The organism is Sphingopyxis fribergensis (genome assembly GCF_000803645.1).
Taxonomy (GTDB): Bacteria; Pseudomonadota; Alphaproteobacteria; order Sphingomonadales; family Sphingomonadaceae; genus Sphingopyxis; species Sphingopyxis fribergensis.
Map to the genome: position 1 here is coordinate 390,542 of NZ_CP009122.1, position 57,671 is coordinate 448,212.

Consider the following 57,671-nt stretch of genomic DNA (forward strand, 5'->3'; position numbering starts at 1 on the left):
AGGCACGGGCCAAACTTCTTGAAACCCGTCATCGCACCGGCGACGAGATTCACACACGTGGTCGGACATCGCGCAGGACAGCGCGTCTCGAAGTGGCGCTCTCCGATCATCTTGCCCTGGCCCTCACAGACGCGAGCCCCCTGGCATCTATCGAAGCCCTCAGGGATGCAGGTCTAGCTCACAACCTCAATCCCGAGCAGCGGACGGCCTTGATTCACCTCGGTCGGAGCGAAGACCGGATCGTGGGTGTCCATGGCGTCGCCGGCTCGGGCAAGTCGACTATCATCGGCGCGTTACGAGAAGCTGCGGGTGAGGACGCGATCCTCATCGCCCTCGCTCCGACTTCCTCGGCGGCAGCGGAACTTGGAAAGAAGGCCGGCATCGAATCGCGCACCGTTGCCAGTCTCCTCGCGAGCGGCGGCGCGAGACTCGATGAAAGCCATGTCCTTGTCGTCGACGAGGCCGGGCAGCTTGGCAACCGTCAGGCGGTGCGCCTGCTGGAAATCAGCAGGACCACCGGTGCGCGTCTTCTACTGATTGGTGACACTCGTCAGACGGGAGCGATTGAGCAAGGCAAGCCGTTCTGGTTGATGCAACGTCTCGGCTTGCCGAAAGCCGAACTCCGGGAACCGATCCGGCAGGAAACGGACAAGATGACCCAGGCCGTGCGGTTGGCACGGCTCCAGAATTATGACGGTTCGCTTTCCTCTCTGGACAAGGTGACGACAGGGGAGAGCGGCGAAATGCTTGCCGCTTCGCTAGTTGCCGACTGGACACGCCTTACTCCGGAGAACCGCGAGAAGACGAACATTCTCGTGCTTGAGAACGCGACCCGCCTGATTGTGAACACCAAGGTTCGCGAGGCGCTAAAGACGGAGGGGGCGATCGCGGCCGAGGAAACCCGGCTGTCGATTTTGTCGCCGTCCGGCATGACAGAGCAGGAGAAGCACTTCGCGCGCTTCTACTCTCGCGGTCAGGTCGTCGTGTTCTCCCGCGACAATGTCGGGCTCGGGATCGCCCGAGATGCCGAGTACAAGGTGGTTGGTGTGGGGCGAGACGCTCGAGGGCGTCAGACCGTCAACCTGGTCGATGAGCATGGCCGCACCATCCAATGGGATCCCCGTCTGGGGCGGGCCTCCCAGATCAACGTGTTCAAGGAGGAGCAACGCGACCTGGCCGCCGGCGACCGGATACAATGGCGTCTGGTCAACAAGGAACTCGATCTCAAGAATGCGGAGCGAGGCACCGTAGAGCGCCTCGACGGCGCGCTTGCCACAATCCGATGGGATCGGGACGGGCGGAGCCAGGAAATCGATCTCTCCCAGCACAAGAACTGGGACCATGGCTATGGCGAAACCGTGTACTCGGCGCAGTCCAAGACCTATGACCGGGTGTACGTGCTGGCGCCCGTCAACTCGCCGCTCGTTACCGGGCAGAACTTCTACACCGCGATCACCCGCGCGAGATTCGGGGTCAGCCTGTGGACCGAGAATCGGCAAAAGCTGGTCGAAAAACTAAAGCAGCGTACGGGCGAGAAGACGTCTTCCCTTCAGGGATTGGGGCGGATCGATCGGGACAGTGTGAAGGGCCGGTCGGCCCGCCACACCGAGCGCTGGGACAAGCTCCGCGCCGAGCAACGCGCCGAACGCGCCGAGCGTAAGGACAAGCCGGCGGCGCAACGTGAATCTGCGAAGAGCACTCAACCCACCGGATTGGCTGAGCGCATAGCGGATCGTGCGCTGTCGGCTGCATCCTTCATGGATCGGTGGGTTATATCTCTTCTCGATCGAAGTTCCCATAGAGGCGATGACCGGGAAGACGGCCGCGCCGCTGCCTCCGCGCATCAGCCGCCTTCCGAACCTGCCCACGCTCCTTCCCAGGATCATGGAGGCGGCCATGATCGCTGATTGGGCTATATGGTTTGTCGCCGTCGGAGCTGTGCTCCTTTTCTGGTTCCTTCGTGGTTCCCGCATTCCGGTCAAACACAGATGGCGGCGTCGACAGGCACGCATCATGTGCCGGCAGTTGCAGGGCCGAGATCGCTCCCAACCCCCGGCGGTAGTTTTCGCCCGATTGCGCCGCATGGATCCCCTGGCCTTCGAGGAGCTACTCCTGGAATGCTTCGAACGTCGGGCGATCGAAGTGGTCCGGAACCAGCGCTACACGGGCGATGGAGGAATCGATGGAAAGGTAAGGATCTGCGGCTGGGTCTGGCTCGTCCAAGCGAAGCGCTACGCAGATACGATACGCCCAGAACATGTTGAAGCATTCGCGCGACTATGCGCCGCTCAGAGTATGCCGGGCCTCTTCATTCACACCGGACGAACCGGGCCATCAACCCGCACGCTGCTCAATCGTCATCCGCATATCCAGATCATATCTGGAGAACAGCTTCTGGCCCTCATTCGAGGTGAACCCGTCTTGGTCAGGGGGAAGCGTATATGAGCCGCCTGACCACGCTTCATTATTGGCGGCCCGTATCAGGCGTATTGCCGTCGCTTGTAGCTGGCCTTGTTCTTCTATCCGGTCCGAGTGCAGCGGCGTCTCGTTCGATCAGATCTGCAATCGAAGAACGAGAAATCGCGCGATGTATTCAGTTTGCATCAGCAGGCAGAGCATGGCTTGAGAAAACGCTGTGGGGCCTACGCGATCAGGAGGCCGGATGGATCGGTGCTGAAGTGCCGAACACTAACGGTACGCACGACCTTGGTCCTCTCCAGGTGAATAGCTTTTGGGTGACCAAGCTCTCTGTGCTGGTCGACCGTGATCCCGGTCTCGTGCGTAACTGGCTGATCAATGACCCTTGCTTCAACGTGCAGGCGGCCAAGTGGATATTCCTGTCGGGGTTGCGGATCAGCGGAAGTTATTGGGAGGCCGTGGGCGTCTATCACAGCCCGACACCATGGCGGCAGGAGCGCTATCGTAGAAATGTAGCACGGCGCCTGGTTTCAAGGTTCGGGGCAAACGTATTTTCACCCCTTCCACAGCGACCCGTCCCTCAACCCCTGGAAGGCAGTTCGTCTGCACCGGTTCCGGGGAGGCCGAAATGAACGGTCCGAGCGAAGAGCCCCGCGCCTCCCGAAGTCCCGAAGACGATCTGAACGAGCGGATTCTTCGCATAGCAGCCGCGATCGGCCGGCACCTTGCGAGGCAAGAGTTAGCGCGAAGAGCGGGCGCAACGGGTGTGGCTGAAATAGGCGATGCCCCATTGGAAGGGCAGGAAGAATGAGCTATGGTTGTAGCCGAAATAGCAGAGGCTTTGGATGTGCGCACGTGGCAGCTTCAGGAAGCTAAGGACCAACTCAGCGAGGTGATCGAAACGGCGCAGGTGCGTGGCCCTCAGATGATCACCCGCCACGGCCGTCCTCGTGCGGTGCTGCTTTCTGCTGAAGAATACTTGGCGATGACGTCCGATAGGCCGGACTTCAAGGAGTGGCTGCTGGGCGGCCCCAAGGCAAATCTTGCACTGCCTGAATCGGCATTCAAAGCGACAGGGGAGGCTAAGGTTGAAAAGTAACGATAGCTTCCTCCTGAATACCGATGTGCTGTTCGAGACACGCAGAGAGCCGATGCATCCGAATGTGAAGCGGTTTCTGAAAGAGACGTCAGTAAACAGGCTATTCCTAAGCCCTCTCAGTTTGGGCGAACTCCGTCGGCAAGCACGGAATTCACGCGATATCGATACACAAACGGAATCTCACTTCGACAACTGGCTGGATGAGGCAAAGAGTATCTTCGAGGAAAGACTGTTGCCGATCGATGCCGATGTGGCCGACATATGGAGCATTGTCCGAAATGACGACATCCGTTCGGTCACCGCTTCGCTTATTGCTGCCACAGCGGCATCGAACAATCTCATCCTCGTTACTCGAACTGCCGAGGATGCTGCGGGGATGAAAGTTCGGACCTTGAATCCCTGGCATGCAGCCTACCGCACGAGGCCGGCACCACCGACCGGAGACGTATCTTGACCCGTACTGCACTTTACGCCCGCTACTCGAGCGATATGCAAAGTCAGACTTCGATAGACGACCAGTTCGCCATTTGCCGCGATCAGGCCGTAAGGGAGGGTCGGCGCATCATCGGAACTTATCAGGATGCCGCAATCTCTGGCGCCTCTGTGATTCTGAGGCCGGGTATCCAGTCATTGCTCCAGGACGCACAACTCGGCAAATTCGACACGATCCTTGCCGAAGCGCTTGATCGCATTTCCAGAGATCAGGCTGATGTCGCGACGTTGTACAAGCACTTTCAGTTTGCCGGTGTTAAACTGATTACCATCGCTGAAGGCGAGATATCGGAGCTGCATGTAGGACTGAAGGGAACGATGAACGCCCTTTTCCTCAAGGACCTCGCGAAGAAAACGCATCGAGGGCTACGGGGGCGGGTCGAGAAGGGCAAATCGGGCGGCGGCCTGTGCTACGGATACGATGTTCTCAAGAGGGTCGATGCGAGCGGCGAATTGGTTCGTGGCGAGAGATCGATCAATGAGGCGGAGGCTCTGGTCGTTCAACGGATATTTCGAGAGTTCTCCAACGGGAAGAGTCCTCGAGCGATCGCGTGCGACCTTAATCGCGACAACATCCCTGGCCCATTCGGCAAACAGTGGTCCGATACGACCATAAGAGGTCATGCTGCGCGCAAGACCGGCATCCTTCACAACGAACTCTACATTGGCGTTCTGGTTTGGAATCGTCAAAGGTTTATCAAGAACCCCTCGACAGGGAAGCGGGTCTCCAGGCCCAACCCTGAGTCGGAATGGATCAGGAAGGACGTGCCGGAAATGCGCATCCTGACTGACGAACTGTGGCAGGCGGCACGTCAGCGTGCCGAAGAAATCGGTGAACGCTATAAAGCGGTAGCGGACGGGCTCCGTGCATCTAAGGGCAAAAGGCTTCGTGATCTGCACCGACCGGTTTTCCTGTTTTCAGGTATGATCGAGTGCGGGGTTTGTGGTGGGAACTGCACCATCATCGTGAATGATCGATATGGCTGCAACAATCACTTCCGGAAGGGCACCTGCGGCAATAATCGGACGATCCGGCGTGAGGTGCTCGAAAAACGTGCACTGAATGGAATATCGGACCGGCTCGTTTCAGCGGACGCGGTCAAGCAGGCGGTCGCGAGCTACATCGAGCAAATCAATGCCGCCAACCGGGAGCAGCGTGCTCAGGCGGAGCTGGACCGCCGCAGTTTGGACAAGGTCGAACGCGCGATCGCGGGAATTCTCTCTGCGATCGAGGACGGCATGTATCAGCCATCCATGAAAGCGCGATTGGACGATCTAGAAAGACAGCGGGATGATCTTCAGCATCGAAACGTCGAGCATTCAGTGGCGGTGCCGGATATTCACCCCAATGTCGCTGAACTGTATCGGAGGCGTGTCGCCTATCTGATCGATGCGCTGAAAAATCCGGCTCTTCGTGATGAGGTAGCCCAGGACATTCGATCGATCGTTGGGAAAATCATTATCTCACCCGGCCCCGACCGCGGGCAGGTTTACGCCGAGTTGTGCGGTGAACTTATGGGAATTCTCAATGCTGTAAGCAAGGAAGGCGGGGGAGGGGGCCTACTATACCAACGGGGACTGCGCCCTCCCGCAACCACAAATTTGGCCCGCTTTCTCAATGAGTTAGCGGGCTTTTTGTTGTCTCGGAACAATGGCTCTTTCAGTCGTCGCCGGAACGTCCAATATGGGGTGGTGAGCGGTCATCCAATTTCGTCATGCTGAACTTGTTTCAGCATCCATGGCCTGATCTCTAATCCCGCGCAGCACTGAAGGAAACGGCAGGCCATGGACCCTGAAACAAGTTCAGGGTGACCAGTTAAGAGATGTCAGCAACTGGTCGTTTGTTGCCGTCCCGGAGCTGATCGCGATCGGTAACCGGAATGGGGTGGAAAGCTGACGTACGCACCGCTACTACAATGCCGACGATGAGCAGTTTGACAACAGAAGCCATTGCATTTCGTGTGGTCGGCCTATGGGCTATCGGCGTATTCGCTTTGGCAGTTCTCAGCGCGCACTCTTATCGTCCTTCGCATCGACGACGATCCTCCCGGTGGCTGATTATCCCGGGCCTCCTTGCCAAGTTTGCAGTCCTCATGGGACCCGTTGGCCTCGGGCTCATCGTCGGACGGGTGACCGGTCAGTGGGACGAAACTCTAGCGATGGCCGCTATCGCTGTCGCCATATTGGCTGGGTATGTGGCAAGTTCGGTCTTAGTGCAGGTTGGACGGAATGTTGCCTGCGCATTCATCGGCGCACCGGTTCAGCCGATCCACATATGGAGGCAGGACAAACGGCCGAAACGACAGAAACGCCGCAACCTCTAATGACCGCAATTGGTCGATTCCGGTCATTCCATCCAGATCGGCACGAATGGCAGCAAACGACCGGTTGCGGACCCTCAACTAGATGATCCGGGGTGTGCCGGGCTTTCGATCATCGGGATGTTCCCCGATGATGATAAGGTCGAGCAACATCTCAAACCTATCGGCGACGGGAAGCTTGTCGTGAACCGACGCGAGATGTTCTGATCGGCTTCGAATGGTTGCGGCCGCTTGCCGCAGCGAACGAAGGATTTGCTTCGAAACGACGCTCGCTTCTCGAAGGTCCCGGGTTTTGTCCGAGATATGATTGTAGAGCGCTTCGAACGCCGCACCATCGAACGTGTCGGCGGTTGCGAGCCTACCCGTAGCACGCTCTTCCAACCGCTCAAGTTCCAGATCATAATCGTTGGCGCTCATGCAGATTGCGTAACAACAAATATGTCCGCTTCCCACCCCATTTCGGACGTTCGCGTGGCTAGGCGGCGACGCGGAGCATTGTACTGCATCGCATAAATCCAGCTCCCGCAACCAATAAAATTTTAAAGCCTCCTCGGTTAACCCCGCAGGAGGCTTTTTCGTGTCTGAACAAGTGCATAGCTCTAGGATTGACACCAGTTCGCCCCGAAGGTGGATCGCAAGTTAGTCACCCTCCGGCACGAACACCACGCCAGCTTCTAGCTTCCGAGGCGATCCGTCGGCGAGTTGATCCATTCCGCAGCGCCGGTTCGAGCCCGGCGAAGTGCTCCGATAGACCGAAGCCGCGCGCTCTGGTGATCTCGCTCATTTGTGATGGATTCACATCGAGGCGGTCGCCGCAGAATGGCTCGCGGCTCCCGGCAGTAGTCGTTCAAATATGGACAGATTATGCGAGTTGGCAGATGTCGAGGACGTTCATGTCGTCATAGTCCTGATTCTCGCCGGCCATCACCCAGATAAACGCGTAGGCGCTGGTGCCTACGCCCATATGGATCGACCAGGGTGGCGAAATTACTGCTTCGCCGTTCGCCATGACGATATGCCGGGTCGCGCCGCCCTGGCCCATGAAGTGCATCACCCGGCCTTGAACGGGATCGTCGAGATCGAAGTAGAAGTAAATCTCACTCCGGCGCTCGTGCACATGCGGCGGCATGGTGTTCCATACGCTGCCCGGTTCGAGGATCGTGAGGCCCATCGCCAGTTGCGCGCTGTCGCACACGCCGGGGATGACGAGTTGGTGGATCGTCCGGTCATTCGCCTCCTCCAGACTGCCACGCTCGAGTATCTTTGCGCCTGCGAGCGGAAGCTTTCGTGTCGCGAAGCCCCGATGAGCGGGCGATGAGGCGAGATAGAAGCGCGCACCGTCGCCGGAAAAGCTGACGTCTTTGGCGCCCATCGTGACGTAGAGGCTGTCCTTTGCGCCGAGCGGGAACGGTTCGCCATCGACGGTGACGGTCCCCGCAGCATGACCGACATTGACGATACCGAGCTCGCGCCGCTCGAGGAAGGGGTGCCCGGCAGCGGACACGGGTTCCGATTGATCGGGCAGAGGAACGCTCCCGCTTTCGACTAGGACGCCGCCGATAACCAGCCGGTCGGCGTGGGTGTAGTTGAGCACGCATTGGTTGGCGCGGAACAAATTTTGAATGAGATAGCGATCGCGCAATTCGTCATTGGATACGCCCGCCATCATGTCGGGATGGGTGGCGTAATAGGTTCGATCGAACATGGCTGCTCCGCAGAAAAACCGGGCCGGACCGGCACCGTTCCGAGTCAAAAGGCCACGTGCAGTCGTCAGGGCGCGAAGCGATGACGACTGCACGGGCAGGGGAGGTTCCTATTTCCCTTTCAGGAATACCGGGGGCGTGTAGGCGCCGTTCGTCGCGACGTCCCACACCTCGATGCGCGCCCATTTTCGGCCGCTCAGATCAATTCGCTTTTCGATCGCGCGTGTGCCGAAGGGCGCGGCGCCGGTCAGGTCGATGCGATCGCGGTAGACCTTGCTGCCGTCGCCGCTGACGATCTCGGCGAAGGCGGGCGGGAAAGTCCATTCGATCTTCGCACGCACCACGGCATTGCGCCCGAACTTGGCTTCTTCGCCGCTCTTCGCGCCGTCGATCGTGAATTCGGGGATGAGCACCTCTCCGGTGGTGGTGAAGAAGCGACCTCCGCGCAGCGCGTCGAGCACGCTCTGCCAGCCATCCGAATAGCGCGGCAACGGTCCGTCGAGCCGGAGATAGTTGATATTCATATGGGCATAGAGCTCGCTCTCCTTGGAGATCTGGAACACGTCGACCTCGCCGGGAGCGAATTTCCGCTCGGACGGTTTCGTCGCCCAGTTGTTCATGTCGTCGAGCGTGTCGAGCACCCGCGTGCCGAGGCGTGGCAGCGAATAGTCCGACGGCATATTCTTCCACGCGCCGCCGAGGAAGCGGTCGCTCTTGAAGAAGGGCGTGTCCCTATGCTTGTCGGGGAAGCCGTAGCTGCCCTTGATCCGCGGGTGCGCGGTCCACATCAGTCCCTTCTCGTCCTGCATCAGTTTCAGGACGTCCTCCTGCGAGCCGACATGATAAATTTTGCCGAGTTTCGGATCGTTCTCGACGAAGGGCTGCCCCTCCTTGCGGTCGAGCGTCCAATAGACCGGCTTGGGGAAGAAGCTGATCCAGTGCCCGCCGAGCTGCACATTGGGCTCCTCACCCGGGAGCAGTAGCAATTTGTCATCCGACAGGCGTTCAGTCTCTGCGTGCATCGTCTTGAGCAGGGTCAGCCGGTCGCCGGCGCGATCGAGCGCTTCGCGCCCGAGGTGAAGCTCGGCGAGGTGGACGATCTCGACGTTCATGGCCTTGAAGCGCTTGACGAAGTCCGGAGACTCGAGCCCGTCGGGCACTCCGGCCGACTGCTGGAACCGCGCGGTGTTCAGAAAGGCTTCGGTGTGCTCGACATGATAGTGGCTGGTGAAGGTACGATGGCCGTCAAGCGCCTTGAAGCGATCGCCGCGGGTATAGGCCAGGGCCGCCTTGGTGGCACTGGCTGCATCGCCCGCGTCGGGTAACAGGAAGACGCCCATGTCCTGCGTCGTGCCCGGCGGCGCGTTGACCCATGGAACATAACGCCGATCGCCCTCGAGCGTCTGGCGCACGCCGAAGCCGGTGCGCCCGGCGAGGTTGCGATACTCGTTGCCGTACCAGGCCGAATTGTCGTTGTTGGCGTAATCGAGCGGATAGTAGAACTGATGCGGCGGCGGGACCACGCCCAGCGATCCGCCCGCGGTGCCTTCGGCGACGATCATGCGGGCGCGGACCTTGGGCGAGGCCGCGGGTTTGCGCGATGCGTCGCCTTCGGCGCGCACAATGGTGTCGGACAGGCCCGTAAAGGCGATCGCGCGCCACGGCAGCGCCGCCGATGTCGCGGCGCTGAGCCCGGCATCGAAGGTGTAGGCGGTGGCGGGGCGCTGCGTCGACATCACCATCGCCGCACGCACCAGCCGCGACCCCGGATAGATGGTGAACTCATAAGTGCCGGAGAAGGGCCCTGCCGCCGCGCCCCCGACGATCACCTTGGTATAGCCGCCCTCCGCGCGCACGCTGATGTCGCTACGCGCGAGTGTCAGCGGGAAGCTTTCGAACGGCCGCGTTCGCGGATTGTCGAAGAAGACCGTCCAGCCCTCTTTGAGGTCGCGCGTGCCGACGGTGACGACGCCGGCGGGATCGATCCCGCCGAGCACGGTCTTGCCCGCGATCGAGATTGCCTCGATCAGCGGCTTGCCGGGGTCGAGCGACAAGGCGAGCTGCGCGCGCTCGCCCTGCGCCGAGGGCCAGTCGATCGTCACCGAGCCCTGCGTCCGGGCAACGCGCACGTCACCGGGCAGTGCCATGTCGGGCGCGTTGAGCACCGTCGCAGGCGCTTGCGCTTGCACCGCGCCGGCGACAGCCAGGCTGCCCGCCGTCAGCGCGGTTGCGAGCCCCAGTGCGGTGAAAATCCGTTTCCTGTTCAAACCATCCTCCTGTTTTTCGTCATTCGCGGTGCTGTCATCGGGTCAGAAGTTGAAGCGGACGCCGAGCGAGTAGGTCGTGTCGTCGTTCCGCACCTCGCGGACGAAATCCTCGCGCGATTCGAAGTTGCGCGTTTTCTGGCCCGTGATGTTGGTACCGGCGAGACTGACGGTGATATTCGGTGTCACATCGTAATTCAGGCCAAAGTCGAGCCGTCCCGCGGCGCGAATGCCATTGAGCCCGACGGGAAGCGAAACCGGCCGGAGCGAGAGGCCGTTGGTGATGTCGCCGTCGAAATATTTGGAGCGATAGGTGTATATCATCCGCGCCGAGATGCCGTATTTCTCGTAGATCAGGCCGACGTTGTAATTATATTTTGACACGCCGAGCAGCGGTAGGCCCTGAAGCCGGTCGCCGGGTGTCGTCACCTCGCTGTCGATGACGGTAAAGTTTCCGATCACACCCGCGCCGTCGAGACCCTCGGGAAGGAAGTCGAAGAACAGCTGGCCACCGACTTCGACACCCTTGATCTTGGCGGACCCCAGGTTGCGGGGCGTCGAGATCACATATTGCAGGCCGTCGATCGTGCGTACCTCGGTCCCGTTGATGATGCGGTCGGTGATGTCGCGATAGAAACCGACCACCGAGACATAGTTGCTGCGGCCGAAATAATATTCGAGCGACGCATCGAAGCTGTCGGCCTTTTGCGGCCGGAGGTCGGGATTGCCGCCCGATCCGGAATTCTGGATCGTGCTGACGTAGGACACGACATAGCTGAGGCCGGGGTTGAGCTGGCCGAAGCTCGGCCGCGAAAGCGTCTTCGAATAGTTGAAGCGCGCCTGGAGGCCGCCGCCGAACTGGATGCGTGCACTGGCATTGGGCAAAAGATCGGTGTCGCTTGTCGAGCGATTGACGAGCACGACGCGCGAGGTGCCGGTCGCCGGATCGGTCACGCGACCCGACCCCGCAATGTCGCGGTCGGTGCGGGTCAGGCGCGCGCCGACCATGCCGTCGACCGAGATCGCATCGCTGAGCGAGAATTCATATCCCGCTTGCAGGAAGCCGGCATAGCTTTTTTCCTGCGCATCATAATCGCGTGTCGGGTCGTAAGCGGGCGTGTCAGGCGAGATGCCGTACAGCGTCCTGAGCTGCCGCTTGATTGCTTCCTGCGTCAGATAGCGGGGATCGATCTGCAGGAAGGATGCGCCGTCGTTCATCTGCGGCACCCCGGGAGCCTGCGACAATATGTCGGAGGGCAGGCCGGCGGCGGTGAGCGGCGTCACGAACGAACCGCCCGGCGCTGGCGGGCCGCCGAGATATTGCTCGAACCCGGCTTTGCGCCGCGCGACGCGCACGCCAGCCTGGACATAGTCGAGCAACCCGGCGTCGAAGTCGTATTTGGCGTCGCTCATCACCGACCACAGGGTTCCGCGGCTGCGGTTGATGTCTTCGGTCATGCCGTTGGCGAAGGCGAGGCCGGCGGGGTCGTTCATCGGGTTGCCGGGCATCGTCGCCTGCACCTCGTGATTGTTATCGCGAACCTGCACCAGTTCGGCGATGCGCTTGCCGATGTCGACGCGGAAGCTGTCGTTACGGTTGGTCGAGGTTTCATAAGAGATGTCGGTGTTCCAGCTGAGCGCGCCGATCTGCTTGTTGAAGCCGGTGGCGATCACATAGATGTCGGTGCGCGCTTTGTTGGCGACGGTCGCGGTATAATATTCGAGGTTGCGCGCGGTATAGCCGGTGGCGTTGCACAGCTGGCGGATCGTGCCGGTGCCCGTCGGATTGGTGGGGCTGCGCACATTGCCCGAATAATAGCCGTCGGGTCCGACCGCGAAATCCTCGCAGGTGTCGCCGACGGTCGCCTCGAACGACGTGCCAGTGAAGGCGCGGAAGGTCGGGCGCGCCTGATAGACGTTACCGCGATAGCCCGCGAACAGACCCTCGACATAGATTTTGGTGTCGGTATCGGGCGCCCATTCGAGCGAGAAATTGGCCTGCGGGCGCTCATATTTGCCGAATTCGATCGCGGCGGCGAAGCCGGTGGGCGCGTGCAGGTCCGGCGGCGAACCGGCGGGGCCGGCGCTCGTCGCGCGTGTCCAGTCGTTCCAGGCGACCGGCCGGGCATATTTGTTGCGCTGGTACGAGACGCTCGCCATCGCGGCGATCTCCCCCTCACCCGCGTCCCAGCGGTTGGCGACGAGCAGGCTTACCGCTGGATTGAGCGTGTTCTTCGAACCGGCTTCCTGCAGATAGGTCGCGCGTGCGCTGCCCGCGATCGTCAGTTCCTTGAAGTCAAGCGCGCGGCGCAGGCGCATATTGACGCCGCCCGCCACGCCGCCTTCGAGCCGCTCGGCTGAATTGGACTTGTAGACATCGACGCCCGCAAGCGCTTCGGCCGGCAGATCCTGAAACGAGAAGCCGCGGCCGACGCCCGTGAAAATCTCGCGTCCGTTGAGCGTGGTGATGATGTCGTCGAGGCCGCGGATGCGCGCCCCGACGATCTCGTTATTGCCGCCGACCACGACCTGAACGCCGGGTACGCGCTGGAGCGCCGACGCGGTGGTCAAGTCGGGAAGTTTGCCGATATCCTCGGCGACGATCGAATCCACAACCGCGGTCGACTGGCGCTTGATTTCGGCTGCGCGTGCCAGGCTCTGGCGGATGCCGGTGACGACGATGTCGCCCTCCTGCTCATTACTCGCCGACGCACCCGCGGCCGTTTGATTGGCGGATGGGTCGGCGGCCGACCCAGTCTGCGCCTCTGCGATATGTGCGCCGCCGGCGAGCGCAATCAGCGTCACGGAAGCGCGAAGGCTGATCTTCAATGGACCTCTCCCTATAAGACATCATATAAATTAAGAAGATTGATGTTATAATTCTTTTGGACGTAATGCGGCGCCTGAGTTGTCCTTCAGGTCATTGATGTTGGTGTGCTTCAGCCCGTCGGATTGTGCGAGGACATGAAATCTTGCAGATCGCGGTGCCGCTTGAGGCTGCTGCTCATATGGCACCGCGCCGCCACCCTTGCGGCGTCGGGGTCGCGGCGGATGATGGCGTCGAGGATCGCCTCATGCTCTTCGCTTATCACTGCCTTGTACCGGGCGCCGACATAGCTTTGCCCCTGGCGCAGATAGAGCGAGCGCGGCGGGACCAGGCGGACGCCGAGGAAGTCGATCAGTTTGGCGTAGTAGGTGTTCTTGCTAGCCCGCGCGATGACGTTGTGAAATTCAACATCGGCTTTGACCGAATCATCAAGGCCGATCGCCGCCTCGCTGAGGATCTTGAGCTGCTGGCGCATGCTCATCACGTCAACCTCGCTGCGCCGCTCTGCGGCCAGCGCGGCCATTTCGGTTTCGACCGACAGCCGCAATTCGAGCAACTCGATCACGTCGCCAAGATTCTCGACCTCGTCGCGCGTGATCTGGAAAGCCTGATAGCGCGCAGTCTCGCTGACGAAGAGGCCCTTTCCTTGTCGGGCCTCGACAAATCCCGCTGCGGCGAGGCGGGCGATCGCTTCGCGGACCACGGTCCGGCTCACGCCCAGCACGTCGACGAATTCCGCCTCGGTAGGGAGTTGAGCGCCGGGCCAATAGGTACCGGAGAGGATGCTGGCGCGAATATGTTCGCAAGCGGCGTCGACCAATGACGGCCTTCGCTTGCGCAGCGCCAGCCGATCGTCCTGCACCGCTTCGGTACCGCCCTGCCTCACGCGCCCATTCTCCCGTCGTCGGCGCATTATGCGCCTTACGGTCCAACTATACGACTTATCAGTTATATGACAACTTAAATAAACTCATTTAATTATAGAAAGATGCACGAACCACACCGCAAGGGTGGCATTTCTGGAGCATGGCGTGACGGATGATAGATTCGCGGCCCGGAGGCCAATGGTCGGGAGCGAAGGGGTTTTGGCTTTAGCCGCCCGGAAAAGCGGGCGCATCGCGGCAGCCGCCGACCTTACACATTTTTGCGACAATCGATTATTATGCGATAAATCAGCTGATTTAGCTGAGCTGTTTGCATGAGGCATAAGATGGCAATTCCGAACATGATGAAGAAAATGGCGCGGGGCGCCGCGACGGCCGCCATAGGGCTTGCGCTGTTGGCGGGACCTGCGGCGCAAGCAGCAACGGCTACGTCTGCCACCGCGCCCGCTTCGGCAAAGGCCGAGCAGGCCAAACGTCCCAATGTGATCGTCATCCTCGTTGACGATATGGGTTTTTCGGATATCGGACCCTATGGCAGCGAGATCCCGACGCCGAATCTCGACATGCTGGCGTCGAACGGGATCCGCTTCACGCAATTCTACAATAGCGCCCGATGCAGCCCTTCGCGGGCGTCGCTGCTTACCGGTCTTTATCCACATGAAGCAGGGGTTGGGTATCTGGACAACGTCGTTCGCCCCAATGGCGCGGGCGGGCTGCAAGGGCGGATCGCGGATCGTGCCGTTACGATTGCCGAGGTGCTGAAGCCGGCGGGCTATTTCACCGGCATGGCGGGCAAGTGGCACGTCGGCGCGCAGCACGGCACGCCGCCGACCAAGGTCGGTTTCGACCGCTCGGTTCTCTTTCAGGGCGGGACCTTCTTCCCCGATCAGGTCGGCAAGAAATTCGTGACGATTGATGGTAATCAGCTGCCGTTGGCGTCACAAGAAGTCGGCAAAGGCGAGTGGTATTCGTCCGACCTGCTGGTCGACTGGACCAGCCGGTTCGTGTCCGAGGCGAAAGCGCAGGGAAAGCCGTTCTTCCTCTATCTGCCGTTCACCGCAGTTCACTTTCCGGTGATGGCCCCCGCGGACGAAATCGCAAAGTTCAAGGGAAAGTACATGGCCGGCTGGGACAAGCTGCGCCGCGAGCGTTTCGAGCGCCAGAAGAAGATAGGCCTGATCGACCCCAACGCGACGCTGCCCGATGTGCTGCCGGAACAGTATGACTGGAACAAGATGTCGGCGAGGGACAAGGATCGCTTCGATACGATCATGGCCGTTTACGCCGCCGCCATTTCGCGGATGGACAGGGCGATCGGTACACTGACCGCCGACCTCAAGGCAAAAGGCGAGCTCGACAACACGCTGATCCTTTTCATGTCGGACAATGGCGGGAATGCCGAGAGCGGCCCAGATGGCCGCACCGGCCGCGCGCCCTGGGGCGGCCCCACTTCCAATATCTTCGTGGGCCTCAACTGGGCGACGTTGCAGAACACGCCGTTCCAGTATTTCAAGCACTTCACCGAGGAAGGCGGAATCGCCACCCCGCTGATCGCCTATTGGCCCAAGGGTATCGATCCCAAGCTTCGTGGTACGATGGTGCGCGCGCCGGGGCACCTTGTCGATGTGATGCCGACGGTGGCGGAACTGGCGGGCGCCAAATACCCCACTCGTTTCGAGGGGAATGATATCCGGCCGATGTCGGGCCGCAGCTTCGCTGGGGCATTCGAGGGCCAACCGCTGATGCGCGGCGTGCCGATTTTCTGGGAGCATGAAGGCAATAAGGCGGTGCGCGACGGCAAGTGGAAGCTGGTCGCGCAGTTCGAACGGCCCTGGCAGCTTTACGACATGGACGCCGATCGGACCGAAACCCGCGACTTCGCCGCCGCCCATCCCGACATTATTGCACGCATGGCGAAACAGTGGGACGACTGGGCGGCGCGAAGCTTCGTCGATCGCTGGCCCAACAGGGTGAACGGCGGCGTGATTACCGGCACACTGGAAGGTGGCCAACCGCCGCAGGCTAAAAAGAAGCCGGGCAAGCGCGGCAAGAGCAAGCGAAAGGGCCGGCGTGCGCCAGCGGCGGCCGAGGATTGAAGGCGACACCGCTTGCAAAAAGGACGGCCCGGCATCGTGTGCAACGATGCCGGGCCGATTTACCCGAGTTTGTAAAAGACCACAGGTCTATATCAGAAGCGGAAGCGTACCCCGACGCGGTAGATGGTTTCCAGAAACCGCGTCTGCCAGGGATAGGTGTTGCCATCGGCGTCATATTGCCGATGGTTCGTCGCCGCCGCGCCCAGCAGGTTGGTCGCGCTGAACGAGATGGTGAAATTCTCGGTCGGGTCGATCGTAGCGTTGAAGTCGAGACTGCCTCGGCCGTCCTCGACCACCGGCAGCGTCGGACCAAGCACCGCGGCGCCGAGCAGCGGGTCGTTCACCCGGTTATATTCGACCACGAAATCGGACCGATAATTATAGGAAAGCCGGGTCGAGAACCAGCGTGTCTCGTAAAAGATCGAAGCGTTGGCGAGATGCTTGGAAACGCCCGCGATCCGCTGCTTGCCCGGCAGGGTTGCGGCGAGCGCTTCCGGCAGTTCGGATTCATGGTCGATATAGGTATAGTTCGCCAGAATGCCGAAATTCTGCATCCACTGGGGCAGTTGCGGGAAACGGAGAAAGGTGCGGAATGCCGCTTCGATACCGCGCATCCGGCCCTCGCCACCATTGAACGGCTGTGTCACCCGCAGTCGTCCGAATTCGGCATCCTCAACGTCGGTCGTGAAGTCCGAGATGAAGCCGGTCACGTCGCGCTGGAAGGCCCCGACTGTCAGCGAGCCGCCGCGCGAGAAATACCATTCGAGCGACGCGTCGTAATTTTGCGACTTGATCGGCTGGAGATCGGCATTGCCGCCAGAAGCGTTGCGGACGCAATTGGGATTGTCCGGCCCGGCTTCGGGATCCCCCGGGGTCGGTGTGCAGATCGTGGACGGCGCGCCGATGGTGAGCGACGGGTTGAGGTCGCCGAATCCGGGGCGCGTGCGTGTTTCGGTGAAGGCGAGGCGGAGCTGCAACTTGGGCGCCAGGCGGATGCGCGCGCTGACGTTGGGCAGGAAATCATTATATCTATTGGACTGCGATACTGGCGTCACCGTTGTCACGCCGGCGGTCGTCACCCGTTCGAACCCATTGATCTGGGTCTCGGTGCGCACCGCGCGAAGACCGACAAGGCCATCAACGGTCATGCTGCCAAGGTCAAAAGCATAGCGGCCCTGGACATAGCCCGCATAGCCTTTTTCATTCCCGAAATAGACACGGTCGAGCGGCGGGACTTCGGTGCGTCCCCCACTGATAGAGCGCAGGAAGTCCAGATTCTCCATAATGCTGTCGGCGGTCGGGCTCAGGAAGACGCGGGTGACGGGGACCTTGTCGCCGCGGAAACCCGGCGCAACGGCGCTATATTCGAGCGGCAGCAGCGAATAGAATCGGCCCGCCGCCGTGGTGCCGCTTTCCGAATAATTGGCAAAGTCGAAATCGCGGGTGTTGAAACGGACGCCTGCCTGGACATTGGTAAGGCCCTTCGGCCCAATCCGGTAATCGAGATCGAGGCGCCCCTGCCAGTCGCGGCCGTGGTTGCGCTCGCCATTTTCGCCCAGCCCCACCATGCGATAGCGCGCCGGATCGTTGACGGGGAAATCGGTCACGACAACCGTGCCACCGCCCGCGCCGACGTCGGTGTCGAAATCATAGGTGCGGGTCGGCTGCGGGACGACGAGCGAGTAGTTGAACTGCGTCGTCCGCCGCGTGAAGGTCGAATCGGTGAAAGCGACATCGCCCGTGATCTTCAGGCCGTCGCGCTTCCAGATAAAGCCGGTGCCCGCCTGATAGGTGTCGGTCTTGCCGGTGACGACATTCTGGTTGCCGGTGGGGATACCGCCGGCGCTCGCAGTCATGCTCTTGACCTTGTTCGTGCCGGGGAACAGCACGATGTCGGACAGATTGGCCTGCACGCCCGAGTTGATCTGGAGGTTGCTGCCGTACCCGCTGCTCCGATAACCCTGGAACAGGAAGTCGGCATAGAATTCGAGTTCGTTGCTCGGGCGCCATTGCAGCGCGGTCGCGACCGACGGCCGGTAGCGGTTGGCCGCGTTATAGTTGATGTTCACGAACGAGGGGTAGCGGATCGTGCCGAGGCCCGCGACGTTGCGGCTGAGAATCGCCTGCGCGACGTTACGCGAGGAATCGAGGAATTTGAGGTCGGTGTAGGATCCTTCGATCAGGAAACCGATGTCGCCGATTCCGGTTTCCCAACGCTTGCTGAGCAGAAGGTTGGCATCGACTCCCAGCTTTTGCGACTGTTTCCAATGCACCCCGCTGATGCCGCCGGCGATGCGGTCGCCCTTGAAGTCCAGCGGCTTGCGCGCGCGCACGTCGATCAGGCCCGCAACGCCGGGTTCGAGCAAATTGGCGCTACCCGATTTATACACGTCGAGACGCGCGATGCTGCTCGACGGAAAATCCTGGAGCGCGACGGCGCGGCCCTGGCCGGTGAAGAGCTCGCGTCCGTTATAGGTGGTCGCGATATTCGGCAGACCGCGGACGCGCGTTCCGGCCGCAGTGCCGTTCGCATAGTCGACCTGGACGCCGGTAATGCGCGCGAGCGATTCGGTTGCCGTCACGTCGGGCAGTTTGCCGATGTCCTCGGCAACGATCGAATCAACGATCTGGTCCGAATCCTCCTTGATCGCCTGCGACGTCTCGAGGCTGCGCTGGATCGCCGTGACGACGATCGCTTCGTCGGCGGAGGGATCTTCCGGCGCCGATTCAACGGTGAGCTGCCCATCTTGGTCCTGAGCCAGCGCAATCGACGGCATGGCGATAAGCCCCAAAGCCGATGTCGTGCACGCCAGGATTATTCTGTTCCGCATTATAACTCCCCCTCAGGTTCACTAAGTAACTGATTATGATAGTATTTTGATGAAATTGGCCGGTCGCCGACAGGCGTTTCCCTACATCGGACGGCGTTGCGGTGACGCCGCTGGCGGCAGGTCGGCGATCCAGCCGGAAAGTTTGGCCGAAAGGCTCTTGGTCACTGCCGGCGAGTCTGCTTTTCGGTCTTGCTGCTCCCGTGGATCCTGTTCGATGTTGTAAAGTTCGACGCTGCCGCCGTCGGCGTTCATCAACAGTTTCCAGGGACCGGAGCGGATTGCATAAAGCGGGCCGAACGCTTCGCCGCCGGGGCGGGCGATATGGCTGTAAAGATCGGGTCGCGAGGTGATCGGCCGACCGCGCCATGCAGTGGAGACGTCGACGCCGTCGATTCCGGCGGGTTTCTGCGCACCGGTGATCCCCGCCAGCGTCGGAAGCAGATCGACCGCCTGCACGACGCTCTGCGCATCGTGGCTTCCCGCGACGACATGGCCTGGCCAGCGAATGATCAGCGGCTGACGCACGCCACCTTCGTACAGGCTGGCTTTCCTGCCCCGATAGGGCGCGGCGGATCCGGGCGTGTTCGCGCCGATCGTGGGGCCATTGTCGGAGGTGAAGACGATCAGCGTGTCATCCAGCTCGCCCGCCGTGCGCAGCCCGGCGACGAGCCGGCCGACTTCGGCGTCCATTGCGACCAGTACCGCGAGGAATTGATCCTCACGCGGCGTGCGACCCTTGCCCTTCACCGCTGCGAGCTGCTCGGCGCTGGGAACCCAAGGCGTGTGCATGTCGGTCAGCCACAGCTGTGCAAACCACGGACGGTCCTTGCTGCGGCTGGCGAAATCGAGCGTCTTGTCAACAAAGCGGGCAGTGATCTCGGCGCGCGGAAGCCACTCGACGGGACCCTTGCCCAGTTCGGCGCTCTGTTGCCCGAGCTTGTTGGTGAGGTCGGTAGGAAGGACGCGCGGACCAAGCCCCTCCCATTGGGTATAGCTTTCGTCGAATCCGTAGGCTGCGGGCAGGGGGGCGTCGCCGATGTCGCGCCCTCCTCCAAGGTGCCATTTGCCGAAATGGCCTGTGGCATAGCCCGCCTGCTGCAACAGGCGGGGCAGCACCGGGAGCGAGGGATCGAGCCAGTCGGCCTGACCGAACGCCTGGTTGCGCTTGCGGTCGTGGATATAGGTGACGAAGCGATCACGCGCCGGGAAGCGTCCGGTCATGAAGCCCGCTCGCGAGGGCGAGCAGATCGGCGCGGCGTCGTAGAACTGGGTCATGACCATGCCGTCGCGGGCAAGCGCGTCGATGTTCGGCGTTGCGACTAGGCGATTGCCGGTGAGCGACAGGTCGGCAAAGCCCATATCGTCGATCAGGATGAAAAGAATGTTGGGCTGCGCCGCGGCGCGCGGCGCCGGTTTCACAGGCGCGGGTGCGGACGCCTCGGAAGCCCAAGCGCTCGATAGCCCTGCGCTCCCCATTGCAAAAAGGGCGGCCGCCGCCACCCCGATCAGCGCACGCCGCGAAGGCTTCACCGATTTCATTCTTTCCTCCCTTGCTTGGTCTCGTGCCATCGTTATATCTGTATTATCGTATAATTAAGATGAGTCAAGTTTTGCTGATGGCGATCCCTGTTTGAAGGGCTGCCGCTGATCGGGGAGGGGAATGAAATGCGAATGAGACGGATTTTGGCGATGGGTGCCGCGATGCTCAGCCTGCCCGCCGCCGCTGCGGCACAGGGCGCCTTGGGCGCCAATTTCAACGAACATTTCGAGGATGTGAGCTACCGTGAACTCGAACAGGCCCAGGCGAAGTGGATTCGCCTGTTCGTCCCGATGCCGCAACTCGATCGCGGCGCCGCGGAGCATGGCGCGGTCAAGGCGATCCTTGATGCTGGCGACCACGGCTACAATACCATCTTCACGCTCAAATGGCCGTATAGCGACCGCGATTTCCCAAAGGCGGGCAGCGCCGAATTCCAGCGTGAGCTGGTCCGGCTCGATGCCTTACTGCCGCTGGTGATGGGCAAGGTCGACATATTGGTGATCGGTAACGAACCCTATTTCGAAACGCGCGAGAAGGACCGCGATCTCGACCTCAACGCCTTTTACGAAGTGATGGCGGCGCGGGTGATCGCGTATCGCAAGGCGCACTGCGGCGCGAACTGCAAAACCAGGCTTTATATGGGCGCGCTAAACCGTCTCGACCTCAAAAAGAATATCACCCCGTCGACCGAGCGCTGGCTGGCTTATGTGAAAGCGACGCCCGAGATCGAGGGCGTCAACATCCACCCCCATGTTCCCAAGATCGAGCTGTCGAAAGCATTTCTCGACTATATCCTGCCGCGGATGCGTCCCCAGCAGACGTTCATCGTCACCGAATTCTCGCTCGTCGGCTGGTGGCAACAGAATTTGCAAAAGCCGGTCGCTCCCGCCTTTGCCGATAAATATGGCGCGCCGCGCGATGCGCAGAATTGGCAGATCATCAAGGCGGCGCTGGAAACACCTTTTCCGAAGCAGCAGTGGGACGACTTCCTGCGGATGAGTCCGTGGTTCGAAGGCCGCAAACATTATCTGGCGAACCAGATGAAGATGTTCCGCGACACCGGTCGCCTCGCGGTCGCGACCTACGGCTTCAAACAGGGCAGTTCGATGTCGAACAATTTCGGCCCCGACAAGACGCCCTGGCTGCTCAACAGCGTCTATGCGGGACGCACCATAAAGCCGAACCCCGATGGCACGACGGCATTCAACTATGCGTGGATCGACGATTTCCGGCGCTTGCAGACGAAGTGATCGCTACTCGAACGGCGCGTGTCGCTTGCATTATATGATAAATACTATATCGATTTTGATCGACGAGAACCATGGTGAGAGGATGGGCGGTTGAATTTTGCATTGTCACGGCGGGCGGCGCTGCTTGCGGGCGCGGGGGCTGCCGTTCTGCCCCGCGTTGCGACCGCGTCGACCGCGCGGGGCAAGCCCAATATCATCATCATCTATGCCGATGATCTCGGCTATGGCGATCTGGGCTGTTACGGTGCCACGGGGCTCCGTACACCCAATGTCGACAAGCTCGCGGGGCGCGGGACGCGCTTCGTCAACGCGCATTCACCGTCGGCGACCTGTACCCCGTCGCGCTATGCGTTGCTCACCGGCGACTATGCGTGGCGCGCATCGGGTGTCCAGATATTGCCCGGCGACGCACCGGCGCTGATCCGGCCGGGGCAGTTCACGCTGCCGCATATGCTGAAAAAAGCCGGCTATGCGACGGGCATCGTTGGCAAATGGCATCTTGGCCTTGGCGACGGCGAGGTCGACTGGAACGGCGAGATTGCGCCCGGCCCGCTCGACGTTGGATTCGACTATGGCTATTTCATGCCCGCGACGCTCGACCGCGTCCCCACCGTGCTGATCGAGAATAGGCGGGTGGTGAACCTCGATCCCGCCGACCCGATCCACGTCGATTATCGCACCAAGGTCGGCGACGAGCCAACGGGTGCCGAACATCCCGATCGGTTGAAATTCGGCGCCGATCCCGAACATTCGAACACGATCGTCAACGGTATCAGCCGCATCGGCTATATGACCGGCGGCCGCTCGGCGCGCTGGAAGGACGAGGATCTGACCGACCAGCTGCTCGGCAAGGCGATCGATTTCGTGGCGGCGCGCAAGGATGCGCCCTTCTTCCTCTATTTCGCCATGAACGAACCGCATGTGCCGCGTGCGCCGCATCCGCGCTTTGCCGGCAAATCGGAGATGGGACCGCGCGGCGATACGATCCTTCAGTTCGACTGGACTGTCGGCGCGCTGATGGACAAGCTCGAAGCGCTGGGCATCGCCGACGATACGCTGGTGATCCTCAGCAGCGACAATGGTCCGATCCTGTTCGACGGATATCAGGACCGGGCGGTCGAACTGGCGGGCGAGCACAAGCCGTCGGGCCCGTTTAGCAGCGGCAAGTACAGCATTTACGAAGGCGGTACGCGGGTTCCGATGATCGTTAGCTGGCCGGGTCATGTCCGCGAAGGTCATATGTCGAAAGCGCTGGTCGATCATGTCGATGTCGTCGCATCGCTTGGCGCGCTGGTCGGGCAGGGGCTGCCTCGGGATGCCGCAGTCGACAGTTTCGACATGCTGGTGCCCTTGATGGGCCGCAGCGAGCGCGGCCGCGACTATGTGATCGAAGATACCAAGCTGATGGTGACGACGGGGACGAAGGTCGCGAGCAGCGGAGCGCGCATCCTGGCGATCCGGTCGGGCGACTGGAAGTTGATCCGCGGCAGCGTCGAACCCCATGAATTCCACGGCAACGCGATCGGGACGCTGCCGACGCATCAGCTCTATAACCTGGCCCGCGATCCGGGCGAGCGCCAGAACCTCGCCGATACAATGCCCGATCTGACCCGAAAGCTGGCGGACTGGCTCGACAAAATCGAAAAGGATGGCCGCAGCCGGCCGTGACTATCGTCAAGGGAGAATGTTGATGCGGGGATTATGGACTGCCGTGGCGGCGATCGCATGTCTGCCGGGCACGGCACAGGCGCAGAGCGCGCTTGGCGTCAACTATAACGAACATTATGAGGACGTCGATTATCGCGACCTGGAAAAAGCCGATGCGCGCTGGATCCGGCTGTTCGTGCCCATGCCGCAGGTCGATCGCGGCGCTGCTGAGCATGGCGCGATCAAGGCGACGCTCGATGCGCATGCACGCGGATACAAGACGATCCTGTCGTTGAAGTTCCCTTATAATCGCGGCGATTTTCCCAAGGCGGGCACGCCGGCATTCCAGCGCGAACTGGCGCGCGTCGATGCGGTGCTGGCGCTGGTGATCGGCAAGACCGATATCCTCGTGATCGGAAACGAGCCCTATATCGAGAGCCGCGAGGGCGATCGCGATCTTGATCTGAACGCCTTTTACGAAGCGATCGCACGGCATGTGATCGCCTATCGCGCCAAGGCCTCTTCCGGGAGGTGCAAGACCAGCCTCTACATGGGCGCGCTCAACAGGATCGATCTGAAGAAGAACCGGACGGCGTCGACCCAACGCTGGATGGAATTCGTCAAGGCGACGCCCGAAATCGACGGGGTCGACATCCACCCGCATATCCCGGCGATTCAGGCGTCGAAGCCCTTCCTCGACTATATCCTGCCGCGCATGCGGCCCGAGCAGACCTTCCTCGTCACCGAATTCTCGCTGGTCTGGTGGTGGCAGCAGAATATGAAGGGGACCGTGCCGGCGATGTTCGCGAACAAATATGACGCGCCGAAGGACGCGCAGAACTGGCAGATCATCAAGGCGGCGCTCGAGACGCCTTTCCCGAAGGAACAGTGGGATGATTTCTTGCGGATGAGTCCGTGGTTCGAAGGCCGGAAGCATTATCTGCGCAACCAGATGAAGATGTTCCGCGACTCCGGTCGCCTCGCGGTCGCGACCTATGGCTTCAAACAGGGCAGTTCGATGTCGAACAATTTCGGCCCCGACAAGACGCCGTGGCTGATCAACAGCGTCTTTGCGCCCGCGACGATCCGCAAGAATCCGGACGGTAGTGCCGCGCCCAGCTATGCATGGTTCGACGATTTCAAAGCGCTTCAAAAGGGTAAATGACCGTGAAGATGAAAAGCTGGATCACCGGCCTGACGCTGGCAGCGCTGTCTCTGGCGCCCTCGGCCGGCGCGCAGCAGAAGCTCAAGGCCGCGGTCGCCGACGACATTTTCGCCGACCATCCGTCGATGGACAAAAATGCGACGGTCATGCCCGCCGCCGACGCGAAGCCCGTCGCGCCCGTCTTTTCCGAACGGCCGATCGGCGATGCGTCGGTCGCGCGACTAACCGGTGGCGGCTGGATTCTCACCGGAACCCAGCTGCGCAGCGGCGCGCGCCACGGCGTCGAATTGTGGACGTCGGCCGATGGCAAGGCATGGAAGGGGCTGGGCCCGGCCAAGATCTCGGGCGCGGGGATCGTGCCCGGCGATGTGTCCGAACGCTATCTCGCGCCGTCGGTGACGGTCGCCGGGGACAAACTCTATCTCGCCTTTTCCGACAAGACGGGCTGCGCGCGGATTGCGACGGGTTCTGCCGCGCAGCCCGGCGCTGGCTTCGCGGCTTCGCCCTGCTTGGTCGAGGATGCGTCCGACGTGGCGTTGTTCGTCGACAAGGACGGGACTGGCTATCTGCTGTGGGGCGGGGGCACTATTGCCAAACTCCATCCCGGTTTCGCCAAGCTCGCCGAGGCGCCGCGTTTCCTGAAACCCGATCAGGCGTTGTTCGCCAAGCATCCGCCGGTCGGGAAGGACTGGCCGGTGCGGACGCGCGTCGGCATGCGCGGCGCGGCGATGGTCCGCGACGGCGACCGCTATATCCTCGCCGCGAGCGAGGTCACGGGGCGGATGCGCACGGCGACCGAGGATCTGTTCGTCGCCGAGGCGCCGACGCCATATGGCCCGTTCACAATGCGCGCGCTCGCGGTGCCACACGCGGGCCGCGGGTCGCTGGTGATGCTCGATGACGAGCGGCTCGCCGCAGTCTACAACCCCAAATGCGACGACGGCTTCGCGATGTTCTGCGAACAGGTCGGGCTGGTGCCGCTCGAACGCGCGCCCGACGGGCGGCTGCGCCAGGCCGCGTCGGTGATTACCGAGGACAGCGCGGTCGCGGCGCGCAAGGCGCTGATCACCAGCGAGACGATGCGCGATCCGTCGGTGACGCTCGGCGGCGACGGCTTCTACTATCTCGTCGGGACGCTCGACGGTTATGGCTATCACAAGCCCGACGGCGGTGTGAAATTGTGGCGATCGGCCGACCTCAAAAAATGGGACGAGGTCGGCTTCGTCTGGAAGTGGGAGGGCATGGGCTATGATTTCGGCAAGAATATCGCCGAACTCTGGGCGCCCGAGATCATGTGGTCGGCGCGCGACAAGACCTATTATCTTGCCTTTTCGGTGATGGAGAAGGGCGTCGGGGGCAAGACCTGGCTCTACCGCTCGACGACCGGCAAGGCCGATGGGCCTTATGAAAATGTCACCAAAAGCTTCTTCGTCAAAGGCATCGACGGCTTTCCGTTCGAGGATGATGATGGCCTATATTTCCTATGGGGCGGCGGCAGCATCGGCAAACTCAACGGCGCGCGGAGCGGCTTCGAGGGACCGGTGCATACCCTTGTCGACGCCGACGGCGACCATGTCGGTTATGAGGGCAACGGCTTGATCAAGGCGAACGGCGTCTATTTCCTGACCGGCGCCGAATGGCACGGGCCGCTGCGCACGCACGGCACCTACGACATGATGTACGGCACGTCGAAGAGCCTGTTCGGTCCCTATACGCAGCGCCGCATGGGGGCGCCGCACGGCGGCCACGGCACCGCGTTCCGCGATAAGCAGGGCCGCTATTGGTACACGATGTTCGGCAATGACCCGACCGCGCCCTGGCGCATGCAGTTCGGGCTGGTGCCGATCGATATCGGCGACGCTGCTTCCATCGGCATCCCGCGGTCCGACAGCGTTCGCGACTGAGAATAGCGGGCGTGTCGTTACGCGCCGTGGTCTCTCCCAAATGCCCGCCACCGCCAGTCGGTGGCGGGCCTTTTTTTGTTCAGCGCGCGCGGTCGGCGTAGGCGGTCAAGATGCGGAGCCATGCGTCGGCGAAAGCACGCTGGCCCGGCCCGTCGAAATGGCAGCGGTCGTAGCGGTCCCCGGGCGGTACGAGCAAATTGGTTTCAGGGCCGAGGAAGATGCCTTTCGCCGGATCGACAAGGCCGCGCTGCGCGGTCGTGATCGCGTCTTCATCCTTCCAGTCGCCGGGCTGGCCGCACCGGCTCGCCACCGAAATGAAGACCGGCGCATCGACCTTTGCGGCGCGCAACGTCGCGACGAGCGACGTGAAACTCGCGGCATAATCGGTGCTGGAGGTTTTCAGAGCAAAATCGCGTTCGCCCTGGTGCCAGAGGAAATGGGTGACGCGGTATCGGCTGCGGAGGTCGCCCACGACGCCGAGCAACATGCGATTGAGGTCGCCGCCTTCCTGCCACCGTCCGATCTTGGTGCCGCCGATCCCCGTTGTCGCGATGACGACCCGGTCATAGAGTCCCAATTCGATCAGCCGGTCGGCGAGCGGCGACCAGCTCTCGCCGCGCATCCCCGTCGCGCCGAGCAATGGCGAAGCGACCGGATAGCAATGGCCTGCGAAATAATTGACCGTCTTGCCCGAATGCTTGCTCGAAAAGCGCATCCCCCCGTGATTGGCGGAGTTGCTTTGGCCGGCGATCAGCAGGACGGCGGTTCGGTCAGTCTGCTTTGGACATTTTGTTGCTTTCCGGCCCGCAACCTCGACGATGCGGCCAAGTTCGTCCTTGCGGTATTCGCTCGACGGCGCGGGCACGGGGTCGGCGGCGTGCGCGATCGTCACGCCGGCCGCAGCGACAAGCGCCAGAGCCAAGGCTTTGTTTGCGGTACGCATGTCGCTGCTCCAATTAAAACTGGAACGGCGCGGCGACACGCCGCTCGGCAACGAGGAAGGCGTCGGCGACGAGCTGGAGCGGGCGAATGTCTACATCGCTCTGCCCGGTGGCGACCAGCTCGGCGAAGCGCGCGTAGAGGTGCGGATATTCGCTGTCTTCGCCCGTGACCGGATCGGCTCCCGGCAGTTGGAGGACGCTTCCGCCCATCGACAGGCGCAACGTGCCGGCATCGGTGTCGACCTCGATATCCCAGCTCTGCGGCCCGGTTTGCAGGAAGTCGAGATCGGCATCGACCGCCGCTTCGCCGCTGCGCATCGCCATCGTCGCGGCGATTGGCGAGCTGCGGCCCTCGGGAACGTCCATCGTTGCCGAATCGAGCAATAACGGGGTGGGGAGGATGGCGGTCATGATTGAAAGGGCATTGATGCCGGGGTCGAAGACGCCGAAGCCGCCCGCCTCGAGGATCCACTCCTGCCCCGGATGCCAGCGGCGGATATCCTCTTTCCACCGGATGCGCGCGGCGCGAATTTCCTTGTCGCACAGCCAGTCGCGCGCCGCCGCAACGCCCGCGGCCTCGCGCGAATGCCAGGTGGCGAAGAGCGTGACACCCCGCGTGCGCGCATGCTCAGCGAGCGCGGTGATTTCGCTCGTCGTGGCGGCAGGCGGCTTTTCCAGCATCACATGGAGTCCGGCATCGATCGCCGCCATCGCAATGACTTGACGACCCACCGGCGGCGTGCAGATCGAAACGGCGTCCAGATCATTATCGCCCGCGATCATCGCGCCAATCTCTGCATATCCCGGCAAACCGTCGAGCTGGGCGTGGCGGCTGGCCGTCGCCGCAAGCGTATATCGCTTGTCGGCGGCAATCGCAGGAAGATGCTGGTCGCGGGCTATTTTTCCGATGCCCACCAGGCCCAAACGAATCATGAAATTAACCCCTACTCCAATTTATCTGATATATATGCTTCCTATCTGCCACGGTCCGCTGTATCAACGCTTCACTGAGCATATGGCGTGAATTTTGTGCATCGAGAGGAATTATATGGGAGAGGGGGCGAAAACGTCGTCGGAAGGCAAGACGGCGCTACGGTCGCGTGCCTGGTTCGACAATCCGGAAAATCCGGACATGACGGCACTCTATCTTGAGCGTTATTTGAATTACGGCTTCAGCATCGACGAGCTTCAATCGGGCCGGCCGATCATCGGTATTGCGCAGACCGGCAGCGATTTGACCCCGTGCAACCGCCATCATCTCGAGCTCGCGAAGCGCGTGCGCGACGGGATTCGCGACGCGGGCGGCATCGCGATCGAGTTTCCGACGCACCCGATCCAGGAAACAGGCAAGCGTCCGACCGCCGGGCTCGACCGTAACCTGCAATATCTGAGCCTCGTCGAGGCGATCCACGGCTATCCGCTCGACGGCGTGGTGCTGACGATCGGCTGCGACAAGACGACGCCTGCTTGTCTGATGGCCGCGGCGACGGTCAATATTCCCGCGATCGCGCTGTCGGTCGGCCCGATGCTCAACGGCTGGTTCAAGGGCGAGCGCACCGGATCGGGCACGATTGTCTGGAAAGCCCGCGAAATGATGGCGGCGGGCGAGATCGATTATAAGGGTTTCCTCGAACTTGTTGCCTCGTCGGCGCCGTCGACCGGCTGGTGCAACACGATGGGCACCGCGACGACGATGAACTCGCTGACCGAGGCGCTCGGCATGTCGTTGCCGGGATCGGCTGCGATCCCCGCCCCCTATCGCGATCGGCAGGAGTGCGCCTATCGCACCGGCGTGCAGATCGTCGAGATGGTTCATGCCGACCGCAAGCCCAGTGATATCCTGACCCGCACCGCGTTCCTCAACGCGATTCGCGTCAATTCGGCAATCGGCGGGTCGACGAACGCGCCGATCCATCTCAACGCGATCGCGCGCCATATCGGGGTTGAGTTGACGCTGGAAGATTGGGAGACGCAGGGCGCCGACGTGCCGCTGATCGTCAATCTGCAGCCCGCAGGCAGCTATCTGGCGGAGGACTTCTATCGCGCGGGCGGCGTGCCGGCGGTGATGGGCCAATTGGTGCGCGCGGGACTGATCGATGGCGACGCGCTGACCGCGAATGGACAGACGATCGCGGCGAATATTGGCGATGCCGATACGCAGGACACCGATGTCATCCGGACGCTCGATGCGCCGTTGAAGCCGGCGGCGGGTCTGACCGTGCTGCGCGGCAATCTGTTCGACAATGCGGTGATGAAGCTCAGCGTGATTTCGCCCGAGTTCAGGGCGCGTTATCTCAGCAACGCCGCAGACCCCGATGCTTTCGAAGGCACCGCGATCGTGTTCGACGGACCCGAGGATTATCATAGCCGCATCGACGATCCGGCGCTTGGCGCCGACGCCAATTCGATTCTGATCATGCGCGGGGCGGGACCGATCGGCTATCCCGGCGGCGCGGAGGTCGTGAACATGCGTCCGCCCGCGGCGCTGATCCAGGCCGGCCTGCACGCGCTGCCGTGCATCGGCGACGGCCGCCAGTCGGGGACTAGCGGCAGCCCGTCGATCCTGAACGCGGCGCCCGAGGCGGTCGTCGGCGGCGGACTCGCGCTGGTGCGCACCGGCGACCGCATTCGCATCGACCTCGGCAAGCGGACCGCCGACATGCTGGTGGATGCGGCCGAACTCGATCGCCGGCGGGCGGAGCTTAAGGGCAATCCCGATTATATGCCGCCGCCGCAGACGCCGTGGCAGGAAATCCACCGCGCGCTCACCGGCCAGTTCGACGGGGGCGCGGTGCTTGAAATGGCGGTCAAATATCAACGCGTGGCGCAGACGCGCGGGCTGCCTAGAGATAGCCACTGATGAGCGGCGTGCGGGTGATTGCGCGCGACCGGCGTGACCGGCTGGGCGAGGGGCCCTTGTGGTCCGCCCGGCACGATGCTTTGCTGTGGGTCGATATCATGGGGCGCCGGATCAACCGCATGGCGCTGGCCGACGAAAGCGTCGAAAGTTTTGAGCAGCCGCATTATTCGGCGTGGATTATCGAACGCGAAGCCGGCGGCTTCGTCGCGGGGATCGGCCGCGATATCGTCCGGATCGATCTCGACGCCGATACGCGCGAGTTGATCGCGTCGGTCGATCAGGGCAATGCCGCAAATCGCCTTAACGACGCGAAGGCCGACGGGGCGGGGCGGATCTGGGCAGGTACGATGCCCGTCACCTGCGACCGTCCCTCGGGCGCCTTCTACCGGCTCGATCCCGATGGTACGCTGGCAAAGGTCGATGCGCCCTATACGATTGCGAACGGCCCGGCGATCGACCCGGCCGGTACCTTCTTGCTCCACACCGACACGGCGCGTGCGACGATCTTTCGCTTCGACATCCATGACGATGGCTCGCTCGGCGAGGCAGCGCCGTTCATCGTCTTCGAAGAGGCGTGGGGCAATCCCGACGGGATGACCTTCGACGCCGACGGCGGTTTGTGGGTTGCATGCTGGGGCGCATCGCGCGTCACACGCTTCGCGCCCGATGGCCGGCCCGACCGTCATATCGCGCTTCCGGCATCGCAGATTACAAGCTGTACCTTTGCGGGTGCCGGGCTCGACCGGATGTTCGTCACCTCGGCCGCCGACGGCGTGAACGAGGAGCATGGCGGCGCGTTGTTCGAGGTGGACCCCGGATGCCGCGGGCTGCCGACACAAAAATACAAGGGTTAGAGGAGTGAATAACATGTCAAAACTGGCTTTGGGAGCGGCCGCGGCGGCCCTGGTTGCGGCGACGCCCGCGCTGGCGGCGGAAGCTGCGCAGTCGACTTTTGGTACGATGCCTGACGGGCGCAGCGTCCCGGCAGTAAAGCTGAGCAACGCAAACGGTATCGAGACGACTGTTATCGCCCTGGGTGCGACGCTGCAGTCGGTGATCATGCCCGATCGCGACGGCAAGAAGGCGGATGTCGCGCTCGGCTACGATAACCTCGATGATTATTTGAAGCAGCCGCAATATTTCGGCTCGACGGTCGGACGCTTCGCCAACCGGCTCGCGGGCGGACGCTTCACGCTCGACGGCAAAACCTGGCAGACGCCGATCAACAATGGCGCGAACGCGCTGCACGGCGGGACGCTCGGCTTTGACAAGGTGTTGTGGGAGGTGACGGCGGTGAAAAGCGGGCCGACCGCGTCGGTCACGCTTCGCTATGTCAGCCCCGACGGCGACCAGGGCTATCCCGGCACGATGACGATCGACGCGACCTATTCGCTGAGCGACAAGAATGAATTGACGATCGAATATGTCGCGACGAGCGACCGGCCGACGATCGCCAACATCACCAACCACGCCTATTGGAACCTCTCGGGCGAAGGGTCGGCGAACGGCGCGATGGGCCATGTCGTGACCATCCCGGCGGAGAGCTATCTGCCGACCGACTCAGGTGCCATTCCGACCGGCGAATATCGCCCCGTCGAAGGCACGGTGTTCGATTTTCGCAAGCCCGTCGCGGTCGGCGACCGGGTGCGCGACGCCAGCGACGAGCAAATCCGCTTCGGGCGCGGCTATGACCATAATTGGGTGATCGGCCGCAGCGTGACCGCCGACGAACATCTGATGGCAAAGGTCGAGGATCCGGCATCGGGCCGCGGTTTCGAGCTTTGGTCGAACCAGCCGGGGCTGCAGATGTATTCGGGCAATTTCTTCGACGCGACGACGCACGGAAAGGCGAAGAAAATCTATCGCATCGGCGATGCGATCGTCATGGAGCCGCAGATTTTTCCCGACGCGCCGAACCAGAAGGATTTCCCGAACGCGCGACTTGCGCCCGGCGAGACCTATCGCAACGTGATGACCTATCGCCTGACGACGGGAAAAAAGGGTGCGAAGCGTTAAAGTCCGACCGAGGCGCCGTCGTTCAGGTGGCGCCGTCGGGCTTTGCGGCGTCGATCAGGTCGAGCACGTCGCTGATCAGCGCGCGCATCGCCTTGCGCGCTTTGTCGGCATTGCCCTTGACGATCGCGTCGCGCACTGCGGCGTGATCGCCGACATTGGCGGTCCGCCCCTTGACCCGGTTGGTGAAGCGGATCGACGTGCGCAGCGCCGTGCCGACCACGTCGCGAAACTGCGCGTAAAAGGGATTGCGCGACGCGCGAAGGACCGCAACGTGAAAGGCGATGTCGCTGTCGAGCGGATCGTCCTCGCCGCGCTCGGCCTTTTCCATTCGCGTCAGGCCAGCGTTGATCCGGGCGATGTCGTCGTCGGTCGCGACGCGCGCCGCGAGTGCGGCGGCTTCCGGTTCGATCGCGACGCGCAGTTCGTTGAACTGACGGAGGAGGTCGATCGAAAATTTGCGTTCGAGGAGCCAGCGCAGGACATCGGTATCGAACAGGTTCCACGAGGTGGTGGGCTGGACAATCGTTCCCTGGCGCGGACGCGCGCTGAGCAGCCCCTTGGCGGTCAGCATCTTCACAGCCTCGCGCGTTACCGAGCGGCTGACACCATGTTGCTTGGCAAGTTCCGCCTCGGTCGGAAAAATCGATCCGTCATATTCGCCGATCACGATCGATCGCCCGATGGCGTCGAGCATTCCATAAGTCAGATTGCGGCCCAATTGCGGCCGCGCATCCTCGATTCCCAGCGCCGACATGTTCACCACGCTCTTCTCCAATTGTCATTTTTACCCGCCTTATCACTTATGTCGCACAGGAAGCTAGACAAGCTGTTTAAATAAGATAAATGTGATTTCAAATTGTACATAGAGAGGGGAGAGTCCGCATGACGGGCCTGTCGCAGATCGATATCATCGTCATCGTCATATATGCCATCGGCATTTTCGGCCTGGCGCAATGGGTAAGCCGCGAAAAGGCCGGCCATGCGAAAAACACGTCCGACTATTTTCTCGCCTCGAAATCGCTTCCCTGGTGGGCGATCGGCGCATCGCTGATCGCGGCGAATATTTCGGCCGAACAGATCGTCGGCATGTCAGGGTCGGGCTATGCGCTGGGTCTCGCCATCGCTTCCTATGAATGGATGGCGGCGCTCACCTTGCTGATCGTCGGCAAATATTTCCTGCCGATTTTCCTCAAGAACCACATCTACACGATGCCGCAGTTTCTGGAGCAGCGGTACGGCAAGACGCTGCCGGTGATCATGGCCGTGTTCTGGCTCGCGCTTTATATTTTCGTGAATCTGACCTCGATTATCTGGCTCGGTTCGATCGCCGTCAACAAGGTTGCCGGCGTCGACCAGAATGTCGCGCTGATCGTGCTCGGTGCCTTCGCGCTGCTCTATCAGCTTTATGGTGGGCTGAAGGCTGTCGCGCTTACCGATATCGTCCAGGTGACCCTGCTCGTCATGGGCGGCCTCATCATCTCCTATCTGACGCTCAACGAGATCAGCGGCGGGCAGGGCGTGCTCGCGGGCTTCTCGATCCTGACCGAACGCGTCCCCGGCCATTTCGACATGATCCTCGAGCCGGGTCATCCCTTTTACAAGGATCTGCCTGGCATCGCGGTGCTCGTCGGCGGGATGTGGATCGCGAACCTCAGCTATTGGGGCTTCAACCAATATATCATCCAGCGCGCGCTCGCGGCGAAGGATCTGGGCGAGGCGCAAAAGGGTGTGATTTTCGCGGCGTTCCTCAAGCTGTTGATGCCCGTGATTATCGTCCTCCCCGGCATCGCCGCGGTCGTGCTCGCGCCCGACCTCGCCAAGCCCGATGAAGCCTATCCGATGATGATGCAGTTGCTGCCGCCGGGGCTGCTCGGCCTCGTCTTTGCCGCTTTGATCGCCGCAATCATCGCGTCGACCGCGTCGAAGATCAATTCGATCGCGACGATCTTCACGCTCGATCTCTATGCCAAAGCGCGCGGCATCAGCACGCGCGCCGAGGATGAGGCCGGCTCGACCGGTCAGGAAAAGCATCTGGTTCTCGTCGGCCGCCTCGCTGCGGCCCTCGCGGTGGTCGTCGCGCTGCTAACGGCGCGTCCGCTGCTCGGCAATTCGGATCAGGCGTTCCAGTTCATTCAGGAATTCTCGGGCTTCTTCACGCCCGGAATTACGGTGATCTTCCTGCTCGGTCTGTTCTGGAAACGCGCGAACGAAGCCGGCGCCATCGCCGCGGCGATCGCATCGGTGCTGCTATCCTACGCGTTCAAGATCGGCATGCCCGACTTTCCCTTCATGAACCGCATGGGCCTCGTCTTCCTGATCAGCCTCGCGCTCGCGGTCGGGATCAGCCTGACCTTCAAGGCGCGCGGCGATGCCAACCGCATCTCGATGCAGGGCGTCACCTTCGCGACGCCGACGACCTTCAATGTCGCGGGCGTCGGCGTGATCCTGATCCTGATCGCGCTGTACGCGACCTGGTGGTGAGTGGGTCCGCATCCTTTATCGCCGTCGACTGGGGCACGACCAACCGGCGCATCTTCCGGTTCGACGGCGGCGCGGTCGCGCATACCGAACACGACGACCGCGGCGCCGCGTCGGTCACCGACTTCGCGGGCGAGGTCGCGGCGATCCGCGAACGGTTCGGCGATCTGCCGATGCTGCTCGCCGGCATGGTCGGTTCGACCGTCGGCTGGCGCGTCGTACCCTATGTCGCGGCGCTGGCGGGGGTCGACGATCTGGTAGCGGGACTCGGCTGGATCGATGATCGTACCGCGATCGTGCCGGGCGTTTCCTGTTCGAAGAATGGCCGCGGCGATGTGATGCGCGGCGAGGAAGTGCAGTTGCTCGGCGCGGTGGCGGGCTGGATGGTGCCCCCCGACGCGCTGCTCGCGCAGCCCGGAACGCATTGTAAATGGGCGACGATGACCGGCGGGCGAATCGCCGGCTTCACCACGGCGATGACGGGCGAGTTGTTCGCGCTGCTGCGCGGGCATAGCCTGCTCGCCGGATCGCTGACCGCCGACGTGACCGACAGCGAGGCGTTTCGCGAAGGGCTCGCCGAGGGGGCACGGCGCGATCTCGCCGCGTCGCTGTTCGGTATCCGTGCGGCGTCGGTGCTCGGCCTGCGCGACGATGCCGATGCGGCCTCCTTTGCAAGCGGCGTGCTGATCGGGGCCGACGTTGCCGCGCGGATGGACGATTGCGCGTTCGAGCAGGTCCATATTCTCGCCGACGCTGCGCTCGGCGATCTTTATGCCGCGGCGGTCGCGGCGACCGGCCGCGAGCCGGTCATCGTCGACAGCCACAGTGCTTTCGCACGCGGCATCCTCGCCATCGGAGACAAAGCTCTATGACCCACCTTGCCGCCTTCGACGCCGCCTTCGCGCGTTGCCCGCTGATCGCGATCCTGCGCGGGGTGAAGCCCGACGAGGTCGAGGCGATCGGCGAGGCGCTGGTCGAATCTGGTTTCACGCTGGTCGAGGTCCCGCTGAACTCGCCCGATCCGTTGGTTAGTATCGGGCGTCTTGCCGAGCGACTGAAAGGGCGCGCGGTGATCGGCGCCGGTACCGTTTTGACGGTCGCGAATGTCGCCGCGGTGCAAGCCGCTGGTGGCACCATGATCATTTCCCCCAACACCAATGTCGATGTAATCGCGGCGACCGCCAAGACGGGCCTTGTGTCGCTGCCCGGCTTTGCGACGCCCAGCGATGCCTTTGCGGCGCTCGGTGCGGGCGCTACCGCGCTGAAGCTCTTTCCCGCCGAGGCGGCGAGCCCGGCAGTGCTCAAGGCGATGGGCGCGGTCGTTCCGGCCGGGACACGGCTGCTGCCCGTCGGCGGCATTGCGCCGGATAATATGGACCCATGGCTCGCGGCGGGCGCTGCGGGCTTTGGATTGGGCTCGGCGCTTTACCGGCCGGGCCTGGATGCGGCCGAGGTCGCCGCGCGCGCAAGCGCATTCATTTCGGCGCTTGGGCGCTGACAGTTTTCGATCGAGGAGTTTTTCGATGTCGCAATCCATTCGCCGCGGCCTGACGCTCGCATCCGCCGTCCTTGCCATGGCGGTCGCTTCCGCTACCCCCGGCCACGCCCGCGATGCCGAAACCGCGCCGCGCAAGCCCAATATCGTAATATTCCTCGCCGATGACCTGAGCTATGCCGACGTTCCGAACGGCGGCGATGCGAATGTCCGCACCCCCGCGTTGCAGCGGCTGACGTCGGAAGGCATGACGTTCGACCGTGCCTTTGTTGCATCGCCCGCCTGCGCGCCCAGCCGTGCCGCCTTGCTGACCGGCATGATGCCGGCACGCAACGGGGCAGAGGCCAACCACGACCGCGCGAATGCGGCGATCCGCAAGCTTCCCTCCTATCTGCAGGAACAGGGGTATCAGGTCGTCGCCTTCGGCAAGGTCGCGCACTATCAGCACACCGGAACCTATGGTTTCGATTATTATGCGAACGACACCTTCCACGATCACAAGGGCATTCCCGCCGCCGCCGAATGGCTGAAGGAGCGCAAGGACAAGCGCCCGCTGGCGCTGTTCGTGGGCAGCAACTGGCCGCATGTGCCGTGGCCGCGGACGACCGAAGGCTATGATCCCGCGGCGATGAAGCTGCCGCCGAAGACGGTCGACACGCCGATCACCCGCGACGCCCGCGCGCGTTTTTATGCCGCGGTCACGCGGATGGATCAGGATCTCGCATCGACGATGGACGCGGTCGATGCGGTGCTTGGGAAGGACACGTTCGTCCTTTATTCGACCGACCATGGAACACAGTGGCCGTTCGGCAAGTGGAACCTCTATGACACCGGAACGCGCGTGCCGATGGTCGTGCGCTGGAACGGTCATGTGAAGGCGGGAACGCGGACCGACGCGATGGTCAGCTGGGTCGATGTCCTGCCAACGCTCGTGCAACTCGCAGGTGGCAAAGCGCCCGAAGGCATCGACGGCATTTCCTTTTCCAGCCTCTTTGGCGTGGGGACGGGGGCCGCGGGCCGGAAGGAAATTTTCACGACGCACAACAACGACGGCCGGGTGAATGTCTATCCGATGCGCAGCATCCGCACCGACCGCTGGAAATATATCGAGAACCTGCATCCCGACTGGACCTATACGACGCACATCGACTTGAAGGTGATGCGCACGGACTCGGGCGCCTATTTCCCGTCGTGGCGCGACGCGGCCGAAAAAGATCCAGCTGCGAAGGCGATCGTCGACAGCTATTACACTCGTCCTGCCGAAGAACTTTACGACCTTCAGGCCGATCCGGACGAACAGGTCAATCTCGCGGGCGACCGCCGCTATGCCAAGGAACTCGCCGGGCTCCGCACGCGTCTCGCCGCCTGGCGCAAGGCACAGGGCGACACCGGAAAAGTACCGGTGCAACCGCGGTTCGAACGCGGCCCGATGGAAGGCGAAGGCGACTGATCCCCAAACGGGACGTGCTATCGCGTTCCGTCTTCCCGAAATGAAAAACACCGCGCCGGGACGCCGTTCCGCTGCGGTGTTTTTTGTGCTCCTCGGGCAGCCGCGGCACATCGCAAAAGCGATGTCGCCAGAAAAAGCGCGTTGATCATTTTGCAGTTTTATAATATTTATCTTTTCAAGAATCGCCGGTCTGTAGGAGGCTAGGCGAACATGCGCGAAAGCGCCTGAAAAGGAGGGGATTATGCGGTTGAATCTGCTTGGCGCCGTGTCGCTCACAGCGGTGTTTGTTTCGATGCCTGCTGTCGCTCAGGAGAGCGCGGCACCCGCTGTACAAGAGAGCGCGGGGCAAACCGATAATCTGGAAGGCGACATTATCGTCACTGGCGTTCGCCAGTCACTCGAGCGTGCCGCCGAGGTAAAGCGCAATGCGGTCCAGGTCGTTGATTCGATTGTAGCGACCGATATCGGCAAGCTGCCCGACCCCACCGTTGCCGCCGCGTTGCAGCGCGTGCCAGGTATTCAGGTGCAGAACGACCGCAACAATGAACTGTCGAGCGTGCGTATCCGGGGCCTGACCGACATTCTGACGACCGTGAATGGCCGCGAGGTCGTCACGACGACCGGGCGTGGGTTCGACCTTCAGGACGTGCCCGCCGAAGCGCTCGCCCGGATCGACGCGTTCAAGTCGCAGACAGCCGATCAGATCGAGGGCGGCGTTGCCGGTACATTGGACCTGCGCCTCAATCGCCCCTTCAGCTTTCGCGACCCGACACTGGTCCTGACCGCACGCCAAAATTACGCGACTATCGCCGATGCGAGTAATCCGCAGTTCGGCGCTCTCGCGGCCGCCAAGACCGATTCATCGATTGGCGAGATCGGCGCGCTGGTCAATGTGACCTATTCGCAAGCTCAGAATATCCGCAGCGTCACCAATTTGGGCGAGCGTCGCTTCGTCTCGGGGGCGCCGTTCGGCACCGCCGACATCCTGATGCCGCAGGTGCTGCGCAACATGCCCGATGTCGGCGACATCAAGCGTTTCCAGGCCAATGCCGCGCTGCAATGGCAGGCGACCCCGTCGCTGCAATTCTATGCCGACGGCCTTTACACCTATTTCAACAGCACCACGGGCTTCGCCGGTTTCAACCCCCAGCCTTTCACCAATAATTCGCAGATCGCCGAGGTCACGCTGAGCGATTATTGCATCGACGCGCGCGTCAACGCCGCTGGGACCAATCCGCAGATCGTGACCAATGCCGATGGCACTCAGTCGCTTCAGCCGGCGACTGTCAGAACTATGTGCGAGCCCACAAGCGCGCGTTTCAACAATGTCGTGATCAACCAGAACAGCTCGTCCGAAGAAGTGACGCAGCGGAACAAGATGGTCGCGGGCGGCCTGATTTTTGAGCAGGATCGGGGTGTGCTCAAGGTCGACGTCGCCTATCAGACGTCGCGAGCGGTGACCGAGAATTTCAACGCCGAGGTAGGGCAGCGCGTGCCCACGATCTTCGTCGAATTCGACGACAATGATGGCCCGTCGTTCACGATCGACCCGTCGATCCCGCTCAGCTCCGAAAATGTCTCTCTGCGCAATTCGATCAACCAGAATTTCTCAACCGGCAGGGGCAGCTTGTTCCAGGCGCGGATGGACAGCGAATATGAATTCGACGGCATATTAACCAAGCTTCGCGGTGGCCTGCGATATGCCAAGCGCGAGGCGCTGTTCCAGGAAGTGCGCCAGACCAACACTGTACAGTCGATTGGTTTCGGCAATATCGGCACGCCGACGGAGGCCAACGCACGGCTGATTTCTTCGCTACCGCTGTCGCCCGATTTCCTCGGCGTGATCGGCGTCGCGCCGCGGCTCAATGGCGGGCGGGCGTTCCTGGGCGTGAACCCCGCCTATCTGCGGTCCGAACGCGGGCGGAACGAACTGCGCGACCTGTTCGGCCTCCCGATGGAGGCGCCGCCCTACGATCCGACAAAGGAATTCAACGCCAGCGAGGAAACCTTGGCCGCCTATCTGGAGGGCAGCTATGAGATTCCGATCGGCGCGCTTACCCTTGACGGCGTGGTGGGCACGCGCGTCGTCAAGACCGACCGCACCATCTCCGGCTTCGAGCGTGTCGAAGGCACCAACAGCTTCAGCCCGATTGTCGCCAAACGGTCGGATGTGGATATCCTGCCGTCGGCGACCGCGCGCCTGAAATTTCCAGGCTCGTTCCAGACGCGCCTGACTTACTCGCGTTCGATGCGCCGCCCCGATTTTGGCTCGCTCAACCCTTCCGAATCGCTGACGGTCGTCGGCAACGTGTTCCTGATCAACAACGGCACGCGGGGCAATCCCGACTTGCGCCCGCAAAAGTCGGACAGCATTGACCTGACCGCCGAATATTATTTCGACAGCGGTTATGTCGCGGTCACCGGCTATTATCGTTCGATCAAGGATCGCGTCGTGACATCGAACCGGCAGGAGGAGATCGGGGGTGAAAATTATCTGATCTCCACCCCGCGCAACATCGGGTCGGTCGACCTCAAGGGCATCGAGGTCAGTGGACAATATTTCTTCGATTTCCTGCCGGGCGCGCTTTCGGGGTTCGGCGTGCAGGGCGCGTTCACGCTGGCGGATTCGAAGATCAAGGGCGACGATACGCTCGCGGGCAACCCGCTGGTCGGCGTGTCCAAATATAATTACACCGCCGGGCTGCTTTATGACAAAAAGGGCCTGAGCGGGCGCCTGATCTGGACCTTCCGGTCCAAATATATCAACGGCGACAACACCGGCGGCGTCGCAGTGCGCCCCTATGATGAAACGCGGCCGGTCCAGGATCCCTATATCCCGGTATTCCTGTCATATGTCCGGCCGGCCGGGCGTCTCGACTTCAGCGTCGGATATGACGTGACCGATGCCCTGCGGCTGGATATTGGCGGCACAAACATCCTGCGCAACAAGACGTCGATCTATTGGGGCGACGAACGGGTCGTCTTTCAGCTGAACGGCGATGAGACGGTGTACAGCATCGGCGCCCGCGTAAAATTCTGAGAATCCCGTCCTCCGTCGAGAGAGCGTCGCGTGAAAAGGCGGCGCTCCCTCGGGCGCATGAATGAAGGAGAATCCTGGTGAGGAAGAAGCGCGTCGCCGGGTTTTTGAATCGCGTGACCTGGGCGGTGGCCGCCTTTTCGGCGGCCCTACTGCCGCTTGGCGCCCAAGGCGCCGAATCTGCGTCTGCCAAGCCCCAGCCGGTTCGCCCGAACATCGTCGTGATCCTGCTCGACGACGTCGGATTTTCGGACATCGGCAGTTTTGGCAGCGAAATTCCCACGCCCAATATCGATGCGCTTGCGAAGGACGGCCTCGCCTTCACGCAATTCTACAATAACGCGCGCTGTAGTCCGTCGCGCGCCGCGCTGCTCACGGGCACCTATCCGCACCAGGCGGGTCTTGGGCATCTGGAAGGCGTCGAAGTGCCGGGATCGCGAGGCTTTCTGAGCAAGCTTTCCGATCGCGTCGTCACCTTGGCCGAGGTATTGAAATCAGACGGCTATTTCACCGCGATGGCGGGCAAATGGCACGTGGGCATTTCGCGGGGCGTCGGGCCGTGGAACCGCGGTTTCGACCGCTCTCTCACCACGCCGTTCGGCGAGCTTTATTATCCCGACCAGCCGCAGCCGAATGCGAAGACCGTCTATATCGACGGCGAAAAACTCCCCGCCAGTTCGCCGCGCGTCGGCGAAGGCTATTGGTATTCGTCCGACATGTTCGTCGATTGGCAGAGCAAGTTCGTGCGCGAGGCGGAGGCGCAGCGCAAACCTTTCTTCCTCTATATGCCGTTCACCGCCGCGCATTTCCCGCTGATGGCGCCTGCCGAAGATGTGGCGAAGTTCAAAGGCAAATATATGCGCGGCTGGGATGCGATCCGCCGCGACCGGTTCGAGCGACAGAAGAAACTCGGCATCATCGCGCCCGATGCCGAACTGCCGGCGGCGTTGTCGGGCAGCTATGACTGGGACAAATTGTCGGCCGCGGACAAGGATCGGTTCGACACGCTGATGGCGGTCTATGCCGCGATGATCAGCCGTGTCGACCGTTCGATCGGCACGCTGGTCGACCGGCTCAAGCAATCGGGCGAGCTCGACAATACGATCATCCTGTTGATGAACGATAATGGCGGGACGGCCGAAAGCGGCCCCGATGGCCGGCTGAAAGGCGAGGGGCTGCCGGGCAGTGCTCAGTCGGTCGTGTGGACCGGAATGAACTGGGCGATGCTGCAAAACACGCCCTTCCAATATTTCAAGCACCACACGCAGGAGGGCGGGATCGCGACGCCGCTGATCGTCCACTGGCCGCGCGGGATCGACCCCAAGCTGCGCGGGACATTGGTGCGCGAGCCGGGGCATCTGATTGACGTCATGCCGACGCTGGTTGAGGTCAGCGGCGTAACCTATCCAAAGACCTTCAACGGACACCAAATCCTCCCGATGCAAGGGCGCTCGATGGCACCGGCGTTCCATGGCCAGCCGCTGACCCGCGACAAGCCGATTTTCTGGGAACATGAGGGCAATCGCGCCGTTCGCGACGGAAAATGGAAGCTCGTGGCGCGGTTCGAACAGCCGTGGCAGCTCTTCGACATGGCGGCCGACCGGACCGAGATGCACGATCTCGCCGCCCGTCAGCCCGAGCGCGTGCGCGCCATGGCACGGCAATGGGACGCGTGGGCGGCGAGCAGCGACGTCGATGCGTGGAGAGAAAGCTATGACATGCATCTCAAGGGCCGCACACGCCAAATCTGGGGCGGCGCGGAATTGCCCGAGCGGCCCGAAGCGATGAAGAAGTGACGCCGGATAGGAGAGGGAAGCGCGTGACGGTTGGGCAAAGGCAGGGAACGGCAAAGTTGCTCGCGGTGTTGTTGTTGTTGGGTGGGCTGTCCGGTCCTCCGCTTCAGGCGACCGTCGCCGAGGCGCCGTCGGCCGGTGCCACCTTCACCAACCCGCTTCTGCGCTCGGGTCCCGACCCGTGGATCACCCAGCGTGAGGGCGTCTATTATTACATGCACACGCTCGGCAACCGGATCGCGCTGTGGCGTACCGAGAATATCGCCGACCTTGCCGATGCCGAGCAGCGCGTGGTCTGGAAAGCCCCCGCCAGCGGACCCAACGCGCACAGCATATGGGCGCCCGAGTTGCACCGCCTCGACGGGAAATGGTATCTCTATTATTCGGCGACCGCGAGCGGGTTCAAGGATGACAAGCATCGTGCGGTCTTCGTGCTCGAGAATGCGGGTTCCGACCCGATGCAGGGCGAATGGGTCGATCGCGGGCGCGTGAACACCGAGCATGCCGGGATCGACGGCACCGTCTTCGATCACGGCGGCAAGCGCTATTTCGTCTATTCGCCGTATCTCGGCGCGGACAGCGGGCTGGCGATCGCCGAGATGGAAAACCCCTGGACGCTGACAGGGCAGGAACGCGTGATCGCGCGTCCCGACCGATCATGGGAAAAGCAGGGCGGGCGCCAGATCCTCGAAGGTCCCGAATTCCTGCTCGGACCGAAAGGCGACCTGTTCCTCACCTATTCGGCGAGCGCCTGCTGGTCCGACGATTATGCGCTCGGACTGCTGCGCGCCTCGGCCGGCTCCGATCCGCTCGATCCCGCGGCGTGGGTCAAGACGGCGCAGCCCGTCTTCAAGCGCGCCAACGGGGTCTATGCGACGGGGCATAACGGCTTTTTCATGTCGCCCAACGGCAAGGAAAACTGGATCGTCTATCACGCCAACCCCGGCCCCGACATGAAGTGCACGCCCAAGCGCGCGCCGCATATGCAGCGTTTCGGATGGAGCGCCGAGGGGTGGCCCGAATTTGGCGACCCGGTCGCCGAGGGGACGCCGTTGCCCGTGCCATCGGGAAAAGGGCGATAACAACCAGCCATGGCTAAAAAGAAAGGCCGCAGAGCAATCCGCGGCCTTTCGCTTCCGGGGGAAAGCGCTTGTCCCTATTTTCCCGCGCGCGGCCGGCCGGCGATCGGACGCGCCGCCGGCTGACTGTCGAGGATCGCTTCCAGCCGCTGGCGCACTGCGGGCAGGGCCGCCGCCTGATTGCGCGTCTCTTCGGGATCGCCGACAAGGTCGTAGAGCTCATAATCGCGCGCGCCCGTCTTTTCCTGCGTCCAGCGAACGAGGCGATAGCGGTCCGTGCGGATCGCCTGGCCGATCCGGCCCGGACGCGGATAGGCGTGATAGGCATAATCGCGCACCCGCGCGCTGGTGCCGCGCAGCACCGGCGCCAGCGAGGTGCCGTCGATCGGCTGCGGGCCGGTGGGTGCCGGCAGCGCGGCGAGCGCGGCGAGAGTCGGATAAATATCGACGGTCTCGGCAAGCTGGCCGGTCCCTTGCCCGCGAACGATGCCGGGCCCCGCGAAGATCAGCGGGATGCGCGTCGCCTGCTCCATATTGGTGTGCTTGGTCCAGATGCCATGGTCGCCCAGATGCCAGCCATGATCGCCCCACAGGATGACGATCGTGTTTTCGGCGAGGCCATCGCGCTCAAGCGCGTCGAGTACCTTGCCGATCTGCGCGTCGACATAGCTGACCCCGGCATAATAGCCATGGATCAGCTGGCGCTTCAGTTCGGGCGGAAATTTGTCGCCGCGAACGCCTTGGGGTGGTTCGCGATAGGCATTGATTTCGCCCCCCTGCTTGTCGGTATAGGCGGGCGCGCCCTCGGCCAATTGTTCGAATTGCGGCATCGGCAGTCGCGCCGGATCATACATGTCCCAATAACGCTTGGGGACTGAGAAAGGCAGGTGGGGGCGCGCGAAACCGACGGCGAGGAAGAAGGGCTTCCTATCTTGCTTGAGCGCAGCCAGCCTTTCGGTCGCGCGCGCTGCGGTGCGACCGTCGGCATAGGCTTCGTCGGCGACATCGGGCATTTCCCAGGCCGCGCCGCGCGCGAGCGTGCGGGCAAAGGCGAACGGGTCACCCTCGGGCAGCGGGATTTCTTCGAACAGCGCTTCTTCCTGCGTCGGAACCCCGCCGGTGCTGGCGGGATCGACATATTCGACCACCTTGTCCTTGTGATGCGGAACCGACCAGCCGGCGGTGTCGCCGACGGTGCCATGGCCTATATGATAGACTTTGCCCATGCTCTCGGTATGATAACCCGCGCGCATGAAATAGTCGGGCAGCGTCACCGCGTCGGGCATATAGTCGCGCAGGTTCATCCCGAAATTATAGATGCCGCTGCTCGTCGAGCGCGCGCCGCTCATCAGGTTGATACGGCTCGGCGCGCATACCGCCTCATTGGCATAAGCGAGATCGAAGCGGACGCCGCGCTGCGCAAGGCGGTCCATATTCGGGGTGATCGCGGTGCGGTCGCCATAGGTACCGAGCGCGGGCTTGAGATCGTCGACGAGGATCAGCAGGATGTTGGGACGCTTCGCCGCGACGGGTGCGGGGGTCGGCGCCAATGCGGTTTTCAGAGCCGGGGTCTGGGTGCAGGCCGACGTCGCAGCGACCAGCAGGCTGAGTAGCGCGCGGCGGGTCCAGTGGGCGGTACGTCGCATGTCATTCTCCCCTTTTTCGCGAGACGCAGCGAAAGCCGATGTGGCTTGTCGCGCTGTCGATCTGTTGCGGATGCCGTGCCGCCGGGCGGTATCGCTGGCAATAATTGACGGCGCAAAGATGCGACCCACCCTTCAGCACTTTGCGGCCGATGCGCGAACCGGGTGCGCCGCTCTCATAGCTTTGCGCCAGCGTCGCGCCGCGTGGATTGGGGATGGCGCAGCAGGGTGATCTGGTCTTCGCAGCCTGCGCCGCGGCGTACCAGTCGCGCGTCCATTCCCAGACATTGCCGATCATATCGACAAGGCCGTGTCCATTCGCGGGGAAGCTGCCGACCGGAGTCGTGCGGTAGTTTCCATCGGCCTTGATCGTCGAAACGGGAAAAAGGCCCAGCCAGTAATTGGCGAGGATCTGTCCATCGGGGGAAAGCTCGTCGCCCCAGGCATATTCCTGCCCATCGGCGCCGCCGCGCGCCGCATATTCCCATTCGGCCTCGGTCGGAAGCGACTTGCCCGCCCATTTGGCATAGGCCTCGGCATCGCAATGCGCGACGTGGACGACCGGATGCTGTTCGAGCCCCTCGATCGAGCTGCCGGGGCCGGTCGGATGCCGCCAATCGGCGCCCTCGATAAAGGCCCACCATTGCGATGGATCGTCGAGATCGACGAGCCCGGCTGCCTTTCGAAACACGAGCGATCCGGGCTGAATTCCTTCGAGATCCGCTCCGGGATACAGCTTGGGGTCGGGCGGCAGCTCGGCGAGGGTGCGATAGCCGGTCGCGGCGACAAACGCGGCGAAAGCGGCGTTGGTCACCGGCGTCTCGTCGATCCAGAAGCTGTCGACCTTGACGCGGCGCGCGGGCCGCTCCTCGGCATAGAAACGATCCGAGCCCATGGCGAAGGCGCCGCCCTCGATATGCCGCATGCCGCCCAGCGATGGCGTCGGGGCGGGGGCTCCGCGGTGCGATGCAGCTTTCATGGTGCGGGTTTCACTTCATATTCCGGGCTTGCTGCGCGCTCATTTCGGCAACTGGGCGAGCCATTTTTTGAGCTTTGCGAGCAGGCGCCCGCGCACCTCGGGTTCGCTCGCCGCCAGATCCTGTTTTTCCATGGGATCGCGCACGAGATTATAGAGTTCGACGTCCGCGCCGCCGTCGTTCGCGAGCAGTTTCCAGTCGCCTTCGCGGACCGCGAAGCGCGGCGAGACGTCGATCGGCTGGCTGGGTTTGCCCAGCATCGGTCGGCCTTCCTTGCCATAGGCCCAGAACAGGTCGGGCCGCCGCGTAACCGGCTGGCCCTGCAGCGCGGGCGACAGGTCGATGCCTACGCTGCCCGCGGGCTTCTTTGCGCCGATGATGCTGGCGAAAGTCGGCAGCAGGTCGACGCCCTGGCCGACGGTCTGCTCGTCGCGCGTCCCCGCCTTCATATGGCCGCGCCAATGCATGATCAGAGGCTGGCGGATGCCGCCTTCGTAGAGGCTGAACTTGCGGCCGCGCAGGCCCTCGGTGCTGCCCGGCGCGGTCTCTCCGCGCTCGTGATAGCGCGCGAGCGGCGAAGGGCCGTTGTCCGACGTGACGAGGATCAGCGTATTGTCGAGCTCGCCCATCTGGTCGAGCCGGTCGAACAGGCGGCCGAGGGTCTTGTCCATCTTGACCAGCGAAGCGAGCATCCGGTCGTCGTCGGACGATGTGCCTTTGCCCATCACGTCGGCGAGCGTTTCGTCGTCGGGCGCCCAGGGATCGTGAATGTCGTTGAGCCACAGGTTGACGAACCAGGGCTTGTCCGAATGCTGCGCAACAAAATCGACCGTCATGTCCGCATAAAGGCCGGTGAGATTGGTTTTGAGTTCCCAAAAGCGCGGCCCTTGGCCAAGCGTGTCCGATTGCTGGGCGAGGAAGCGTTCCTCGTCGGATACAAGCACACGCGGGCCCAGCCCCTCGAAGGTCGTAAAGCTGCGGTCGAATCCATAGGCGGTCGGCCACGGCGCATCGCCGATGTCGCGCCCGCCGCCAAGGTGCCATTTGCCGATATGCGCGGTCGCATAGCCGGCGTCGTCAAGCAGCCGGGCGATCGTCGGCAGCTTGGGGTCGAGCCAGTCGACCTGGCCGATTTCCGCGTTTCGCGCACGGCCCGCCGTGATGCCGACGAAGCCGACATCGGCCGGAAAGCGTCCGGTCAGGAAACCCGCGCGCGACGATGAGCAGATGGGAGCAGCGTCATAGAATTTCGTGAGCAGCACCCCCTCGCGCGCCAGCCGGTCGAGATTGGGGGTCTGGACCTTTTTGTTGCCCATCACCGACAGGTCGCCGAATCCCATGTCGTCGACGAGCACGAACAGGATGTTAGGCCGGCGTTCGGCTTCCCGCGCGGGGGCGGGGGCGGGCGCTTCCTGCGCGCTGTGCGCCAGCGCTGCCGGGACCGGCAGCGTCGCGATAGCCGTGAGCGTCATCGCCGCTGCCGCCGTCAGATGTGCGGCGGCTCGAAATTTCGGGGCGATTTGCGACGAAATGGACATGTCATCTCTCCCGACCGCCGATTCCAGTCAGCGTGACGAATGTTCATTTATCGTATTAATTAGTCTTGTCTAGATGATTGTTCAGATTAACAATGCGGGTGGGTAGCCCTATGGCCGCCGTGGGCAGAGAAAGGATTGCCGTGTCGTTGGAACAACCGCATCTGGGGCAGGATGGGGCGCCTGCATCGCTCGGTCGCAACCTGACTTATGGGCTTCTCGACAATCTGGGGCGCGCGATCGTCACCGGGCAGTTCGACAGCGAAGCCTTTCCGACCGAGGCCGAGCTTGCGAAGCGCCACGGCGTCAGCCGATCGGTGACGCGCGAAGCGGTGAAGATGCTGACCGCCAAGGGCTTGCTCAGCGCGCGGCCCCGGCAGGGCACGGTGGTGCAGCCGACCTCGTCGTGGAACCTGTTCGATACCGACGTGCTGCGCTGGCTGCTCGAACGGCAATTCTCGGTCGACCTGCTCAAGCAGTTCAACCAGCTGCGCGTCGCCATCGAGCCCGAAGCGGCGGCGCTGGCCGCCCAGTTCGCGACGCCCGACGAGCTGAAACGAATCGGCGAGGGGCTCGACCGCATGGCAGCGGCCGAGCGCGGCGAGGACGACACGCTGGAGGCCGACATCGCCTTTCATGTCGCGGTGCTGCGCGCGTCGAACAATCCCTTTTACGCGCAGTTCCGCGATGTCGTTGGCACCGCGCTGCGTACCTCGATCCGCTTCACCAACCGCATCAAAGGCCGCACCGCAAGCGTCGCCGATCATGCCGCGGTCCGCGATGCGATCGATGCCCGCAATCCCGATGCGGCGCGCACCGCGATGCGCCACATCATCGGCGATGTGCTGACGCTGATCGACGACGCCGAAAAGACCTAGCGCATTCCGATCGGGATAATCGTGCCATCGGCGCGATACTCGATCGGCTGAACCGCGACGCTGCGGCTGCCCTTGTAGGGGCCTGGGCCCGTCTGCCCCTCCCAGCGGTGATAGGCGATATACCAGCGGCCGTCGGCCGTATCGTGCAGGAAGGCGTGATGCCCCGGCCCCTTGAAGCGCGCGTCGCTCTCGACGATCTTGCCGCGATAGGCCCATGGGCCGGTCGGCGACGGCGCGGTCGCATAATGGACCTGATAGCTGTCATGCCGGTAACTTCCCGAGGAATAGGAAAGATAATAGGTGCCGCCGCGTTCGTGCATGAACGCGCCTTCGGTGAAGTGCGGCGGAGTTTCGACGGGAACTTCCCGGTCGATCGTCACCATGTCGGGTTTCAATATCCAGACCCGCAATTTCGCGCCCGCGCTGCCGCCGGCGTATAGATAGGGCGTCTTGCTGGCGGGATCGACGAAGACTGCGGGATCGATCGCCTCGAAGCCATTGCCCCCGGTGACGAGCGGCTTGCCGCTGTCGGTGCAGGGGCCTTCGAAGCCGGCGCAGCTCGCGACGCCGATCCGGCTCGGCGTCGGATTCTGCGGCCCGACCGAGAAATAGAGATAGTGGCGGCCGTTCGCGACGACCATGTCGGGCGCCCACAACGCATGGCGCGGGGCGCCGTCGTCGCCGATCCAGCCGATCTGGTCGAGCCGGATCAGTTCGGCGCCCTTCTGCCAATGGTCCCGGTCGGCCGAGGTCCAGACGTGCAGGCTCGATGTCCCGCCCGAATTGGTCGGATAGATATAATAGCGCCCGCCGGCGGCCTCGATATCGGGGTCGGCGCCGTCGAACGAAAGGGGCGCCGGCGCATCCGCTGCGACCGCCGTCGAGCTGATCAGCAGCGCGGCGAACAGCGCACGAATCGCCGGCACCCGGGTCATTTCGCGTTCGCCATCGGGACGACGCCCTTGGGCGCGGCGGCGAGGCGCTTGATCAGGTCGACTTCGGCCTGACGATAGGGTTTGCCGTCGGCGCGGAAAACCTCGTGGAACCAGATCGTCGGTTCGTCATAGGTATAGGGCTTTTTCCAGCTGTCCCATGGCAGGCGCGTCTGCGTCTTTCCGTCGGCGAAGCCCCAATTATACATGCCGATATTATATTTCTTGCCCAGCGGCAGCGAGCCGTCGAAGGTCGAACCGTTACCGCGCGCCATATATTCGGTGCACAGCACCGGGCGGCCATAGCTCAGCATCTGCTTGGCGCGTTTCTCGAAGGTTTCGGGCCAGCTGTAATCGTGGAAACTGTTGATGTCCGACTGGGTCAGCTGGGTGCGCTCGACCGCATCGACCTTGTCCAGCTTGTCCCAATTGTCGCCGATCCATACGCCCGAGGTCAGCGGCTGGGTCGGGTTCGCGCTGCGCGCCCATTCGAAGACCTGCGGCAGTAGAAGGGCGACATATTTGTTCTTGTCAGGAATATGCTCGTAATTGCCGCCGCCCTTGTTGTTCGGCTCATTCCACACGTCCCATGCGACGATACGCGGATCATTGGCAAAGGTGCCGACGATGTCCTTCACATAGCCTTCCAGCTTGCCATACTGGCTTGCGTCCTTCAGCCGGGCTTCGCCCGGCGCCTGGACCCAGCGCGAGTTATGGACCCCGGGGATCGGCGGGCTTTGCAGGCCATAGACGGGGTTCGGATCCCACACGCTGTCGAACAACACGAACATGATCTTGATCTTGTGCTTGTCGGCGATGGCGAGGAACTCGTTCATCCGCTTTTTCGTGCCTTCCGGATCATTTTCCCACAGCAGGTTGTGCAGGAACACGCGCATCGTATTCATCCCGATGCTCGACGCCCAGCCGAGTTCCTTGTCGATCGTCGCGGGATCGAAAGTCGGCTCGTGCCACATTTCCAGCTCGTTCACGGCAGAGCCGGGGTTATAGTTGGCGCCAACCAGCCAGGGCTGTTTGCCATACCATTTATTGGCCTGTTCCTTGGTCCATTGCTCGCGCGCCATGGCCGGCTGGGCTGCGGTGGCGGCGATGGTCAGCGCCGCGGTGGCGGCAAGCAGGAAGCTCCGTCGAATCATCTATCTTCTCCCTCAACTTTTCTTTGGCGCGGAGATTTCCGCATCCAATCCCCGCGATTGCCTCCTTTTCCGGCAACCGATGATACGTTGATAGAATCCATTTTTGCCGATAGGAAGCATATATATCATATAATAATGGGGAAGAGAATATGGACGGCATCGGCAAGGCCACGATCCGGCGCGTCACATGGCGGCTCATGCCGCTGCTTTGCCTGCTGTATCTCGTCGCCTATATCGACCGGCAGAATGTCGCTTTCGCCAAACTTCAGATGGTCGGCGACCTCGGGCTCAGCGAAGCCGCCTATGGGCTGGGGTCGGCGTTATTCTTCCTCGGCTATTGCATCTTCGAGATTCCGAGCAACCTGATCCTCGAACGCGTCGGACCGCGGTTGTGGTTCGCGCGGATCATTGGGGCGTGGGGTCTTGTCACGCTGGCGCTTGGCTTCGCCTGGACTCCGACGAGCTTCTATATCCTTCGCTTCCTGCTCGGTGTCGCCGAGGCCGGCTTTTTTCCGGGCGTACTCTATCTGCTTACCCTGTGGTTTCCGCAGACAGAGCGCGCGCGAGCAATCGGGCTGTTCCTGATCGCGAGCGCGTTCGCCAATGCCGTCGGCGCAGCGATTGGCGGCCTGCTGCTCGAACTCGACGGGGTGGCCGGGCTGCGCGGATGGCAGTGGGTTTTCATCGCAACTGCGATTCCAGCCTTGCTGCTGGTCCCGGTCGTTCTCGCGCGCCTGCCGCGTGGCCCTGCGGAGGCGCGGTGGCTGACCGCCGAACAAAAGGCTTGGCTCGCGGCGACGCTCGCCGAAGAAGGCGGCGCAAGGGAACATGCGAATCCCTTGCGTGCGCTTGGCGACCGGCGCGTGATCCTGCTCTGCATCGCTTTCCTCGGCTTCCCGCTTTCGGCCTATGGGCTGAGCTATTGGCTGCCGACGATCGTGCGCGGCTTCGGCGTGGGTGACGCCGCCAACGGTCTGCTCAACATCATTCCATGGCTCGCCGTCGCGGCCGCCTTGTGGTGGCTTCCGCGATGGGCGGCGGGCCGCGCCGGGGTGCGCCGCTTCATCGTCGGCCCGGCTTTTGTTGGCGCCACCTGTCTGGTGCTTGCGACCATGCTGCCGTCGCCGCCGCTTCAATTCGCAGCGCTGTGCATCGCCGCCGCCGCCATCTTTGCCGGCCAGCCCTTCTTCTGGGTGTTGCCCGGCCGGTTCCTTACCGGCGCGGCGGCGGCGGCGGGTTTTGCGGCGATCAACTCGGTCGGCAATCTCGGCGGCTTCGTCGCGCAGGCGGTAGTCCCGAAAATCCACGACGCGACGGGCAGCGACCTTGCGCCGATGCTCTTCCTCGCCGCGATGCTCGCTCTCTCGGCGGCCGCGATTTTCCTGATCGAACGAAGGATTCCGCGGGGCGACGCCGACCGATTTCCGGTTGCCACGGCCGCCGACTCTTTATAAAACACATTGATCATATAAATGGGAGGGTCAGATGAATCATATTTCGAAGCTGCTGGTCGGCGCCGCGCTTTTGGCAAGCAGCGCCAGCGTCGCCGCCTATGCGCAGACCGCTGCGCCGCCGCCAAAGAAACCCGCCAATTCAACTGCTAACACAGCAGGCTACACTGCGCCCGGCACCACCGAGGGCGGGCCCGCCTATGTCGGCCCGATCATGAGCGAATGGGGCCGCAGGGTGACCCCCGAGAATGCGTGGCGCAGCTATCCGCGCCCGCAGATGGAACGCGACACCTGGATGAACCTCAACGGGCATTGGGATTATGCGATCCGCCCCGCAAACGAAGCGCAGCCCACGGCGATGGACGGCAAGATCCTCGTCCCCTTCGCGGTCGAATCGAAACTGTCGGGGGTCGCGCGCAAGCTGATGCCCGACGACCGGCTCTGGTATAAGCGCAGCTTCACGCTGCCCGCGAAATGGCCGGGCCAGCGCACGTTGCTGCATTTCGGCGCGGTCGATTATGAATCGACCATATTGGTCAACGGCGCGGTCGTTGGAAGCCATAAGGGCGGTTCGGACCCGTTCAGCTTCGACGTCACCGCCTATCTGCGACCCGGCGCGAACGAACTCGTCGTGCAGGTGACCGACCCGACCTCGACCGGCGACCAGCCGCGCGGCAAGCAGACGCTCGAACCGCGCGGCATCTGGTACACGGCGGTCAGTGGTATCTGGCAGACGGTATGGCTCGAGCCGGTGTCCGATCTTCATATCGCCGACGTTCGCGCGGTGCCCGACATCGACAAGGGCGAACTGACGGTCGATGTCGCGCTCAGCAACACCGCGACCCCCGCCGATGCGGTGCGCATCACCGCGCGCGACAAGGGCAAGCTGATCGCGAGCACGATCATACGCGGCAACCGGCAGGGCGTGCTCAAGATCCCGAAAGCGCGGCTGTGGTCACCCGACGACCCCTATCTCTATGACCTGACCGCCGAACTGGTGAAGGTGACCCCGCCGCAGGGCGCCGGCAACGACCGGACGGGGCTACCGCCGATGACCGATCGCGAGGTTCAGGCCTATGCCGCCGCGACGGTTGTCGGCAGCCCCGTCGACAGCGTCAAAAGCTATTTCGGGATGCGCAAGATCTCAACCGGCACCGATCCGAAGACCGGCAAGCTCGCGTTGCTGCTCAACAACAAGCCGCTCTTTCACAACGGCACGCTCGATCAGGGCTGGTGGCCCGAAAGCCTGCTTACCCCGCCGTCGGAGGAAGCCGCGCGCAGCGATATCGTGTTCCTGAAAAAGGCCGGCTTCAACATGCTGCGCAAGCATATCAAGGTCGAGCCCGCGCAATATTATCACGACGCCGACCGGCTCGGCATCCTGATCTGGCAGGACATGCCCTCGGGCGCGTTCGGCGATCAGGCGGTGCGGCGGCAGAGCGACCGCGAGGCGACCTTCTCGTCGGCGGGCATGGCGCAATATCAAAGTGAATTGTCGCGCATGATCGGCGCGCTGCGCGCTTTTCCGTCGATCGTGATGTGGGTGACGAACAACGAGGGCTGGGGCCAATATGACGTCAAGACCGTTGGCAGCATCGCCAAGAATATGGACCCCAGCCGGCTCGTCAATAACGCCAGCGGCTGGTTCGACGTGCCCGGAAGCGGGTCGGACGTCTATGACATCCACACCTACGACGAAGTGCCCGTCGCGCCCGCACCGCAGGCCGATCGCCCGATCGTGACCGGCGAATTCGGCGGCGTCGGCCTGCCGATCCCTGGGCATCGGTGGTTCACCGACCGCGACGCGCGCATCTATCAGTTTGCGACCGACAAGGAAGATTATCGCCGGCGCTACAAGATCAAGTTCGACGAGATCATCCGCCAGGCAAAGGAAATCGGACTCGCGGCGTCAGTCTATACCGAAACCAGCGACGTCGAGGGCGAACTCAACGGCCTGCTCACCTATGATCGCGCGGCGTCGAAGCTGCCGGTCGAAGATTTCGCCAAGATCGCCAAGCCTTTGTTCGAAGATAAATAGCGGAAAGGGAGAGCCGATGGCACGACGCTTCGCGGCGACCCGCTGGGTCACGACAACCATACTGGCGACGCTCATGGGTGTCGCCGCACCCCCGGCCTTCGCCGCGCCGGCGGCCGCGCCATCGGCTCCGGCCTCCGCGGCGGCGGGCAAGCCCAATATCCTGTTCGTCCTCGTCGACGACATGGGGTTCGGCGACCTGTCGGTCATGGGGAACAAGAAGGTCCAGACCCCCAATCTCGACCGGCTGGCGCAGGGCGGCGTGCTGATGACGCAATTTTACGATTCCGCGCCAATCTGTTCGGCTTCGCGAGCGGGGCTCCTGACGGGGCGTTTTCCCGCCGAGGTCGGCTTCATCAACTATGTCAGCGACCGCGCCTATAATGCCTCGATCGGCCAGGCGGACTGGCTCGATCCGAAGCTTCCCACCGTGGCGCGCCTTCTGAAAGGCGCCGGATATGAAACGGCGCATATCGGGAAATGGCATCTCGGCGGCGGACGCGACATCGGCAACGCCCCATGGCCGACCGCTTATGGTTTCGACCATAGTTTCACGACCTTCGAGGGGCTGGGGCCGCGCGTCCTCGTGTCCGACGAGGAGCGCTTCCTTGCCGAGCAATCGGACGAACTGGGCGAGGGGCCGCGTTTCTGGGAACTCAAGACCAACCTCACCGGCCTCTATGCGAACATGGCGGTCGATTTCGTCGCGCAGCATTCGGACGAGCCCTGGTTCGTCAACCTGTGGCTCAACGATATGCACGACCCGTGGGCGCCCGACGACGAAAGCCTGTCGGATGTGATGGGCAAGGGCGAATCTTCGGACGATGACCGGATGCTTGCCTCGCTGGTGAAGATGGACAAGACCCTCGGCCGCCTGTTCGACCGGCTCGACCAGATGGGCGAGATGGACAATACGCTCGTCATCGTGACCAGCGACAACGGACCCTCATCGGCACAGCGCTACTATAAGGGAGACGAGGTCGCGCCGGGCAGCACCAACAATCTGCGCGGGCGCAAATGGAGCCTCTATGAAGGCGGTATCCGCCAACCGCTGATCCTCTATTGGCGCGGCCACACCAAGGCCGGCCATCGCGACGAGCGGACCGTGGGGCAGGGCGTCGACCTGCTGCCGACGATCGCCCGCATCGTCGGCGCCAAGACGCCAGCCGGGGTCGACGGGATCGACCTGTCGCCGGTGATCGGGGGCGCCGCCGTCGCCAATCGACCCGACCTTTATTGGGCCTATGGCAAGGAAGGCGCACCGAAGGAACCGCCCCAGCCGGCGATGGAGCGCGATCAGGCGCCGCCTTTTGCGATCCGCGAGGGTAACTGGAAATTGCTTGCCGAGGCCGGCGGTGCAAATCCTCAACTCTTCGATCTGGCGAGCGACCCCACCGAAGCCACCGATGTCGCCGCCGGCCAGCCCGCGATCCGCGACCGCCTGCTCGGCAAGCTCCAGGCGTGGATGGCGAAGCTTCCCAAATATCGGGCGCAATAACAAAGGCCCCGTCGCGATCTCGCGGCGGGGCCTTTCCTTAACAGGATAAAGGGCGGCGGCAGATCGATGCCGCCGCCCTTTCTCGTCAGAATTTGACGCGGACACCGACCGAATAGGTCGTCTCGTCATACGCCATCTCGTTGTTGATATTGGAATATCCCGGATAGTCGTAATAGGTCGATGTGTTGCTTCCGAGGATATTGGTGCCGCCGACATCGACGCGGATTTTGTCGGTGATGTCGTATCCGATGTTGAAGTCGAGACGTCCCGCTCCGCGCGCATAGGTGACGAGCGCCGGCACCTCGAGCGAAGCGATCGTTTCTGCGGTCATCGGCCGCAACGTCGGCTCGCCGCTCGCGTCGAGCGAAAGATATTTCGAGCGATAGGTATATACGAGCCGTGCGCTGACCCCGCTCTTTTCGTACAACAGGCCGACAGTGTAATTATATTTCGACACGCCCTGCAGCGGATATCCCGCGAGCGGATCGTCCCCGCCAACCTTTGAATCGGCGAGGGTGAAGGCGCCCTGCACGCCAAGTCCCGACAGCGCGCCGGGGAGGAAGTCGAAGAAATATTGGCTGCTGAGTTCGATACCCTTCAGCGTCGCCTGCCCGACGTTGCGCGGGCGCGAAACCGCATAATCGACGCCATCGATCGCCTCGACCGCGCCGCTGGTGATGACGCGGTCGCTGATGTCGCGATAATAGCCGGCAATCGCGACATAACCGCTGGGGAAATAATATTCGAAGGTCGCATCGAGGCTCTCGGACTTCTGCGCCTTGAGGTCCGGATTGCCCGCATTGCCTGTGCTCTGAACCAGAGGATTGTTTGACTGGTTGAGCGTGATCGCCGGATTGAGCGAACCGAAATTCGGGCGGCGTAGCGACTTGGCATAGCCGAAGCGGATCTGAATATCGTCGCCGATCCGGAAACGTGCGGTCGCGTTCGGCAGCCAGTCATGGTCGACCGTGTCGGCGGTCAGCCGGTCATACTCGCCCCCCCCTGCGGGTATGAACGTGCCGATCGTCCGGCTCGTGCGGATATAGCGCACGCCGACGACGCCATCCAGCGTGATGCTGTTCGATAGATCGGCTTCATATTTGCCCTGCACATAAGCGGCGAGCGTGTCTTCCTTGGCATCGAACGCGCGCCCGGGATCATAAGCTGGCCGCCCGGCAGGCAGCCCGAAATAGGCCCGCGCGGCGTCGAGACCTTCTTCGGAAAGCAGAAAGTCGGGGTTGGGGATGTAGAAGCGCGAACCATTGTTGAGGTCGGGTGCACGCGACCCGAGTGCAAGGAAGTCGTCGGGCAGGCCGGTGTTAGAGACAAGCACTGCTGCCGCGTCGTTTCCGGTGCCGATATTGCCGCCCGGCGTCGCCTTGTTCAGATTGACCGATTGTTCCTCGGCTGAACGATGCGCGTAACGAACGCCGACAGCGACGTTCGACAGAAAACCGTCCAGATCATAATCGACATCGCCCTTCGCTTGGAACAGCTTGCCATGGTTCTCGGTGAAATTCTGGATCAGCGCATTGCGGATATAGAGATTGTCGCGGCTGAGCAGCGCGTCGCCGGGTACCGTATATTCGGCATGGCCATCGACATCCATCGTCACGGTTAGGCTCGGCAGTCGTTGTCCGATGTCCGATGTGATATTCTGCAGTTCGTATTTCGAGGTTTGATACGCGACATCGAGCACCGCGTTCAGCCGGCCCTCGTCATATTTCAGCCCGCCGGCGAATTGCTTGTTGTTCTGGTTGAGGTCGCGGGCCTGGGTCGTCTGGTTCGACACAAGGTTGGCGAAGGTCATGCTTTCGGGCTGGCACAGCTCGACAGGGTTGGCGAGTTGCGGCGCGGTCAGCGTCCAGGACTTGTTGCCGTCGGCGTCGGTCTGGATGACCGGATTGTTGCCGTTCGAGCGGACATAGGTGCTGATGCAGCTGGTGCCGGGCTTGATGTCGGTGATCGTCGTGCCGTT

41 protein-coding genes (2 of these 41 running past the window's edge) are annotated in these 57,671 nt (G+C 62.5%); 25 read left to right on the forward strand and 16 right to left on the reverse strand.

Annotated elements, in window-relative coordinates; translation table 11 throughout:
- The 6 genes from mobF to SKP52_RS01790 form a co-directional block, all read left to right on the forward strand.
- Nucleotides 1-1,907: the 3' portion of a MobF family relaxase gene (gene mobF, locus SKP52_RS01775; RefSeq protein ID WP_039571005.1), read on the forward strand. The gene continues 1,069 nt to the left of window position 1, outside the view; 1,907 of the gene's 2,976 nt are visible here — the last part of the coding sequence; its start codon lies off the left edge, out of view; the stop codon is at nt 1,905-1,907.
- Nucleotides 1,897-2,445 (forward strand): restriction endonuclease, encoded by a 549-nt coding sequence (locus SKP52_RS01780; RefSeq protein WP_052208814.1) that lies wholly within the window; start codon nt 1,897-1,899, stop codon nt 2,443-2,445. Before mobF ends, SKP52_RS01780 begins: the two co-directional genes overlap by 11 nt.
- The gene (locus tag SKP52_RS25120) at nt 2,442-3,050 is read left to right on the forward strand and encodes a lytic transglycosylase domain-containing protein (RefSeq protein WP_081997159.1); all 609 of its coding nucleotides are present in this window, start codon (nt 2,442-2,444) and stop codon (nt 3,048-3,050) included. Before SKP52_RS01780 ends, SKP52_RS25120 begins: the two co-directional genes overlap by 4 nt.
- 182 nt (nt 3,051-3,232) lie before the next feature.
- Nucleotides 3,233-3,517, forward strand: coding sequence for a type II toxin-antitoxin system Phd/YefM family antitoxin (locus tag SKP52_RS01785; RefSeq protein WP_052207726.1), 285 nt, complete (start codon nt 3,233-3,235; stop codon nt 3,515-3,517).
- Nucleotides 3,507-3,971 carry a PIN domain-containing protein gene (locus tag SKP52_RS25880; protein WP_148308985.1) on the forward strand — a complete coding sequence of 155 codons (465 nt, stop codon included), beginning with the start codon at nt 3,507-3,509 and terminating at the stop codon, nt 3,969-3,971. The genes SKP52_RS01785 and SKP52_RS25880 overlap by 11 nt, the downstream gene beginning before the upstream one ends.
- Nucleotides 3,968-5,731 (forward strand): recombinase family protein, encoded by a 1,764-nt coding sequence (locus tag SKP52_RS01790; protein WP_081997160.1) that lies wholly within the window; start codon nt 3,968-3,970, stop codon nt 5,729-5,731. The genes SKP52_RS25880 and SKP52_RS01790 overlap by 4 nt, the downstream gene beginning before the upstream one ends.
- A gap of 680 nt (nt 5,732-6,411) precedes the next feature.
- Here SKP52_RS01790 and SKP52_RS01800 read toward each other — a convergent pair.
- The 5 genes from SKP52_RS01800 to SKP52_RS01820 form a co-directional block, all read right to left on the reverse strand.
- A complete protein-coding gene (locus tag SKP52_RS01800; RefSeq protein ID WP_039571014.1) occupies nt 6,412-6,747 on the reverse strand; it encodes a hypothetical protein in 336 nt (111 codons plus the stop codon).
- Nucleotides 6,748-7,192: 445 nt separating this feature from the next.
- The gene (gene kduI / locus SKP52_RS01805) at nt 7,193-8,035 is read right to left on the reverse strand and encodes a 5-dehydro-4-deoxy-D-glucuronate isomerase (RefSeq protein ID WP_039571018.1); all 843 of its coding nucleotides are present in this window, start codon (nt 8,033-8,035) and stop codon (nt 7,193-7,195) included.
- A gap of 108 nt (nt 8,036-8,143) precedes the next feature.
- A complete protein-coding gene (locus tag SKP52_RS01810) occupies nt 8,144-10,300 on the reverse strand; it encodes a CehA/McbA family metallohydrolase domain-containing protein (protein WP_052207727.1) in 2,157 nt (718 codons plus the stop codon).
- Nucleotides 10,301-10,342: 42 nt separating this feature from the next.
- On the reverse strand, nt 10,343-13,126 hold the full coding sequence (locus tag SKP52_RS01815; RefSeq protein WP_052207728.1) for a TonB-dependent receptor: 2,784 nt from the start codon (nt 13,124-13,126) through the stop codon (nt 10,343-10,345).
- 110 nt (nt 13,127-13,236) lie between these two features.
- Nucleotides 13,237-14,010 carry a FadR/GntR family transcriptional regulator gene (locus tag SKP52_RS01820; protein WP_228383790.1) on the reverse strand — a complete coding sequence of 258 codons (774 nt, stop codon included), beginning with the start codon at nt 14,008-14,010 and terminating at the stop codon, nt 13,237-13,239.
- Nucleotides 14,011-14,322: 312 nt separating this feature from the next.
- Between SKP52_RS01820 and SKP52_RS01825 the strand changes: the two genes are divergently transcribed.
- The gene (locus SKP52_RS01825) at nt 14,323-16,104 is read left to right on the forward strand and encodes an arylsulfatase (protein ID WP_081997163.1); all 1,782 of its coding nucleotides are present in this window, start codon (nt 14,323-14,325) and stop codon (nt 16,102-16,104) included.
- 92 nt (nt 16,105-16,196) lie between these two features.
- On the opposite strand, the gene SKP52_RS01830 is transcribed toward SKP52_RS01825, so the two are convergent.
- Complete coding sequence (locus SKP52_RS01830) at nt 16,197-18,935, reverse strand: TonB-dependent receptor (protein WP_081997164.1); 2,739 nt, start codon at nt 18,933-18,935, stop codon at nt 16,197-16,199.
- Nucleotides 18,936-19,016: 81 nt separating this feature from the next.
- Complete coding sequence (locus SKP52_RS01835) at nt 19,017-20,474, reverse strand: sulfatase-like hydrolase/transferase (RefSeq protein WP_039571021.1); 1,458 nt, start codon at nt 20,472-20,474, stop codon at nt 19,017-19,019.
- 132 nt (nt 20,475-20,606) lie between these two features.
- Between SKP52_RS01835 and SKP52_RS01840 the strand changes: the two genes are divergently transcribed.
- The 4 genes from SKP52_RS01840 to SKP52_RS01855 all read left to right on the forward strand — a co-directional run bounded on the left by SKP52_RS01840 (nt 20,607) and on the right by SKP52_RS01855 (nt 26,441).
- Nucleotides 20,607-21,725, forward strand: a complete 1,119-nt coding sequence (locus SKP52_RS01840) for a hypothetical protein (protein WP_228383791.1) — start codon at nt 20,607-20,609, stop codon at nt 21,723-21,725.
- Between the two features lie 90 nt (nt 21,726-21,815).
- Entirely contained in the window at nt 21,816-23,393 is a 1,578-nt protein-coding gene (locus SKP52_RS01845; protein ID WP_081997166.1) for a sulfatase family protein, read from the forward strand.
- A 22-nt stretch (nt 23,394-23,415) separates the two neighbouring features.
- A complete protein-coding gene (locus SKP52_RS01850) occupies nt 23,416-24,537 on the forward strand; it encodes a hypothetical protein (protein WP_228383792.1) in 1,122 nt (373 codons plus the stop codon).
- On the forward strand, nt 24,534-26,441 hold the full coding sequence (locus SKP52_RS01855; protein ID WP_039571023.1) for a family 43 glycosylhydrolase: 1,908 nt from the start codon (nt 24,534-24,536) through the stop codon (nt 26,439-26,441). Before SKP52_RS01850 ends, SKP52_RS01855 begins: the two co-directional genes overlap by 4 nt.
- Before the next feature lie 79 nt (nt 26,442-26,520).
- On the opposite strand, the gene SKP52_RS01860 is transcribed toward SKP52_RS01855, so the two are convergent.
- Both SKP52_RS01860 and SKP52_RS01865 read right to left on the reverse strand, forming a co-directional pair.
- On the reverse strand, nt 26,521-27,384 hold the full coding sequence (locus SKP52_RS01860) for a sialate O-acetylesterase (RefSeq protein WP_052207730.1): 864 nt from the start codon (nt 27,382-27,384) through the stop codon (nt 26,521-26,523).
- A 13-nt stretch (nt 27,385-27,397) separates the two neighbouring features.
- Nucleotides 27,398-28,315, reverse strand: a complete 918-nt coding sequence (locus SKP52_RS01865) for a Gfo/Idh/MocA family protein (protein ID WP_039571025.1) — start codon at nt 28,313-28,315, stop codon at nt 27,398-27,400.
- A gap of 115 nt (nt 28,316-28,430) precedes the next feature.
- Here SKP52_RS01865 and SKP52_RS01870 point away from each other — a divergent pair, with 115 nt between their 5' ends.
- Genes SKP52_RS01870 through SKP52_RS01880 form a run of 3 tightly spaced genes read left to right on the forward strand, consistent with a single transcriptional unit; the run spans nt 28,431 to nt 32,258 of the window.
- Complete coding sequence (locus tag SKP52_RS01870; RefSeq protein WP_039571028.1) at nt 28,431-30,242, forward strand: IlvD/Edd family dehydratase; 1,812 nt, start codon at nt 28,431-28,433, stop codon at nt 30,240-30,242.
- On the forward strand, nt 30,242-31,096 hold the full coding sequence (locus tag SKP52_RS01875; protein WP_039571030.1) for an SMP-30/gluconolactonase/LRE family protein: 855 nt from the start codon (nt 30,242-30,244) through the stop codon (nt 31,094-31,096). The genes SKP52_RS01870 and SKP52_RS01875 overlap by 1 nt, the downstream gene beginning before the upstream one ends.
- 13 nt (nt 31,097-31,109) lie before the next feature.
- Nucleotides 31,110-32,258, forward strand: coding sequence for an aldose epimerase family protein (locus SKP52_RS01880; protein WP_039571033.1), 1,149 nt, complete (start codon nt 31,110-31,112; stop codon nt 32,256-32,258).
- A gap of 22 nt (nt 32,259-32,280) precedes the next feature.
- Here SKP52_RS01880 and SKP52_RS01885 read toward each other — a convergent pair whose 3' ends face one another.
- Complete coding sequence (locus tag SKP52_RS01885) at nt 32,281-33,012, reverse strand: FadR/GntR family transcriptional regulator (protein ID WP_039571035.1); 732 nt, start codon at nt 33,010-33,012, stop codon at nt 32,281-32,283.
- A 128-nt stretch (nt 33,013-33,140) separates the two neighbouring features.
- Here SKP52_RS01885 and SKP52_RS01890 point away from each other — a divergent pair, with 128 nt between their 5' ends.
- The 7 genes from SKP52_RS01890 (at nt 33,141) to SKP52_RS01920 (ending at nt 43,593) form a co-directional block, all read left to right on the forward strand.
- A complete protein-coding gene (locus SKP52_RS01890; RefSeq protein ID WP_039571038.1) occupies nt 33,141-34,739 on the forward strand; it encodes a sodium:solute symporter family transporter in 1,599 nt (532 codons plus the stop codon).
- The gene (locus tag SKP52_RS01895; RefSeq protein ID WP_407695065.1) at nt 34,733-35,608 is read left to right on the forward strand and encodes a 2-dehydro-3-deoxygalactonokinase; all 876 of its coding nucleotides are present in this window, start codon (nt 34,733-34,735) and stop codon (nt 35,606-35,608) included. Before SKP52_RS01890 ends, SKP52_RS01895 begins: the two co-directional genes overlap by 7 nt.
- Entirely contained in the window at nt 35,605-36,234 is a 630-nt protein-coding gene (locus SKP52_RS01900; protein ID WP_039571045.1) for a 2-dehydro-3-deoxy-6-phosphogalactonate aldolase, read from the forward strand. Before SKP52_RS01895 ends, SKP52_RS01900 begins: the two co-directional genes overlap by 4 nt.
- Nucleotides 36,235-36,259: 25 nt before the next feature.
- The gene (locus SKP52_RS01905) at nt 36,260-37,681 is read left to right on the forward strand and encodes a sulfatase family protein (RefSeq protein WP_081997167.1); all 1,422 of its coding nucleotides are present in this window, start codon (nt 36,260-36,262) and stop codon (nt 37,679-37,681) included.
- Between the two features lie 241 nt (nt 37,682-37,922).
- Nucleotides 37,923-40,721 carry a TonB-dependent receptor gene (locus tag SKP52_RS01910; protein WP_039571048.1) on the forward strand — a complete coding sequence of 933 codons (2,799 nt, stop codon included), beginning with the start codon at nt 37,923-37,925 and terminating at the stop codon, nt 40,719-40,721.
- Between the two features lie 77 nt (nt 40,722-40,798).
- Nucleotides 40,799-42,514 carry an arylsulfatase gene (locus SKP52_RS01915; RefSeq protein ID WP_160292348.1) on the forward strand — a complete coding sequence of 572 codons (1,716 nt, stop codon included), beginning with the start codon at nt 40,799-40,801 and terminating at the stop codon, nt 42,512-42,514.
- A 23-nt stretch (nt 42,515-42,537) separates the two neighbouring features.
- The gene (locus tag SKP52_RS01920) at nt 42,538-43,593 is read left to right on the forward strand and encodes a glycoside hydrolase family 43 protein (protein ID WP_039571052.1); all 1,056 of its coding nucleotides are present in this window, start codon (nt 42,538-42,540) and stop codon (nt 43,591-43,593) included.
- Between the two features lie 74 nt (nt 43,594-43,667).
- On the opposite strand, the gene SKP52_RS01925 is transcribed toward SKP52_RS01920, so the two are convergent.
- The 3 genes from SKP52_RS01925 to SKP52_RS01935 form a co-directional block, all read right to left on the reverse strand.
- Nucleotides 43,668-45,236, reverse strand: a complete 1,569-nt coding sequence (locus tag SKP52_RS01925; RefSeq protein ID WP_039571055.1) for a sulfatase — start codon at nt 45,234-45,236, stop codon at nt 43,668-43,670.
- 1 nt (nt 45,237) lies between these two features.
- Complete coding sequence (locus SKP52_RS01930) at nt 45,238-46,158, reverse strand: formylglycine-generating enzyme family protein (RefSeq protein ID WP_039571058.1); 921 nt, start codon at nt 46,156-46,158, stop codon at nt 45,238-45,240.
- A gap of 93 nt (nt 46,159-46,251) precedes the next feature.
- Entirely contained in the window at nt 46,252-47,748 is a 1,497-nt protein-coding gene (locus SKP52_RS01935) for a sulfatase-like hydrolase/transferase (RefSeq protein WP_039571062.1), read from the reverse strand.
- A 146-nt stretch (nt 47,749-47,894) separates the two neighbouring features.
- On the opposite strand from SKP52_RS01935, the gene SKP52_RS01940 reads away from it, so the two are divergent.
- Nucleotides 47,895-48,623 (forward strand): FadR/GntR family transcriptional regulator, encoded by a 729-nt coding sequence (locus tag SKP52_RS01940; protein WP_228383793.1) that lies wholly within the window; start codon nt 47,895-47,897, stop codon nt 48,621-48,623.
- On the opposite strand, the gene SKP52_RS01945 is transcribed toward SKP52_RS01940, so the two are convergent.
- Both SKP52_RS01945 and SKP52_RS01950 read right to left on the reverse strand, forming a co-directional pair.
- Nucleotides 48,620-49,558: a family 43 glycosylhydrolase gene (locus SKP52_RS01945; protein WP_039571065.1), complete on the reverse strand. Its 939-nt coding sequence runs from the start codon at nt 49,556-49,558 to the stop codon at nt 48,620-48,622. The genes SKP52_RS01940 and SKP52_RS01945 overlap by 4 nt on opposite strands.
- Complete coding sequence (locus tag SKP52_RS01950; protein ID WP_039571068.1) at nt 49,555-50,709, reverse strand: cellulase family glycosylhydrolase; 1,155 nt, start codon at nt 50,707-50,709, stop codon at nt 49,555-49,557. The genes SKP52_RS01945 and SKP52_RS01950 overlap by 4 nt, the downstream gene beginning before the upstream one ends.
- A gap of 149 nt (nt 50,710-50,858) precedes the next feature.
- Between SKP52_RS01950 and SKP52_RS01955 the strand changes: the two genes are divergently transcribed.
- Genes SKP52_RS01955 through SKP52_RS01965 form a run of 3 tightly spaced genes read left to right on the forward strand, consistent with a single transcriptional unit; the run spans nt 50,859 to nt 55,693 of the window.
- Entirely contained in the window at nt 50,859-52,163 is a 1,305-nt protein-coding gene (locus tag SKP52_RS01955) for an MFS transporter (RefSeq protein ID WP_081997169.1), read from the forward strand.
- A gap of 31 nt (nt 52,164-52,194) precedes the next feature.
- Nucleotides 52,195-54,198 carry a glycoside hydrolase family 2 protein gene (locus SKP52_RS01960; RefSeq protein ID WP_228383794.1) on the forward strand — a complete coding sequence of 668 codons (2,004 nt, stop codon included), beginning with the start codon at nt 52,195-52,197 and terminating at the stop codon, nt 54,196-54,198.
- A gap of 16 nt (nt 54,199-54,214) precedes the next feature.
- On the forward strand, nt 54,215-55,693 hold the full coding sequence (locus SKP52_RS01965) for a sulfatase-like hydrolase/transferase (RefSeq protein ID WP_039571074.1): 1,479 nt from the start codon (nt 54,215-54,217) through the stop codon (nt 55,691-55,693).
- Nucleotides 55,694-55,778: 85 nt separating this feature from the next.
- Here the strand turns inward: SKP52_RS01965 and SKP52_RS01970 are convergent, their stop codons facing one another.
- Nucleotides 55,779-57,671, reverse strand: the 3' portion of a protein-coding gene (locus SKP52_RS01970) for a TonB-dependent receptor (protein WP_039571077.1). Its footprint extends 927 nt past the window's final position; 1,893 of the gene's 2,820 nt are visible here — the last part of the coding sequence; the start codon falls outside the window, past its right edge — the gene reads right to left on this strand; its stop codon occupies nt 55,779-55,781.

What these genes read in the sequence shown, in the direction of transcription:
- SKP52_RS01780 (WP_052208814.1), top strand. Translation starts at nt 1,897, where the DNA reads ATGATCGCTGATTGGGCTATATGGTTTGTCGCCGTCGGAGCTGTGCTC.
- SKP52_RS25120 (WP_081997159.1), top strand. Translation starts at nt 2,442, where the DNA reads ATGAGCCGCCTGACCACGCTTCATTATTGGCGGCCCGTATCAGGCGTA.
- SKP52_RS01785 (WP_052207726.1), top strand. Translation starts at nt 3,233, where the DNA reads ATGGTTGTAGCCGAAATAGCAGAGGCTTTGGATGTGCGCACGTGGCAG.
- SKP52_RS01800 (WP_039571014.1), bottom strand. Translation starts at nt 6,747, where the DNA reads ATGAGCGCCAACGATTATGATCTGGAACTTGAGCGGTTGGAAGAGCGT.
- kduI (WP_039571018.1), bottom strand. Translation starts at nt 8,035, where the DNA reads ATGTTCGATCGAACCTATTACGCCACCCATCCCGACATGATGGCGGGC.
- SKP52_RS01825 (WP_081997163.1), top strand. Translation starts at nt 14,323, where the DNA reads ATGAGGCATAAGATGGCAATTCCGAACATGATGAAGAAAATGGCGCGG.
- SKP52_RS01830 (WP_081997164.1), bottom strand. Translation starts at nt 18,935, where the DNA reads ATGCGGAACAGAATAATCCTGGCGTGCACGACATCGGCTTTGGGGCTT.
- SKP52_RS01835 (WP_039571021.1), bottom strand. Translation starts at nt 20,474, where the DNA reads ATGAAATCGGTGAAGCCTTCGCGGCGTGCGCTGATCGGGGTGGCGGCG.
- SKP52_RS01840 (WP_228383791.1), top strand. Translation starts at nt 20,607, where the DNA reads ATGAGACGGATTTTGGCGATGGGTGCCGCGATGCTCAGCCTGCCCGCC.
- SKP52_RS01850 (WP_228383792.1), top strand. Translation starts at nt 23,416, where the DNA reads ATGCGGGGATTATGGACTGCCGTGGCGGCGATCGCATGTCTGCCGGGC.
- SKP52_RS01855 (WP_039571023.1), top strand. Translation starts at nt 24,534, where the DNA reads ATGACCGTGAAGATGAAAAGCTGGATCACCGGCCTGACGCTGGCAGCG.
- SKP52_RS01860 (WP_052207730.1), bottom strand. Translation starts at nt 27,384, where the DNA reads ATGCGTACCGCAAACAAAGCCTTGGCTCTGGCGCTTGTCGCTGCGGCC.
- SKP52_RS01865 (WP_039571025.1), bottom strand. Translation starts at nt 28,315, where the DNA reads ATGATTCGTTTGGGCCTGGTGGGCATCGGAAAAATAGCCCGCGACCAG.
- SKP52_RS01870 (WP_039571028.1), top strand. Translation starts at nt 28,431, where the DNA reads ATGGGAGAGGGGGCGAAAACGTCGTCGGAAGGCAAGACGGCGCTACGG.
- SKP52_RS01875 (WP_039571030.1), top strand. Translation starts at nt 30,242, where the DNA reads ATGAGCGGCGTGCGGGTGATTGCGCGCGACCGGCGTGACCGGCTGGGC.
- SKP52_RS01880 (WP_039571033.1), top strand. Translation starts at nt 31,110, where the DNA reads ATGTCAAAACTGGCTTTGGGAGCGGCCGCGGCGGCCCTGGTTGCGGCG.
- SKP52_RS01885 (WP_039571035.1), bottom strand. Translation starts at nt 33,012, where the DNA reads ATGTCGGCGCTGGGAATCGAGGATGCGCGGCCGCAATTGGGCCGCAAT.
- SKP52_RS01890 (WP_039571038.1), top strand. Translation starts at nt 33,141, where the DNA reads ATGACGGGCCTGTCGCAGATCGATATCATCGTCATCGTCATATATGCC.
- SKP52_RS01900 (WP_039571045.1), top strand. Translation starts at nt 35,605, where the DNA reads ATGACCCACCTTGCCGCCTTCGACGCCGCCTTCGCGCGTTGCCCGCTG.
- SKP52_RS01905 (WP_081997167.1), top strand. Translation starts at nt 36,260, where the DNA reads ATGTCGCAATCCATTCGCCGCGGCCTGACGCTCGCATCCGCCGTCCTT.
- SKP52_RS01910 (WP_039571048.1), top strand. Translation starts at nt 37,923, where the DNA reads ATGCGGTTGAATCTGCTTGGCGCCGTGTCGCTCACAGCGGTGTTTGTT.
- SKP52_RS01925 (WP_039571055.1), bottom strand. Translation starts at nt 45,236, where the DNA reads ATGCGACGTACCGCCCACTGGACCCGCCGCGCGCTACTCAGCCTGCTG.
- SKP52_RS01930 (WP_039571058.1), bottom strand. Translation starts at nt 46,158, where the DNA reads ATGCGGCATATCGAGGGCGGCGCCTTCGCCATGGGCTCGGATCGTTTC.
- SKP52_RS01935 (WP_039571062.1), bottom strand. Translation starts at nt 47,748, where the DNA reads ATGTCCATTTCGTCGCAAATCGCCCCGAAATTTCGAGCCGCCGCACAT.
- SKP52_RS01945 (WP_039571065.1), bottom strand. Translation starts at nt 49,558, where the DNA reads ATGACCCGGGTGCCGGCGATTCGTGCGCTGTTCGCCGCGCTGCTGATC.
- SKP52_RS01950 (WP_039571068.1), bottom strand. Translation starts at nt 50,709, where the DNA reads ATGATTCGACGGAGCTTCCTGCTTGCCGCCACCGCGGCGCTGACCATC.
- SKP52_RS01955 (WP_081997169.1), top strand. Translation starts at nt 50,859, where the DNA reads ATGGACGGCATCGGCAAGGCCACGATCCGGCGCGTCACATGGCGGCTC.
- SKP52_RS01960 (WP_228383794.1), top strand. Translation starts at nt 52,195, where the DNA reads ATGAATCATATTTCGAAGCTGCTGGTCGGCGCCGCGCTTTTGGCAAGC.
- SKP52_RS01965 (WP_039571074.1), top strand. Translation starts at nt 54,215, where the DNA reads ATGGCACGACGCTTCGCGGCGACCCGCTGGGTCACGACAACCATACTG.